Source organism: Pseudomonas sp. GW821-FHT01E10, from assembly GCF_059422365.1.
The window spans coordinates 1-45,587 of sequence record NZ_JBWKWT010000032.1; the positions used below are offsets into that span (position 1 = coordinate 1).

Below are 45,587 nucleotides of genomic sequence, written 5' to 3' on the forward strand. Positions count from 1 at the left end.
CGGGTCGGCAGTGCCTTCGTCAACCTCGACCTGGGCATGCAACAAGGCATCGGCGCGTTCGACGCCCAGGGTAACGGTGATCCGGGCCCCGGCGAGCCGAACGCGCGTTACCGCAAATACACCGCCACCGCGAGTTATCTGCAGCCGTTCAAGCTGTGGGGCGAGTCCTTCAGTTTCAGCAGCCTGATGACCGGCCAGCGTAGTGAAGACGTGCTGTTCAGCCCGCAGCGCACCAGCCTCGGAGGGCTGTCTTCGATCCGTGGTTACAAGGACCAGTCCTTGTCCGGCGACAGCGGCGGCTACTGGCGCAACGACCTGCGCTGGAGCCGCCCGGTCACCCTGGAATGGCTGCGCCCGGTGTTCGCCGAATACGGCACCAGCCTCGGCTACGACCAAGGCGTGATCACCCATGACCGCTACAACGGCGATCAGCACGGGCGCCTGTCCAGCGATTCCGTGGAGTTGTTCGCCCGAGGTCAGCACCTGGCCGCCAGCGTGACCTTTGCCCATTCCCTGGAACGTCCGGACACCCTGACCGAGCGCGAAGCGCCGATCTATTTCCGCCTGGATATCTTCCTCTAATTTCGCTGCATCGGGACCTTTCACATGGACGTTCGCCACTACGCTTTTCTCGCTCGCCAACCTTCTGCCGCCGTGAAAACCCGCGAGCACTTCCTGGGCATGCCCAAGCGCGGACTGGCGTTCCTGTTGGCCAACGTGATGTTCTGGCAACCGATGTGGGCGCAGGCCGATGGCATCGTCGTGGCTACACCGGGCACCAGCCTCGGTCAGGCGGGCAATGGCGTGCCGATCATCCAGATCGCCACCCCCAACGGCACCGGCCTGTCGCATAACCAGTTTCAGGATTACAACGTCGGCACCCAAGGCGTCATCCTCAACAACGTCGCCGCGCAGACCGGCGCGACGCAACTGGGCGGGATCATCGTCGGCAACCCCAACCTGACCAACCGGGCCGCGGCGCAAACCATCCTCAACGAAGTCGTCGGTGGCAGCCCGAGCCAGTTGCGCGGTTACACCGAAGTGGCGGGGCAATCGGCGCGGGTCATCGTCGCCAACCCCTACGGCATCAGCTGCAACGGTTGCGGTTTCATCAACACGCCACGCGTGACGTTGACCACCGGCAAACCGGTGCTCGACAACGGTCGACTGGATCGCTTTCAGGTCGATCAGGGCAGCGTCACGATTGATGGCGCCGGGCTCAATGCCAACAACGTCGACAGCTTCGAAATCATCACCCGCAGCGCGAAGATCAACGCCGAGATTCAGGCGAAAAACCTGACCATCGTCGCCGGTCGCAACGACGTCAATGCCGACAACCTCAACGCCACCGCCCGCGCCGATGACGGCAGCGCCAAGCCGCAACTGGCCATCGACTCATCGGCCTTGGGCGGCATGTACGCCGAGGCGATCAAACTGGTCGGCACCGAAGCCGGGGTCGGGGTGAAACTCGACGGCAACCTGGCCGCCAGCGGTGGTGATATCCAGCTCGACGCCAATGGCCATCTCAGCCTGGCGCAGACTTCTGCTGCCGGTGCGGTGAATGTCAAAGCCGCCAGCCTTGATGCCCAAGGCCCGGTTTATGCCGGCACCTCCGTCAACGTACAAACCCAAGGCAACCTGACAAACCAGCAAACCCTTGCGGCGCGAGACAGCATCGTTCTGAGTGCCGGTGGTGTGCTGACCAACAACAGCATCATCGAAGCCGGGGTCAATGCTGACACCAGCCGTAACGCCACGGGCGATGTGAGCCTGAGCGCGCAGAATCTCAACAACAGCGGCAAAAGCGTGGTTGCCAGTCGCAATCTCACCGCGAATACCGCGCAGACCCTGACTAACCAGGGCGGTACGCTGAGCGCCGGGCAAACCGCCAACATCACCGCCGGGACCCTGGATAACCAGAACAAAGGTCGGGTGTTGAGTAACGGCAGTCTCAATCTCGCGGCCAATCAGGTCCTCAATGGCAATGGTCTGATTACCAGTACCGGTAATCTCAACGCCACCCTTGGTTATCTGAACAATCGCGCTGGCGAACTCTCGAGCCTGGCCGCCGCGACGTTGCGCATGGCGACTCTGGATAACGTGGCAGGGCTGGTGAACGCCGGTCAGGCCTTGAGCATCACCGCCACGGCGACGGTGAATAATCAGGGCGGCAAACTCACCAGCCTCGACGCCCTGAGCCTCAATGCCGGCAAGGTCGATAACAGCAGCGGGGGCCGGATTGCCAGCAACAAAGCGCTGACCGCCAGTGTCGTCAGTCTCGATCAGCATGATGGTGGGCAGCTCACCAGCGCTACGTCGTTGGCGCTGGATCTGAATCACGGCGAGCTGAACAACCAGAACGGTTTGATTAACGCCCCGTTGCTGGTGCTAAAAAACCTCGCGCAAGTGGACAACCGCAACGGCGAAATTTCCAGTGCCCAAGCGTTCACGCTGGCGGCCGACAGCCTCGACAACAGCAACGGCAAACTGCTCGGCAACCAGGCCGTGACCCTGCGCGTGCAGCAGTCCCTGACCAACGTCAAAGGCGTGATCGCGGCGCAAAGCGTCGATGTACAGGCCGGAAGCCTGAACAACAACGAGGGCACCCTTACCAGCCGCACCAACCTCGATCTTCGGGTTACCGGCCAGCTCGATAACCAGGACAAGGGGCTGATCAACGCCACCCAAAACCTGAACATCAACGCGGCGAGTTTGAACAATCAGAACGGCGGCTCGTTGCTCGGCAGTGCCATTACCATCGACTTCAGCGGCGTCATGGGCGACCTGAACAACGCCAACGGCCTGATCACCACCACCGGTCAACTGAGCATCCGCAACCTGCGGGACTTGAACAACCGCAGCGGTGAACTCTCCAGCAGCCAAAGCTACACGCTGACGGGCCGCAACCTGGACAACAGCGACGGCAAACTCATCAGCCGTCAGCAACTGGACCTCACCGCCGATACCACCACTAACCTCCATGGACTGATTTCCGGTTGGCAAAACCTGAGCCTTCTAGGCGGCAGCCTCGACAACCGTAATGAGGGCACCTTGTCGAGCCGCGACGGTGACGTGCTGGTGGACCTCACCGGCGCTGTGCGTAACAGCAACGCAGGCGCTCTGGTCAGTCACGGCACGTTGAAGGTCACGGCGGCCAGCCTCGACAACAGCGACAACGGCATTCTTTCCAGTGCCGGTGCGCAAACTTTCGTCATTGCCGGAACACTGAATAACGCCCAGGGTGGTTTGATCGACAGCGGCGCCGCTCTGGATATCCAGGCCCAAACCCTCAGCAACGCCAATGCAACCATCAATGCCCAGCAGGACATCAGCTTCACCGGTACCGATCTGAACAACAGCGCCGGTACCTTCGCGGGCAAGGGCGCGATCACCCTCGATCTGCTCGGCACCCTGACCAATACCAGCGGCAAACTGGCGAGCAACGGCCCGCTGGTGATTCAGCGCGCGCAGCAGGTCGACAACCAGGGCGGCCAGCTTGCAAGCCAGGCTTTGCTGAGCCTGTTGACCGGTGGCCTCGATAACCGCAATGGCGGCACTGTCGCGGCCAGTGAATTGTTGACGATCACGGCCAGTGGCGTCGTACAGAACAGCGCCAACGGTCAGATCTTCAGCAGCAACGCCGGCCTGACACTCAACGCCGCCAGCATCGACAACGCCAAGGGCACCCTGCAAAGCCAGGGCGACCTGACGGTGAAAACCGGCGGCGCCATCGATAACCAGAGCGGGCGCATCGTTGCCAAGGGCGGCAACCTCGACATCACCGCCGCCAGCCTCGACAGCCGTGGCGGTGTGCTCTCCAGCCTGCAAGGCGCCTTCAGCAGCCATATCTCTGGCGTACTGCGCAACGGCTATGACCTGAACAATAACCGTCAGGGCGGGGTCATTCAGGCCCAGAGCCTGAACCTCAAGGCACTGGCTGGCCTCGACAACTATGGCGGGCGTATCACCGCGCAAACCGGTGACGCCATCGTCGACACCGGCACCAACGGCAACTTCGACAACCGCAATGGCGGCCTCTACGCCAAGGGTCGGGTCAGCGTCACCGGCAATAACTTCGACAACAGCGGCGACAACGACGGGCAGATCGGCGGGCAACAGATCGACCTGAGCCTGCGCGGTGCATTGAACAACCGCCTGGGCATCATCGAAAGTGAAAGCACGCTGACCATCACCGCCGCCAGCCTCGACAACCAGACCGGTCAACTTCGCGCACTGGGCGACAATGGTAAAACCGCGTTCGCCATCGGGGGCCTGTTCGACAACCGCAATGGCACCGTGGAATCCGCCAACACCAACCTGACCCTCACTGCCGGTAGTTTGCTGAACGTCAGCGGCAACGTGCTGCACGTCGGTACCGGTATTTTCGATATCGCGACGGGTCAAATCGGCAGCGCCGGCGGCACCTTCGTCACCCGTGGCAGCCTGACGCTCAACGCCGACGGCTGGACCAACAGCAGTGTGATCCAGGCCGATCGCCTGACCGTCAACGTCAACAGCCTCAATCAGACATCCGGCGGCCAATTGTTGGCGGTCAGCCAATTGACCGGCAACGGCGGCAATTGGAATAACGATGGCTTGATCGCCAGCGATGGCAAACTCAATCTGACCCTCTGGGGCAACTACAGCGGCAATGGTCGCACCAGCAGCCTCGGTGATCTGACACTCAAAGCCAATCAACTGACCCTCAACGCGGCGACCAGCATCGCCGGTGGTGGCAACACCACGGTTAACATCAATGGCGAGTTGAACAACCAGGGCCGTTTGACCTCCAGCGGCGACCTGATCATCAGCGCCGCCAACCTTAACAACTACGGCACGATCGGTTCCGGTAAAGACCTGACCCTCACCACCGGCGCACTGCTCAACAGCCGCGGCCTGATTTCCAGTGGCGGCGATATGCGGCTGCTGCTGTCCAGCTTCACCAACGCCTATGGCCAGGTCTATGGCCTGAGCAACGTGCACATTGGCCGGGACCGCGACAGCGGCAAGGCCGACTTGCTGGACAACCGTTCCGGCGATATCTACAGCGCGCAGGACCTGACCATCAATGCCCTGACGGTAAACAACGTACGGGACATTCTGGAATACACCGCGCATGAGAAAAGTTCGGTGGTGATCACTGAGCTGGACTGCAACCTGATCCCGATTGCGGGGTGCGACTTCCGCAGCGGTTCGCGTCGTAACGGCCATTGGGAGATTGCCGAGACCGACCGCCTGAAGGTCTCTGACAGCAGCGAGGCCGCGAGTCTGACCAGCGGCGGCGACATGACGATCAACGCTCAGGTGTTGAACAACACCAGCAGCACCATTGCGTCCACAGGCAACATCACTGTCACTGCCGACACGATCAATAACACCGGCCTGCAAGAGCAGGACATCATCACCAAGCGCACATTCTGGAACTACGTCGACCAAATCTTCGCCACGGTGCCCGCGGCGGCGGCTTTCAACGATAAAAACAGTCCGACACCCTCGGCCACTGTCGAGTCGGATCTGAGCTATTTCATCAGCCTGCTGGGCGGCGGCATGCTGACCGAAAGCACCACCACGGTAGCGGGCTCCGGCAGTTCCTATGATGCGGTGATCCAGGCCGGCGGCAACATTTCACTCAACGCGACGCAAACCATCGACAACAGTGTGGTGTGTCCTTATTACAGCTACGTCGCTGGTGGAAAGACCAACACTGACACGGGGGCCGGCAACGGCTACTCCACGCCGGTAACTATCAACGCGCAACTGTCGCCGGATCTGGCCCAGCAACAAGTCAACCCGCTCACGCTTCCCGGCTTCAACCTGCCCACCAGCCAGAACGGTCTGTTCCGTCTGAGCCAGGAAGGCAGCAGCGCCCCGACCTCGACCGGCCCGCAGAGCTGGACGCTTAGCGGCGGTAAAGTCACCGCCGGTGCATCGTCTACGCCGGTCACCCTCAACCGCGTCCAGGGTCTGCCAAGCAACGCCGGCAAATCCCAACCGCACAAATACCTGATCGAAACCAACCCGGTACTCACCGACCTCAAGCAATTCATGAGTTCGGACTACCTGCTCCAAGGCTTGGGCTACAACCCCGACCAGAGCGCCAAGCGCCTGGGCGACGGCCTCTACGAGCAGAAACTGATCCAGCAAGCCGTGGTCGCCCGCACCGGCCAGCGCTTCATCGACGGCCAGACCTCGGACGAGGCGGTTTTCAAGTACCTGATGAACAACGCCATCGCCAGCAAGAGCCAACTCAACCTGAGCCTCGGCGTAACCCTCACGTCACAGCAAGTCGCGGCCCTGACCCACGACATCGTCTGGCTCGAAGAACACGAAGTGAACGGCGAAAAAGTCCTGGTGCCGGTGCTGTACCTGGCCAACGCCAACAACCGCCTCGCCGCCAACGGCGCGTTGATCCAGGGCAGCGACGTGACCCTGATCGCCGGCAAGAACCTGAACAACGCCGGCACTCTGCGCGCTAGCCAGAACCTGGAGGCGACGGCCAAGAATGATCTGGTGAGCAGCGGGTTGGTGGAGGCCGGGGAACGGTTGAACTTGCTCGCCACCAATAACCTGACCAACAAGGCGGGGGGCATCATTGCCGGGCGAGACGTGACGCTCAAGGCCACGAACGGCGACGTCGTCAACGAACGCACGGTGACCTCCCACGACAGCAGCGTCGGCGACTACAGCCACGCGCGCGACTTCGTGGACAGCGCCGCCCGCATCGAGGCCGCGAACAAACTGGTGATCAACGCCGGGCGCGACGTCCTCAACACCGGCGGTGTGTTGAAAAGCGGTGGCGACATGACCATCGATGCCAAGCGCGATGTCAGCATCACCGCCGTAGAAGAGCGCCACTCCGACAGCCGTACCGACTTCCTCGACTCAACCCTCACCCAGCACGGCGCCAGCGTCAGCGCGGGCGGTGGCCTGACGGTCAATTCCGGCGGCGACGTGACCGTGGTGGCGAGCAAGCTCGACGCCGAAGGCGACGTGACGATGGACGCCAAGGGCGACCTGCTGTTCGCCACCGCCGCCGACGAACAACACAGCTACTTCAAGGACAAAAAGGAAACCCGCCAGGAAGACCACGTCAGCCAGATCGGCACCACGCTGGAGGCCGGCGGCAAACTCACCCTCAAGTCCGGTAAGGACATGACGCTGGTTGCCAGCGATATCAGCGCCGGCAAAGAAGCCTACCTGCACGCCGACGGCGACCTGCAACTGCTGGCTGCACAGGACCGCGACTACACACTGTACGACATGAAAAAAAGCGGCAGCTGGGGCAGTAAAAAGACCCAGCACGATGAAGTGACGCAGATCACCCACATCGGTACGCAGATCAAGTCCGGTGGTGACCTGACGCTGTCCAGTGGTGGAGATCAGCGCTATCAGGTGGCGAAGCTGGAGAGTGGCAAGGACATCACGCTGGACAGTGGTGGCAGCATCACTTTCGAAGCGGTGAAGGACTCTCACCAGGAGAGCCACAACAAGAGCAGCAACAGCTGGGCGTGGACCAGCATGGAGAACAAAGGCCAGGTTGATGAAACGCTGCGGCAAAGCCAGCTGGTCGCTAAAGGCCAGACGCTCATCAAAGCGGTTGATGGGTTACACATCGATATCAAAGACATCAACCAACAAAGCGTGAGCCAGGCGATCGATGCCATGGTGCAAGCTGACCCGAGCATGGCCTGGCTCAAGGACGTAGAAGCGCGGGGCGATGTGGATTGGCGTCGGGTTAAAGAGCTGCATGACAGCTGGGATGAAAGCCATTCCGGGCTGGGTGGCCCGGCGATGATCATTATCGTCATCCTCGTCACCTACTTCACGGCTGGTGCAGCCTCCGGTTTCGTGGCTTCTGCCGCAAACGCAGGGGCAGGCAGCGCATTTGCAGCCGGTGCTGCAGCGACCGCAACGTCGCAAGCGGTCGCCGCTGGTTGGGCGAACGCCGCTCTCACCGCGATGATGACCTCCGCAGCCAGTACGGCTGCGGTCAGTACCATCAACAATAAAGGCAATCTTGGCGCCGCCATTAAAGAAACTTTCAGCGCCGAAAGCATGAAAAACTACATCGTTTCCGGCGCCGTGGCGGGTCTTGCCACCGGTCTGTTCAACGATTGGGCCAGCACCACCACAGAATCAGGTACCGCGTTGACTGATTCCACCAACGGGGCTTTGGCTAATACGGGCAAGGTCGTAGTTTCCAATCCAGGTGGACTGAGTAGTCTGGGAGGTATCGCCCAATTCACCGCGAACCAGGCGCTGCAAAACAGCACCTCTGCGCTGCTCAATAAAGCACTGGGTCGCGACGGCAGCCTTGGTGATGCCTTGCAAAGCAGTCTGGTGAATGCGTTTGCTGCCTATGGCTTCAACCTCGTGGGTGATATCAGCGTAGAGAACAACCTGCCAAACGGAGGACTCGCCAAAATCGGCTTGCACGCGGTGATGGGTGGCTTGGCCTCGCTCGTTGCGGGCGGAGACTTTAAAACGGGTGCCTTGGCGGCCGGCGTCAACGAAGCCCTGGTCGACGATTTGGCCTCGGTCTATGCCGGGATGCCGAAAGCGGATAGGGATCGACTGTTGGCCATGAACTCGCAGCTGATCGGCGTGCTGGCGACAGCTGTTCAAGACCCTGATGCCGATACCGACAAGCTGCAAACGGGAGCATGGGTCGCGCAGAACGGGACGTTATACAACCGACAGTTGCATCCCGATGAAATTGAGTTCGCTAGCGACGATGAGCGTGTTAAGCGTTTTGCCGGTGAGAACGGACTGACCATTGAGGAGGCCCAGCAAGAACTCTTACGCACAGCCGCGGCAATGGTTGATCGCGGTTGGAACAGTGTCCTCAGTGAGGAGGATGGCAATACCGCTAAAGCGGCAAGCTTCCTCAGAACAGAGTTGGCTCAAGCCAAAAATGATCACCTGTTACAAGTTTCGTTGGCTGATTACAACAATGAGCGTGTGGGGTTGGTGGAGTTGTTCAAGGACAGAACCTCCTTGGAGAAGGTCCTGAAAAACGTCGCCTTGGTCGATCCTCTGGAGTACCGAACAGACGCTAAATACATGCAAGAAGTCTTGAATGCCAAAGGAGAGGGCAGCCAAGAAGGCTTTGTCTTGGCGCTGGAGGGAGCGGCTAGCGGTGCATCGAAAACAGCGCTGTGGGCAATGGGCGCAGCCAATTGCCCGAGCTGCGCTGCTGAGGATATCGAAAACGCTTGGAATTCGATCCTGAGCTTGCCCGAAGAGTTGCGTTTAAAAGGGTATTTGGACAATCTACACATCATGCAGGGCGGTGGTGCGGATGTTGTTAGAGGCAATGAATCTGCAGCCACAGCGGTTGGCGTTGGCCTCGGGCTCGCGATTGATGGTGGTTTGACTGGCGTAAAGTCCCCCGTCGATATCGGCACAAAAAGTATTCCCTCTATTCCTGACTCAGGAGCAGGCAGCGCAGCTAATGCTGCTAGACTCAAAATGCAATTGGTTGCCGAGCAGGCTGCCGGAGCAAGGGCACCTACACAGATCACTAGCTATTCAAATCACGCATTGGAGCAATTTGCAGGAAGGGATGGCGGCATTGGTGTTAGCCCTTCTGCACTCAGTAGCGCTTGGTCTAGCCCTCTAAAAATTGAATATGTCCCTTCAAAGTACGGTCCAACATTCAGGTATACGGGGGCGGATGCAGTCATAGTGGTCAATGCTGAAGGTAAAGTGGTCACCGGTTGGGGGAAATCATCTTCGGGGACTGGAAAATGAACTGTGTCTTAACGAGCGCCCAATGGCAGCTTTTAGTTGCATTGTGTTTTTTGGCGGGAGAATTCCAGCTGACACTAGCTGAGAAATTACTTCATGGTTCATTATCATCGAGTGAGATAGACGAGCTATGCGAGTTGATTTCAAATGAGTTTATGATGAACGGCATAGAGGAAAGCTTTGAGCCGAATAGTTATGGCCTTGAGCTAGAACTGCTTCTGGATGCTGTCAACAGAGGACGCGGTCAAGCGCGTTAGTGTTTTGTAATTTTTCGGCTCTTTAAGAAAGCGGGGACAGACCACATTTATCGAGGGGCTGGATAATGCTCCTTCAATTTAATCGTGGTCTGTCCCCGTTTTCCCAGAGTTCAAAATTCTTGAAACTGTCGCTCAGCGGCTAGGAGACAATCCGAGTGCTGTTGGGCAAATAAATCTAATATCGGAGAAGTCGGTTTGCCCTAGCTGTACTGATGTGATTAGACAGTTTCGCGATCGATACCCGAAAATTCAGTTGAACGTGTTTACAGTGGAGAATTAAACGTGAAGGCTGATCTTGATTTTTATGATGCGGTTTGTTTGGTAAAAAGACTTTATAGTGATGCTATTGAAGGGCGAAAGTTTCGGCCTGAACAGGCGTTTGCATATGTCCAAGATGAGACGGAAAGTTTGCTTCAGGATGGTTCGCCAGGAATAAATGCGGTTCTTCAAACTGCTATATATATGGAAGGAGCCCGTCGTGGGTTGGTGTTGTCAAAGGATAGCCTGTACGCTCAGGAGATGTTGGAGCTTTTAGCTGATATATATGGGAAGTGTGCTGTGCAAGAATTAATAAAAGCTGGGGTGGGTGGAGAGGATTTGGAGCGTATGAAATTAGAGATGGATTTTGTGAAAGAAAATTTTTTAAAGTGATCGAGAGAATGGGGGCAGACTACATTTTTCTGTGTCGCACTTTAGCGATCTGAAATAGTGTGAAATAGATAGGGAGATTGTTTTTCATAGAATTGACTAAGCTATTGGCATCATTAATTGTGAACGGATTCACCATATGCCACGCAGAGCACGTCTCTTGATACCAGGTGTCCCCTTGCATCTGATTCAACGAGGAAATAATAGATCAGTTTGCTTTTTTTCAGAGGATGATTACCTTTTTTATTTAGAGCTGCTTGCTGAACAGGCCAACAAAAATTCGTGTGAAATTCACGCATGGTGTCTTATGACTAATCATGTCCATTTGTTGATTAGCCCTCATGAGCACAGCAGTACCAGTTTGCTTTGAAAGGAATAGGGCAACGATATGTGCAATACATAAATCGTACATATGGACGTAGTGGGACTTTATGGGAAGGACGCTTCCGTTCGTGCCTTGTTCAAAGTGATAGTTATGTATTGGCCTGTTATCGCTACATTGAGATGAATCCTGTCAGAGCCAAAATGGTGACGCATCCTGCGGAATATCGTTGGTCGAGTTATCGTGCTAACGCACAATCAGAGTTTTCGCATCTCATTACCCCGCATGCTCAGTACCTATCGCTTGGGGGCACAGATGTATCGACTGCTGAAGTCTATCGCGAGCTTTTTAGAAGCGAGTTGGAGATAGGATTGGTTGACCAGATTCGGGCTGCCACCAATGGCAACTATGTACTTGGTGGTTCGCGATTTGCAGCCGAAATTGAAGCTATGATTGGGCGACGAGCTCGGCGGGGATGCCCGGGCAGACCGAAAAAGCACTAGATTTTTTAGATGGAAAACGTGGTCTGTCCCCGTTTATAGTTTTGAGTACAACGCAGGCAAGGTGATTGGAACAAACGTCTCAGGCGCTCCAACATCGACAATCAAAATAAATGTTCGGGATGGTGTGATTCAGACTGCATTCCCGTACTAGTTAGGAATGGTTATGAGTAGTGGCGGCACACTAATGGAACAATTTGTCGTCCAAGAGTTGGACGACAGCGTTCGCTCTATTTTGAAAGATGCCTTTGATGAGCGGATGCGCTCAGAGAACGTTCTGTTGAGAGAGTTCGAGTTTAATTGCTTTGACGTTTCTCTAGATTTTGAAAAAGGCATTGTCACATTGCAAGATGTTCTTTCTGCTGGAGAGAGTAGCTCTCTTGATATACCGATGCGTGACTTTATCTCCGCTTGCGGTTTGAACGTCTCTTTTTAGCTGTAGACGCCTGGATGTGATCTGACACCGGCCTAGCGCCGGTGTTTTTTTACCCGAAAAACGGAGGCAGACCCTGAGGGATCCCCACAAACTTCATTGCGAGAACGGGGACGGACCACATTTATCGAGGGCTGGATAATGCTCCTTCAATTTAATCGTGGTCTGTCCCCGATTTCCTGGTGGTCTGTCCCCGTTTTCCCCACTGGAAGAGTCAGTGATTTCGATGTGGCGTTGGCAAGTCCAGAGCTGTTGCAGCGTGCTCAAGCTTTAGGTATAGGGGTTAGAAGCGGAGGAACGCGCACTGGTCCACTGAGTGCAAGAGATCTAAAAGCTCTTGGATTGCAAGATCTCGCTAGCAAGTTGAGTTCACAAGCAGGTCGTGAAGTTAACTTTATGATTTATGACTCTTCGGCTGCAGCTACGAGCCGAGCACCGAGCGTAGTACTACCAAAATGAAAACTTATGATTTGTATGGAATGAAATATTTGAGTCTGGCTTTGGCAAGGGCGCAGATAAAAGATCTTGCTGGAATCCTGCTTGAGGAAAGAGATAGCACTTATCACGGCGGTGTTTATTATTTTCAGGGTGACAGTGGTTCTGAGCATTTTGTTCTGAAAAATAACATTGATCCTTTCGATGGTGAAGCTGTAGAACAAGCGTTTGCCGAATACCCAATTCTGTTCTATGTAAATGCGACAAATCGCTCTCTTGAATTAATGGGTATGTTAAAAGTAGAAGGCGGATTTAGCTTGCTGAGGCACGAGGATTTTTGATGCGTTTATGGTAGATGGATAAACGGGGCAGAACACGTTTTTTGGCAGGCTCGATTTAAATGTGATCTGTCCCAGTGAAACGTAAAGGGGACGCGAAAGCGGGGACAGACCACATTTATCGAGGGGCTGGATAATGCTCCTTCAATTTAATCGTGGTCTGTCCCCGTTTTCCTCAGCAGTACCAGTTTGCTTATGAAAGGAATAGGGCAACGATATGTGCGATACATAAATCGTACATATGGACGTAGTGGGACTTTATGGGAAGGACGCTTCCGTTCGTGCCTTGTTCAAAGTGATAGTTATGTATTGGCCTGTTATCGCTACATTGAGATGAATCCTGTCAGAGCCAAAATGGTGACGCATCCTGCGGAATATCGTTGGTCGAGTTATCGTGCTAACGCACAATCAGAGTTTTCGCATCTCATTACCCCGCATGCTCAGTACCTATCGCTTGGGGACACAGATGTATCGACTGCTGAAGTCTATCGCGAGCTTTTTAGAAGCGAGTTGGAGATAGGATTGGTTGACCAGATTCGGGCTGCCACCAATGGCAACTATGTACTTGGTGGTTCGCGATTTGCAGCCGAAATTGAAGCTATAATTGGGCGACGAGCTCGGCGGGGATGCCCGGGCAGACCGAAAAAGCACTAGATTTTTTAGATGGAAAACGTGGTCTGTCCCCGTTTATACCCGTTTATATACCCGTTTATACTCTTGGGATTGATTTAATGAAAGATTTCGGACTGATGGGTATTAAGCTGGAGCCGACCCTGCTCTGGGGGGGGGCACGCCTCTATTTAGCTTGGATGATGCGATTAAACTGTTGGGGTTTTGCGAGCAAAATGACGCCGCAGTGCTCGGAATTGAAGGCTTTAAAATAGCAGGAGGCAAAAGAGTTCCTGATATGGACTGTATTGCTGACTTTTCCACTCTGGTTGCTGTAGCCGGGAGAGAATTTCCGACAGCATCCAGAGAAGCAGCTAAATTGTTTATTGAATCGATCGCAGATAGCGATGTGTTTTTGGAGTTTGTTCTAGTCAAAGCTTAATAAAGCAAGAGAGGGCGGATCTAATTGTTTGTTATGTCCCATCTTCAATAAATATTGCGACAAGAAAGTGGGCGGATTTATTTATTTGGTTGTGGTGCGCGCCCCAAAAAATAGATCTGTCCCGGGGAATAAACGGGGACAAATAAACGGGGACAGACCACGTTTTTTGGGAGCAGGGCAGTGCTCTTTCGATTAAACGTGGTCTGTCCCTGATTTCCCTGAAGCCTATATCGGCCTTGTTTATCGGCCCGCCGCTGAGGGTAACGGACAGGCAATATGTGCGTTTAGTGTGTATGAGGTGGTCCCGTCCGGGAAATCTAGTCGTCCATTGTCGAACGTACTCAATTTTGAGCCTCCCGCTGATTCTAACTGTGGCCGGCACTGACCAGATTGTCAGGCTAACGAGAAAAGGGGACGGTGTCCCATCCTGAACAAGGTTCACACCTTCCGATCTGTTTTTCAGGAGGGCGTAATGGAATCAGGACCAGACACACTTGTGTGGCCGCAGTATGGCTTTGCCAGCCTGGACGTTGCATGAGCCTGTGTGAGGGTTTTTCGATGATTTCGGTGCCGTAATATTCCGGATTGCCACGATTGACAGCCCTCACAACTTGTAGGAATTTAGCCGCCCGCAGGTAAGGGATATCTGCTGATGGCCAAAAGATGGCCGTTGTTCACCACACAAGGGATTGTCTATGCAAGGTTCAAACACCGTTGCTCAACAGGTGTGCGGTCAGCTGGTGCACGAGCATCAGAACACCCCACACATGAACATTGCCGAGCAAATCCTTGAATGCCTGTTTCTCCGTCGTAGCCTCGCCCCGGGGCAGGATCACGAACTGTCGTCGCAGGTGCTGGAACCCCATCTGACCAAGGTCATGCAGGCGGTCGAGAGCGGTCGCAAGATTGAAATGGTCTTGCCAGCCTTTCCCGGCAAGTCGCCCAGCCGCAAGAAAACCCTCAGCCATCTGCCTGATCTTGCGGAACATCATGCCATCGACGAGTTACATCGCCTGTGCAAGGAGATCCAGGAGATCTACGCACCGGGCGCGCTGATTCATATCTGCTCCGATGGCTATGTGTTCTCTGACTTGGTGCATGTTCCCGATGCGGACGTTAAGGCCTACACCGACGCTATCCAGGACTACGCCGAACAGCAGTATCCCGGCACGTTCGCCCATTTCGACCTCCAGGATGCCTACCCTCAGCTGGATTGTCTGGACGCCATGCGTGAAGAGATGATGATCGAGCACGGTCAGTCATTGATCTTGTTGCAGCAGCGCTTCAAGGATGATCCGCACATGATGTTGATGTACTGCGGCATCCATCGCTTTCTTTCCGAGGATTACTCGGGACTGAAAGTATTCGCTGGCATGAGCCTCAACGCGGTGAAGAAGGTCGCCAAACCGGCCTCGCAGCGGGTGATCCAGCGCAGTGAAGCCTGGGGTGCGCTGTTGCAGGCGCGTTACCCGCATTGCCTGCGCCTGTCGATTCACCCGCAGCTGGCGGTCTCGACGAAGATCGGTATCCGGTTGGTGCCAACCAGTGACCTGTGGCGTACGCCCTGGCATTCGGTGGCCATCAAGCGACGGGGTGTGGTCACGCTCGAAAAACGCAGCAATGTCGATGAGCGCTATCACCGCCTGGTGTTCCGCAAGGGGCGTCCTTGTCACTACGCCAGTGCTCAATGATGACGTCTCGGTTGCGGGTCGAAGCCGTACTCTTCGATTTGGACGGGACTCTGGTCGACACCTTGCCCGACATCACCTGGTGCTTGAACCAAGTGCTGCTCGAACATGGTTGCCCGGCGCTGACCTCGGAAATAGTGTGCGGGTATATCGGCGGCGGCACCACGGCGATGATCGAGCGAGTTGCCACGCAGTTTGGTGTCGCTGATGCGCTCGCCATGCACCAGCGCTATGTAGCGCTCTACCAAAACAACCTGGTTCAATTTTCCCGGCCATTCAGCGGCGTATTGGAATTGCTCGAAGGCTGTCGCCGGTTGGAAGTGCCGCTAGCTATCGTCACCAACAAGGCTGACAAAATGGCCCGGCAAGTCGCCGATGCACTGCTTCCACAGAATACCTTCGGGACGATTCTGGGGCATCGCGCAGGCAGGGCGCTCAAGCCTCAGCCGGATGTGGCATGGGAAGCCGCCCGGCGGTTGTCGGTTGATCCGCACCACTGCTTGTTCGTCGGTGACACGGAGATCGATCTGCAAACCGCGCGTGCCGCAGGCATGCACTCGGCGGCGGTCACTTGGGGCTATGGCCTGACACCTGACTTGCAGGCCCAGGCCCCGAACTTGTGCTGTGAACACCCGGCCGAATTGCTGCGCAGTTTGCAGCAAGCCTGCGGGGCTGCGCATGCGTTCACCGAGCATGGCGACACCGTCAAATCCTATTGATACACACACACCCTCAAGGAAATTGTTCTATGGAACATAGAGACGCCTGGATCGCTGCCGTCAGCGATTTGCTGGCCGGTTATCTGCTCAAAGGCACGGATGATTGTTTCGACACACAAGGCCGGGCACATCTGGCGCTTCGATTGGGGCACTGCTTCGATCAGGGCCTGCCAGTGCGTCTGGTTTTGCCAGGCTTTCCCTGCAAGTCGCCAAACGCCAGCGACCAGACCTTCGGCGTGCTGCCGGACTACGGCGAGGTCATGGCCATCGAGCGCCTCGACCAACTCGGGCAAGCCATCGCCGCGTTGCACGCACCGGGCTGCGTGGTGTCGATCCTCAGCGACGGCACGACCTTCAATGACATCGTCGGCGTGGCCGACGACGTTCGCGCCGCCTACAACCGGGCGTTGCGTGAACTGTGCACCACCCACACGATTGAGTGGGTCAGTATGGAAGACCTGTTTCCCCAGGCCCAAAGTGCCGAGTCGGTTCGCGCCAGCCTGATCAAGCAGGCCCGTCTACCGTGGAAAAACCTTGGTGACCTGATCGAGCAGAGCCGCGACGATGAGTCCCTCAGCCGGGCGCATGACAACCTCTGCAGTCACCTCTACAACGACCTGCGTCTGTGCCGCGAAGAAGGGCAGAGCGAGGACGAGTACCTGCAACAAATCAACTTCAAAGCCTACCAAATGATGTATCGCGGGCACGCATTGAACGCGGCGGTGGACCGTTTCTTTGGCGATGACATTCGCTTGTCGGTCCATCAATACAACAATGCCGGCCCCAAATTCACCTTCGGCCTGGCCGAAGGGCTGACCCGCGCGGACAGCCCTTGGCATGCCGTGCCGGTGTGCAACCTGGATGGCGGCCAAACCCTTCGCGCCCGCGCCCAGGTCGACCTCGACCACCATGTGCTGGTCACCTATGAGGGGCGGCCATGGCTCTACCATCAAACAGAAAACCCGCAGGCCCAAGGCTTCGAGTACGAACTGCAAAAACTTCCGCTGTTTGGCCTGGTGGTGCGAGACCCGTTGGGGCTGGGGTTCGAACGACTGTCCACCGGCCTGCTGGAAGCCCTGGTGGAAACCTTCGGTTTCGTCTGCCTCAAAGGTTGCCGTTTCGACGACCAGGATAGCTTTGCTCGCAGCTGCGAACGCTTCGGCACGCTCTACGAATGGGCCTTCGGTGCCGTCCACGTGGTCAAGCCTGCGGACAAACCCCAAGGCGTGGTGCACTCGCTGGAGAAAACACCGTTGCACTGGGACCTGAACATGCTGCCCGACAGCGACGCACAAGTTCAACGCAACCCGAAATTCTGCGCCAGCAAATTCATGCTGTACTGCAAGACCGCGCCGCAGCCGGGCGAGGGCCAGACCACCATCGTCGACAGCCGTAACGTACTGCGCAAAGTCGGGCAGCAAGTCGCCCGACAATGGCAGGGCGTGAACATCACCTACTACACCAAAATGACCTACTTCGGCGGCTCGCCGCGCATGTACAGCCTGGTGGACCACCACCCCCGCAGCGGCGAGCTCATCCTGCGCTACCAAGAGGGCACCGACTCGACATTGCAGACCTTGAGCCAGTCGGTGCAGGACCATGACGAGCAGGCTCAACAGGCGTTGCTGGAACAGGTCAATGCGCTGGTTTATGACCCGGAGTGTTTGATTGCTCATCAATGGAGTGAGGGGGATCTGGTGCTGATTGATAACTATCGGACGTTGCATGGGCGGCTGCCGATGTCGGCGGGTTCTTCATCGCGAGAGTTGTGGCGGGTGCAGGTTTACTGATTGTTATTGTCAGAGTCGGAGCAGGAAGCAGAAAAACCGCAGTAATGCGGTTTTTCTACGACTGAAATTAAGTCACTGACCCTTGGGCGTATCAAACCCACGCTGCTCAATCACCCGAAACACATCTCTCACATCCTGAACCATGATCCGGGCGATGTTGGTGACGGTGTTGATGTCGTGTTCGGCGTAGTCGGGGAGGCTGGTGCAGGCCATGAGGTTGAGGTATTTGAGGACGGCGTTGAGGCGTTCGCTGAGGCAGCTGTGGAGTTCGCGTATCGGGGCGTCGGCGTCGATGAGGAGGACGGGGTGGTCGGTGGCGAAGTGGGACATTGGGCTGTAGTGGCGGAGCGGGGTATTTGTGCTCATAAGTAAATCTTCCTCGTATCTTTAAGAAGAGCTACTGCCGTCCGCTGCGAAACGAATGGGTGGTAGCTATGTGCGGGTTCGCAGACCGAGGATACGAGGAACCCGGCAGACCCGAAGATCTCCCACACACAGCCACCATAAACGGAGTACGGGCGCGTTTGTGCGACCGTTGCTGGTTTTGGGGTGCAAGGTTACTACACGTATCGTCAGGGCTGCGAAACCCTATCGCTGAATTCGCTCAGCGACAGACTCACTCTAGGCAGTGATTTTGATAGCCGCAATTGGGGTGTAGGACGCTCGGATGGTCATTTCGCAAAGTGGCTTTTCTCCACTCCATGGCGAAAACGCAGTAAAACCGGGCGTTGCGGTGTGTCTTAGGAAACGGGCTAGCAGGGTTTGGGGTTGCTTCGCAGCCCAACGGGAGCAAGCTCCCTCGCCACAAAGGGCAAATTCCTACATATTTTACAGACTTCAAAATCCTGACCGCGACGTCACGGCATTTAACCCAAGGAGAACCCCATGAGTCAGTCACTGGAACGCGCCATTGCCATCGCCGCCGCGGCGCATGAAGGGCAGGTGGACAAGGGCGGGGCGCCTTACATCCTGCATCCGCTGAAAGTCATGCTGCGGGTGAACACGCTGGAAGAGCGCATCGTCGCGGTGCTGCATGACGTGGTCGAGGACTGCGGCATCAGCGTCGACGATCTGCGCAAGGAAGGTTTCAGTGAAGCGGTGCTGACGGCGATTGCGTCGGTGACCAAGGTGCCGGGCGAGTCCTACGAGGCGTTCGTCGAGCGCGCGGCGAAGAACCCGATCGGGCGGGTGGTGAAGCTGGCTGATCTGGAAGAGAACAGCGACTTGTCGCGGATTGCGCAGCCGTCCTGGGAGGATCTGGAGCGCGTTGAGAAGTATCGGCGGGCGATAGGGGTGTTGCGTTCGTAGCGGGTGTTGCCAACGCGTCGCCGGCGCGAGTGCCGACCATTCCGGGATTTACGGAGGGTGTACCCGCCAGGAACAACAAAGCCCCGATTATTCGGGGCTTTGTTGCTTGGGTATGCACAGTTCTCAGATCGTTACCGCACGCCGTCCGGCGTTAATTAGTGATTTTATTGCTGAAACTTCCAGGATGAGCTCGAAAGGCGACTTAATGTCGGACCCGGCAAAGGCAAAGCGGGCGGGTTAAAGCCACCATCAGCACTGCCGATAACTCCGACTACGAATCCGCAAATCGCGCCTACATCAATAATGACTGAGCCTACGACCAAGGTCCTCTGCTGGCCGGCCGCCTCATTTAAGGAAAAGTGACTGTGATCATTGGTATCGACCTGGGCACCACCAACAGCCTTGTGGCTGCCTGGGATGGCGAACATGCCCGGCTACTCCCCAATGCGTTGGGCAACCTCCTTACACCCAGCGTCGTTGGCCTCGACGACCACGGCCAACTGATCGCCGGGGATATTGCCTGCGAACGGCTGCACACCCACCCCCACCTCACCACATCTCTGTTCAAGCGCTATATGGGGAGCGCCCGTGAAACGCAGCTGGGCGGGCGCGCCTATCGAGCGGAAGAACTCTCGGCGATGCTACTGCGTAGTCTCAAGGCCGACGCCGAGCGCGCCTTAGGCGGGCCCGTTCACGAAGCAGTGATCAGCGTGCCCGCGTATTTCAGTGATGCCCAGCGCAAGGCCACGCGTATTGCCGGCGAACTGGCCGGGCTGAAAATTGAAAGGCTGATCAACGAACCCACCGCTGCAGCCTTGGCCTATGGCCTGCAACAGCGAAACGAAGCGACCTTTCTGGTGTTCGACCTTGGGGGTGGCACCTTTGACGTGTCCATCCTCGAGCTGTTCGAAGGCGTCATGGAAGTGCGCGCCAGCGCGGGGGACAATTTCCTTGGGGGTGAAGATTTCGATGACCGGCTCGTGGAGCATTTCATCGCCAAAATCGGTGCCGCTGACCTGCCAGACACGGCCCACCCTGCCATAGCACAGCGGTTGCGGCGTGAGGCACAACGGGTTCGTCATGCCTTGGGGCAGGCGCAAGTCACGAGCTTTATCCTTCGCGAGCAAACGCGTGAATGGAGTCTTGAACTGACCCAGAGCGACCTGGCGGACATCGTCCGGCCTCTGCTGGACCGCCTGCGAGCCCCGATCGAGCGCGCGTTGCGTGACGCCCGGATCAAGGTGGCAGACCTGAACGAAATATTATTGGTGGGCGGCACCACGCGCATGCCGTTGGTGCGAAAGCTGGTCGCGGCCCTGTTCGGGCGAATCCCGGCGATGCAGCTCAACCCGGATGAGGTGGTGGCGCAGGGGGCGGCTATCCAGGCGGCGCTACAGGCGCGCCATGCCTCCCTCGAAGAAGTGGTACTTACCGACGTATGCCCCTATACCTTGGGAATCGAGACCTCGGTGCAGCTAGGCGCCGGTTACCAAAGCGGCCACTACTTGCCAATTATCGAGCGCAATACAGTGGTGCCGGTGAGCCGCTCCCGTAACGTGTCCACCCTCAGTGATAACCAGAAAGTAGTCAGGCTAGGTATCTACCAAGGCGAAAGCCGGTTGGTGGCCAACAATATTTTCCTGGGTGAACTGGAAATCCCCGTACCACCGCGCAAAGCCGGTGAGGTAACGCTGGACATACGCTTCACCTACGACAATAACGGTTTGCTCGAAGCCCAGGTGCATTTGCCAATCAATGACGAAACCCATCGGCTGGTCATCGAGAACAACCCCGGGGTATTGGCTCCTGAAGAAATCGCCCAACGGTTGGCGGCCCTCGAAGCACTGAAAGTGCACCCGCGCGACCAGCAGATCAATACCTTGCTGCTGGCCCGACTGGACCGCTTGTATCAGGAAAGCCTGGGCGATGGCCGGGAACGTATTGCCGGGCTGGCGAACCATTTTCAGCAAATGCTCGACACCCAGGATGAACGCCTGATACGCGAAGCCCGTGGCGACATTACCCAGCGTCTTGCCCATTTCGAGCGGGAGGGTTGAGTCACCATGAGCCATTGGAAAGTGCTGGACCTTACCCCGGACGCGGACGAACGCAGCATCAAACGCGCCTATGCGCGGCTGCTGAAAATCCACCGCCCAGACGAAAACCCCAATCAGTTCCAGCGCCTTCGGGAAGCCTATGAAGCTTCGCTGGCCGAGTCCCGCTGGCGCGCGCAGATTGATGAGGAAGACGTTTATTCCCCGTTAACCGCAAGCGCATCAACCCCGGAATACCATCCGCCCGCGCAAGCCCCTACGTGGGTAATCCCTCAGGATAGCGTCGACATTCCAACCGCCATCAGTCCTCCGGAACCGTCCCTGGAACAGATGCAGCAGTGGTTGGCCGAGGGTAAAGAGCGCCAAGTGCGGGAAGCGCTGTGCCTTTGGCTGGCGAGCGACTGGCTATTGCCCTTCGAGCGCCGCCAGCAGTTCGAGCAAAGCATATTGGATTGGCTCGAGTCCGCCGAAAAATGGTCGCCAGCCTTTTTCGATGGTGTGTGTCAGGTCATGGGTTGGAACGAAACCCAAGGCGATCTGCCGTGCGAGTACTGGCGCTGGGACAGACTGATCCGGCGGTGCGAGGCGCAAGCTTTTGCAGAGACCCTACGCGGCGATCTGGCCAGATTCGACGCCGATAAAATCCATGGGCAGGCAGCCGCCATGCTGTTCAAACCCATGACTGACCGCCGCCGGCGTGAAATGGCCGATTGCTTTAGCAACCTCGACTGGCAACGCTTTGCAGAGCTCGCCCAAGCCATTGAATATCAATACCCCGAAGTGCCTCAACGTCTTGGGCTGCAACCACTCGACAACTGGCGGGATTGGTTGCTGGCCACAAACTATCGAGGGGTTTACCTTTTCCTATGGATGGCGCTGTGTGCTGTTCTTATGGCTTCGGTGCTTACCGGGCCTACGAAGAAAGAAGCGTTCGGCATGGTCATCATGCCACTGATAATGCCGGTATTGATCTGGATGGGCATGAAGGTTTACCACGTTTGGGCCATGGTAGCCGTGGTAGCGGGGCCGTTGGATGTGTTGCTTAGCCGATTGTTACTCCCGCGCCGTTGGTACCGACAAGGCGCTGGGCTCTTGTTGCTCCGCCACATACTCCCCAGTGCAGTGCCCGCAGCCCTGGCGTGCGCATGGTCCGGTGGTGTCCTGTGGCTGCGATGGGTAAGCCCGGTGGTGGTGTTCCTCGGTACGATTTACTTCACAAATGTGGCCCTGAGCGGCGGTAGGGTCTCGATGTGGGCTCGGGCACTACGAGCACTTAAACTGAAGGCCGGGCAACTGCCTTGGCACATGCTGCAACGCGAAGGCCTCGTTGTCGTGATTGCAGTGGCCGTGATGGCGGCTACAGTCTATTTCCGTATGAAAACTGTTGTTTAGCGGACAACACGCAATTTACTGGGCTGTGGATGAAGAGAAGGAAATGAGTGGGGACAGATCCCTCAGGGGCGGATTTATTTGTTTGGTTCGTGCGATGGTTGGAAAATAAATTCGTCCCCTTTTCCCTCTGGTGAAGGCCAGGGTTGGATAGTGGTTTCCGAGCGCAGGAGAGGAGCGCGCCAAGGCTGGCCGCCCCTTCACGGCTTCACACACTGGGCCGGCAAAAAAATAGCGCTTTTGCTCGCCTGTTACGTTCATAGTCAGGTCGAGGAGAACAGCATGAAATCCCGGATCATTGGATTGCGAGTGGCCGGTACCGTCTACGCACTGATGGCCTTGGCGCAACTGGGGCGCCTGATTATTCGCCCCGAGGTTCTCGTTAATGGGTATCCCATGCCCCTGTGGCCAAGCGTGCTCGCCTTGATATTGCTCGTGGTATTGAGCATCTGGATGTGGTCGCTCACACAGTCGCGAGCAGAGTGAGGCTGACTCATCCAGGCCAAACCGCTTCTTGGGCCACTTCGGAGTGATGCTGATGCAGTCATGCTGCGGGTGAACACTCTGGATGATGGATTGGGTGTTCCAGGGAAAAACAACAAAGCCCCGATTATTCGGGGCTTTGTCGTTTGGGTATGCGCAGTTCTCAGATCGTTACCGCACGCTATCCGGCGTTATTGTCTGGCTTGCGGTGACTACGGGTTCTGCGCAATGTGTTTCGGTCCCGCCATGGCCCACCCTATCAGCCCGAACAGCGGCACAAACACGATCACCACGATCCACACCAGTTTGTTGCTCGATTTGCCCTCGGCTTTACGTACCCTGTTGATCGCCACAACTCGATCAGCAAAAGCACTGCCGCGAGCACGATCCAGATCGTTTCGATTTGCATGAGTCACCTCCTGATAGTCATTCAGTTAGGTGAGTGGTGATGGGCGGGGTTCATTAAATTTCGGAGGGAGTGGGGGAAATGGCCGCCGAGTGAGCCGAACTGGGCGCGGCTCTGGATCATTTGTGGAATGCCGATTTCGGGGATGGATAAATTAGTAAGTTTGTTGCTTCAAACCTTAAAAAATATATGCCCGTGGTTTGGGTGTGTCGGGTATGTTCAGCCTTGATCGTGTGCCCGGTTTTACGGCGGCTGCGCCGCCACAGAATCGCGCGTCGACCCGATACCTGTAGGAGCGAGGCTTGCCCGCGAAGGCGGCGTATCAGCCGACAACGATGTTGAATGTCAGCGCGTCTTCGCGGGCAAGCCTCGCTCCTACAATGTTGTGTTCTCTGGAGGTCTGCATGGCCGCTTACAACCTGCGACAGCTCAAGTATTTCGTCACCACCGCCGACTGCGGCAGCGTGGCGGAGGCTTCGCGCAAGCTTTATATCGCGCAGCCGTCGGTGTCGACGGCGATCAAGCACCTTGAAGAAAGCTTTGGTGTGCAGCTGTTTATCCGGCATCACGCCCAGGGTGTTTCGCTGACGCCGAGCGGGTCGCGGTTTTATCGCAAGGCGCTGGAGCTGCTGCGGGTCGCCCATGAGTTTGAACAGAACGCGCTGGCGGACAACGACGTGGTCGCGGGGCAGATCGATATTGGCTGTTTTGAAACGGTGGCGCCGCTGTACCTGCCGCGTTTGATCGCTGGTTTCAAAGAGCGCTGGCCGGGTGTGGAGATCCGTATTCGCGATGGCGAGCAGCAGGAACTGGTGCAGGCACTGACCGCCGGCAGCATTGACCTGGCGATGCTGTTCGAACACGATCTGGACAGCACCATTGAGACAGTGCCGCTGATGCCGCCGCAACAGCCCTACGCCTTGTTGCCGGCGGATCACCGCTTCGCGCAACAGGCGAAAGTGTCGCTGAATGACCTGGTGCTGGAGCCGATGATATTGCTGGACGTGGTGCCGAGCCGGACCTACTTCGTGAGCATCTTTGAAGAGCGCGGACTGACGCCACACATCGTGTTCAGCTCACCTTCGATCGAGATGGTGCGAGGGATGGTCGGGCGCGGTTTTGGCTTTTCGATTCTGGTCACCAAACCGTTTTCCGAATACACCTATGACGGGCAGAAAGTCGTGTGCATACCGCTGGCCGAAACCGTGACCGGTTCGGGTCTGTCGGCGGCATGGTTGAGAAGGTCGCAGCTGACCAAACCGGTGCAGCTGTTCGTGGATTACTGCCAGGAAGAACTGGCCCGACTGTATACCTGAGCGTCGGGCCAACCATCAGCGGCTGATTGATAACAGCATCCGTTGCAGCATTTCATCGCAGCCGTTCAATTGTTCGAGGCTGACAAATTCGTCCGGCTTATGACCCTGATCCATGCTGCCCGGACCGCACACCACTGTCGCAATTCCCGCCGCGTCAAACAGACCGCCCTCGGTGCCAAATGCCACCGTACCGAACTCCCCAGAACCGGAAAATGCCGCGATCAGCTCAGCGGCTTCGCTGTGCGCATCGGTCGCCAAACCGGGATAGGCCGACAATTCACTGAAGCGGATTTCACTCTGATCACTCACGGCGCGCATGCGCGGTAGCACTTGTTGCTCGGCGTAGGTCTGCAATTCCTGCGCAACGAGGCCAGGGTCTTGTGAGGGCAGGGCGCGGATTTCAAAGTCAAAGCGGCAATCGGCGGGGACGATGTTCAAGGCTTTTCCGCCGGAAATTACGCCGGTTTGCACGGTGCTGAACGGCGGATCGAAACGGGCGTCGTGATGCTCCGGTGCCCTGAGCCTGTGGCCAATCCGCCCCAGTTCACCGATCAGTTCGGCGGCGTATTCAATCGCATTGACCCCGAGCGGCGCGTACGCCGAATGGCAGGCTTCGCCATGAATGTCGCAGCGCATCGCCAGCTTGCCCTTGTGGCCGAGCACCGGTTTGAGTTCGGTGGGTTCGCCAATGATGCAGAGCATCGGTTTGACCGGGCGCTGTTCGAGGGCTTTCAAAAGCGAACGAACGCCGAGACAGCCGACTTCCTCATCGTAGGACAGCGCGATGTGCACCGGCAGTCGCAGCGAGGCCTTCACCAGTGACGGCACCAGGGCGAGTACGCAGGCAATGTAGCCTTTCATGTCCGCGCTGCCGCGACCGTACAGTTTGCCGTCACGCTCGGTGAGCTTGAAGGGCGCAACCGTCCATGGCTGACCGTCGACGGGCACCACATCGGTGTGCCCCGACAACACGATACCCGGCTGATCCGCCGGGCCAATGGTGGCGAACAGATTGGCCTTGCTGCGCTCGTCGTTGTAGATCAGTTCGCAAGGTACTTCGAAGCGGGCGAGGTAGTCGCGGACGAACTCGATCAGCTGCAGATTTGATTCGCGGCTGGTGGTGTCGAACGCCACCAAGGCTTCAAGCAAATCGCGGCTGCTGCTCATCGGTCGTCTCCGGCGACACCGTAGCCAGGGGATTTGTCGGGGGCGAGGGCGCGGTCGATGTAGTCCTTGACCTGTGGGCGATAGGCGTCCCACAACTGCTGCAATTTGCCTATCGGATCTTCATCAGCCCAATCGACCCGCAGGTTGATGATCGGCCAGGTCAGTTCGCCGACCACTACAACGGCAGCCGAATGCACCGGCCCGGCTTCACCGCCTGCGACCACCGCCGCTTTCATCGCGGTGAGCAAGCGGTCGGTCAGTTGGCCCTCGCCATGTTCGTACGCCTCGACCATGGCCTCGATCACGGCTCGGTCCGCGAGCATGTTGCCCGCGGCCACGCATTGCTCGCCCGACACGGCATTGTGGTTGCCCAGGGTTTCTGAACCGCTGAAATGCGCAGTGCGGCCGAGGTGGTCAATCGCCGTGATTTGTCGGTATTGGCTGTAGCCGTTGCGGGTCAATGCCTTGTCCAGAGCCTCAGCAGGTGAGAGGCCTTGTTCCATGAGGGCGAGGGTTTCCGGGCCGAGGGATGGCAGGGTGATATTTTGTGTGGAGACCGCGCCGACACCGGGCAATAGCCAGGGGCAGCGGGCGCCGACGGCGATGCTTGAGGAACTGATTGCAATGCCGAACTGACCGGTTTCGAGGCAACGGGCGGCGATGGAGAAGGTCATGGTTTTGCTCCTCGGTTGGCCTTGGCAAAGTTGTTGTCTGTGCGGGCGTCTTCGCGAGCAAGCTTCGCTCCTACAGATGATCAGGGTCGTTCATGAAACAGCGATCTACTGTAGGAGCGAAGCTTGCTCGCGAAAGCCGCGACTCGGTCTACCTGCTTACTCAGGAATCACCGCAATCACATCAATCTCCATCAGCCACTGCGGCTGCCCCAGTGCCGACACCACCAACCCGGTGGAAATCGGAAACACCCCTTTGAGCCACTTGCCCACTTCCCGATAAACCGGCTCGCGGTAACGCGGGTCAATCAAGTAAGTGGTGGTTTTGACGATGTGGCTGAGGTCGCTGCCAGCTTCTTCCAGCAACTGTTTGACGTTGCGCATGGCTTGCTCGGTTTGCGCGCGCGGGTCGCCGAGGCCCACCAGGTTGCCTTCGAAATCGGTGCCGACCTGGCCGCGAACATAAACGGTGTTGCCGGCCCGCACGGCCTGGCACAGGTCATTGTCCAGGCTCTGGTTCGGGTAGGTTTCCTTGGTGTTGAACATGCGAATACGGGTATGGGTTGGCGTGGACATCTGAGGCTCCTGAAGAACTATTCGTTAAGCGCTGACGGTGGTTTTATGCGCGACGGGGGCGGTTTCAGCTTCGCGTTGCAGGGCATCGCGGTAGTCGTGGTATGAGCGCTGGATGGCGATCTGATCAGCCACGTACTTGGCGTCGTGCCAAACACCCCAGATGAACGAAGAGCCGCGACGGGACTGCCACGGCAGGCCGAGGAAATACACCCCAGGCTCGCTCGACACTCCGCGCTGATGCTGCGGCTTGCCGTTGTCGTCGAACGCGTTGACCTTCAGCCAGCTGTAATCCGTGGCAAACCCGGTGGCCCAGATGATCGACGTCACGCCAGCCTTGGCCAGGTCGAGTTCAAGAATCGGGTTAGTGACGCAATCCGGATCCGGGAAGGTATGCCGCGCCTCAGGTTCTTCCGGCAAGTCCAGGCCATTGCGCTCGACGTAGGCGTCGGCGGCATTGAGCAGCGCCAGATAGTTCTCATCGCCGCGTGCCAGGTTGTCGGCAAGGTTGGGCTGGAACGTCGCCACGCTGCCATTGAAGGATTGGGTCAGACCCACCAGCGTCATTCCGCGATGGGCTAGCCCACGGAAGTCCACCGTACGGCCACCATGCGCGCCGCTCACCGCGATGGTCACGTGTTCCCGGCCGGGTTTCATCGCGGCCTGATCCCACTCGCCGAGCACGCCCAGCCACCAGCAGAAATCACGGTTGCGATAGGCGCGAGGAGGGCGATCGTGCGCACCCACCGAGAGGTAAACTTGCTTGCCGGCACTTTGTAATTCATCGGCGATCTGCACCCCGGACGAGCCGGCGCCCACCACCAGCACAGCGCCCTCTGGCAGTTGCTGCGGGTTGCGGTATTCGGCGGAGTGGATCTGGGTGAATGGCTGATCTTTCGGCGCGATCGGCGGAATAACCGGACGCTGGAAAGGCCCGGTGGCGGCCACTACGCGGTTGGCCTTGATCACGCCTTCGGAGGTTTCAATGGTGAAGCCTGGACGACCGACATTGCGCTCGACTTTCTTCACCTCCACGCCGGTGCGGATGGGGGCGTTGAACTTCTTCGCGTAGGCTTCGAAATAATCCGCCACCCGTTCTTTCGGGGCAAAGCTGTCGGGGCTGAGATCGTCGAACTCAAGGCCCGGAAACCGATCGTGCCAGGCCGGGCCGTTGGCCACCAGCGAATCCCAACGACCGCTGCGCCAGCGCTCGGCGATGCGGCTGCGCTCCAGTACAAGGTGAGGCACACCGAGTTTGCTCAGGTGTTCACTCATGGCCACGCCAGCCTGACCGGCGCCCACAATCAGCGTATCTATTTTTGTTTTTTCAGTGGTCATCTCTATACCCATCGAAGTTGGAATCAGGTCGGTTGTGGCCTGCCATTTCTTGGGTCAAGACTAGGGATCACCCCTGGATCGGTAAAATATTATAAAGCTGGCATTTGAATACAAATTACCGATGTAGCACCTGCAAAGATTGCGGGCGTGTTGGAGGCAGCGCGGAAGCCCGTCTCGCGGCGTTAGTATTTTTCCATTTACCCATCATTCCCCTTGAAAATAATCAGTCTAAAAACCCCGACCCAGGCCTCGAACGGTTTGCTATTCTGAGGTTGTAGGTGAAGACGCAGACTGATGCGCAAAGGGATAGCGAGGAGGCGTGGGGCGCGCTCCCAAGGGTACACGGTTAGAAAGATCTCCGCGCTGAGATCCAGCCCTTATGCCGTGTGAGGCAGAACAGCCCAAAGCTAAAAATCCTGTTCTGTGAGAGGCCCGATAAACCTTGTAAGCCAGAGACCAGCGCTGGCCACCTACTCGATTTCCAAAGCCCGCCTTGTGCGGGCTTTTTCGTGTTCGCTGTAGCAGCTGTCGAGCTTGCGAGGCAGCTGCTACGGCGAACGCAGCCTCGCAAGCTGCTACAACGAATGTGCCGCCTGACTGACGTGAGCCGCAAAGCCCGTCTGATCCGCAGCAATCTCATCACGCAATGTGAGTTGCGGAATGTCATACGCCCCTGAATTTTGCGCCCGGAAAGCAATCGGCGCGGTTTCCCAAAGGTCATCCAGCCGTTGGCCGAGCGCCTCACAAGTTGCTGAAAATCTCGCCTCATCCATTCGGCCGGTCCGATAGATCACGAACGGTGGCAGCACGTCGAAGCCGGGGTAGAACAGTACGCCGTGCTGGATCGGGAATAGCACATCGTCGATCGGCCCGTTGATGCCCCGTGGGCTGTAATGAGATTCCCAGCCACCCGTGGTGACGATCAACATCGCCCGTTTGCCCGCCAGCGTGCCTTCCCCGTAACGGTCGCCCCAACGCGCATCGGAGTGTTCCCCTACGCCATAGGCAAAACCATAGGCGTAGACGCGCTCCACCCAGCCTTTGAGGATCGCCGGCATCGAGAACCACCACAGCGGAAACTGCAGGATGACGGTATCGGCCCAGAGCAGTTTTTCCTGTTCGAGAACGATGTCCTGGCGTTGCCGGCCTTCTTTGAAGGCACGCTTGGAGTCTTGCGACGGATCGAACCGTGCGTCGGCAGGCCGGCCGAAACTGTCATCGGCGTCCAGCGAGGCTTTCCAGTCCATCGCATACAAGTCGGAAACCTGTACCTTGTGGCCGGCAGCTTCCAGGCGTTTGACGGCAAAGTCCTTGAGCGAACCGTTTAACGATTTGGGTTCGGGATGGGCGTAAACGAGCAGAACATTCATGGGCTGAGTCTCCGTTGTCAGAAGCCAGCAGAATCAGGCCTTACCCGGTATATTGGAAATGAATAACCAATATGCCAGGTATTGTCATGAATAATCTGCGACGTCTGGACATCAACCTGCTGCTGACGCTTGATGTCCTGCTCTCGGAACACAACGTGACCCGTGCGGCGCAACGTCTGAATCTGTCGCAACCTTCGGTGAGCGTTCATCTCGCCAAATTGAGGGATATTTTCAACGATCCACTATTACTGCCGGGGCCACGGGGCATGCGGCCCACGGCTCGGGCGGATGAGTTGCGCGAGCCGTTGCGCCAGGCCCTGGAAGCCCTGGAGCGCGCGGTGTCGCCCGCCAGCCCTTTCAACCCGGCCGAGGCACGGCAGACGTGGAATGTCATGGCGTCGGACTACGGCGAGTCGACCATCATCTTGCCCGCGTTGGCCGGGCTGCGTTCGGCGGCACCCGGCACGCGTTTGGCGGTGTTTGACCTGATGCCGTCACAACTGGCCAAACAAGCGGAGCAGGGGGCAATCGACCTGGCGTTTCATACCACTGAGGATGCTCCCCCAGGCTTGCGACGTCGTGCATTGTTCACCGAACGCTATGTGTTGGTGGGGCGTACTGGCCATCCGCTGTTGAGAAAGCGACCGACACTCGCGCAGTTCTGCGAACTCGACCACGTCATCGTATCCCGGGATGGCGGAGGCTTTCAGGGTGTCACCGATCAGGCGCTTTCCCAGCTGGGCATGACGCGCCGAGTGGTGCTTTCGCTCCCCCATTTTCTGTTTGTCCCGTCGGTGGTGGAGAGCACCGACATGGTCGCGATGCTGCCAGCTCGCCTGGTTCGCGATACGCACGCTTTGACCATGGTCGAGCCCCCGCTTGAAGTCCCGGGTTACGAGATGTCGATGCTCTGGCCCGAGCGCTGTCACCGCGACCCTGGGCATCAATGGTTGCGTGAGTTCATCGTGAGTGCCTTGTGATGGGTATCAATCAAACACAATCCCTTGTGGGAGCGCCTTGTGTTCATTGAGGTGTTTGGCTAATCTCGCACAAACACGCAAAAACAGGCATAACCATGCAAGCCGAGCATTCCTCCGCCGAACTCCCCCAACTGCGCCGCCAAAAAATCCTGCTGATCCTCGAACGTGACGGCAAGGTCATGGCTTCCGAACTGAGTCAGCATTTCGCCGTGTCCGAAGACACCATTCGCCGGGACCTGTCGGAGCTGGCCAGTGCCGGGCTGGTGCAGCGGGTGCACGGCGGGGCGTTGCCACGGCCCAAGGACACGGGCAAGGATTACTTCACCCGGGTCAGCGAAACCGACGAGGTGAAAACCCGGTTGGCGCAACTTGCCGCGCGCCGGGTCAAAGACGGCCAGATCGTGATGTTCGATTCCGGGAGCACCACGCTGCAGATCGCACGCTCGCTACCCGCTGACATTGTCATCACCGCTGTCACCGCGTCGCCGATGATCGCGATCACGTTGGCCGAATACAAAGGCATCACGGTGATCGTCGCCGGTGGTCAGCTCAACCCTGCGACGATGTCTTCCAGCGGGCATGAAACCCTGCGGTTGATCGAGAGCATCAAGGCCGACCTGGTGTTCACCGGGGTCTGTGCCATTCATCCGGAAGTCGGCCTCAGCTCGCTGCATTTCGATGAAGTGCCGGTGAAGCAGGCGATGCTCGCCAGCGCCTCCCACGTGATTGCCGTGACCACCGCGGACAAACTGGGTGCCGTGGAGCCCTTTGTGGTTGCGCCTTGTGCCCGTGTGCACACGCTGATCACCGAACGTCATGTGGCCTCGGGCAATCTTGAGGACTATCAAAGACTGGGGATCGAGGTGGTGCAGGCAGACGCCTGAGCGTCATCGCGCCCGGCGCTGCATGGGTTACGCTGATAGCAACGACGGGAGGAATGCAGTCATGACTGAGCGTCATATAACCCACTCGGAAACGCTGTCGAACGGATGCACGATTGAGGTCAAAGCCGAGATATTGAGAGACGGTTCGCTGAAGATGTTCATGGGGGTCTATTGGCCGGACGGCTCGGCCATTGTCGAGGACAAGCACCCCTCGCCGCATCTGCTGGACATGGAAGCGGCGATGGAGTGGGCCATCGAAAAAGCCAAAACCATCGGTAACAGCCAGAGAACGCTGTAAGGCCCGGTGATAACGGAATCATTGACCGGCTTGAGGGTCGTAATTATGGGTTTGAACGCACTGCGATCGATTCGCCGCTAGCGTCACCTCATCCCCGTAGTTCTGACCTTTTAGGACGTTAAAATGAAGCGCACCGCGATAATGACCCTGGCCATTGCAAGTACTCTCCTGCTGGGAGGTTGCTTTCCTTACTGGGAAGAGGGAGACAGGTACGATCGGGATCACCGTGAATACCGTCGCGACCATGACCGTGGCTATTATTACCGTGATGATCGTGGGTATGACCGGGATTATGATCGTCGTGATGATCGCCGTCGGCACCGCGACCATGACGACCGAGACGATTGACCTGTCTGCGCCCAGCTCCAGAGCGGCCATCACCGCTCTGATCTCCTGAGGAATAATCATGCGAAGGCTGACTGGGCATATTGTTGCACCCCTCACTCAATGGCTGACGGCGGCAGGTATCGGCCTGACTGCCGTGGTGTTCAATGCACAGGCACAAATCCCACCTCAAGCCACTCAGGAAATAAACAGCTTGCTGGACTTTGTCGAGCACAGTGAATGCCGGTTTGTGCGCAACGGAAGCGAATACGGCGGCCCTCAAGCCCGGGCGCATCTGGAGAAGAAGCTGGAGTACCTTGAAGAACAGGACAGGGTGAACAGCGCCGAAGACTTTATTGAGCTGGCGGCCACCCAAAGCAGCATGAGTGGCCGCGCCTATGAAGTGCGCTGTCCGGCAGGCATACAACCGGCCAACCTCTGGTTGAAGACCGAGCTACAGCGGCAGCGGCAACGTCATTGATGGTGTCTTGATGCGCTAGCGCAGCACAATCAAGCAGCCGCCTTTACGGCGTGCCAAACATCGCCGTCCAGTAAATACCCGCGTCACTCTTCGGGTCCACCGCATAGGCTGCACCCAATTCGCGAAATTGTGGGTTCATCAGGTTGGCGCAATGCCCCGGGCTGGCCAGCCAGCCATCGACCACCTTGCGCACTGTGTCCTGCCCGGCGGCGATGTTCTCACCGACCTGCTGGCCGGCGTACCCCGCCAGTTCAGCCCGATCACCCGGCGTGCGGCCGTCGCGGTCCTTGTGATCGAAAAAGTTATGGTTGGCCATGGCTCGGCTGTGGCCCTCGGCGGCTGATCCCAGCGTGGCGTTCCAGACCAGCGGCGTGGTGGCGGTGAAGGATTGGGTACCGCACTGGCGCGCTTGCGTGCGGGCGCTGTTCATCGCTTCAAGGAGTTTCTGTCCCTCCGCCTGCCAGTCGCCCAAGCGCCCCGTCAACAGCGGGCGCGCCAGCACGATGCGCCACTCGCGGCCCTCCCGGCTGACGCCGATATCGACAAATTGCGGGTCCAGCACCACCCGGCAGAAGCTCTCCTGAATCGCCTTCATCGCGGCGGGCGCATCACGCGGGCCGGACAAGCTGATTGCCTGCACATTAACCATCGGGTACGCCGCGCGGGCCAGTGCCTGCTGCAGGTCGCCGATGCTGTTGGCGGACAGCACCAGGCGCGGATCGCTGGCCAGCGGTGGTAACTCCGAAGACGCCTGTCCGGCACAGCGCTGTACCTGGCTGCGGTAAACGTTGATCGACTCTACCAGCTGTTGTTCATCGGCCGCCGATGCGATGACGCTGAATACCAACCCGAATGACAACACGCCAAGATGCAAAACGGATGACAGGCTGAGCATGTAAATCTCCCTTGAACGATCTGTACCCATGATGCGCGATGTCCCCCCTCCCAATGCAATGCCTTTTCGCGCTCAAATGCAGTTTATTGCCTGCCTGTCGGTATGAATTCCGGCTACTACAATCAACCCAGGTCTGCGATCGTTTCGTTGCTCACGAAGGTTTCAATCAGAAGGGTCGGAACATGCGATTCAAAGGGGTAGCCACCTGCTTCGCAATCAGCCTTCTGTGCGGCCAGGTGTGGGCAACCGACCAGGAGCAAAAAAAGGAAGTGGCCGAAGAAAAGGCGCAGGTTCTGGAGCAGAAAGCGGCAGAGAAGGGTAGCGAAGCTCCGGTGCCCAAATCCGAGGTCATCACCCCCTCCGAAGCGCAGGCGGTCGATCCGGCGGGCACGGCGCCGCTGGAGGATGCCATTACGTGCCTTGCACGCAGTATCTACTGGGAAGCCAAAGGGGTAACTGCTGCCGACATGGAAGGCGTCGCCAGCGTGGTCATGAACCGGCTGGGTCACGAAGGTTTTCCGGATACGGTGTGCGCTGTGGTCAAGCAAGGTTCCGAAAAGCATGCCTGCCAGTTTTCCTGGTGGTGCGACGGGCGTGCGGATCAGGTAAAGGAAGACGACGAATATGCCATCGCCAAGGAGATCGCGCGCAAGGCACTCAACAAGCAACTGACGGACCGCACCCACGGTGCCTTGTATTTCCACGACAGAACGGTGAAACCCGACTGGGCGAAGCAGTACATCAAGACGGGCGAGACCCGGAAGTTTCTGTTCTATAAACCTGGTGGCGGAACGGCAAAGTAGGTGCGAATCGCTTCGCACCATCTGGAGCCAACCCTCTACTGGCCGCTTATGCTACGGGAGGGAAACGCTACGGTGATGGTCAGCCCCTCGCGCTTCCAGTCACGGCGGATTTCGCCGTGAAGCTGGCCATGCACGGTCGCTTTGGCGAGAAGGGTGCCGAACCCGGTGCTGTCGGGCTCCCGGTCAATGAGCGGGCCATTCCTTTCGCTCCAGACCACGGTGAATACCTCCTCACTCTCGCTACAGGCAATATCCAAAAGCCCTTCAGGCAAAGAGAGCGCCCCATATTTCGCGGCGTTGGTTGCAAACTCATGCAACAGCAAAGCGAAGCTGGTGACTGATGCACCGTCAATCGTTATGTCAGGGCCGGTCACGACGGCGCGTGACTGGCTGGTATCCCCGCTATCGGCATAAGGCGCGAGAATGGTTTGAATGAGGGCATGCAATGTCGTTGGCTGCTCGTTACTCAAACCGTGCGGTATGGTCAGGGTATGGGCTCGCGCCAATGCGTTCAGCCGTGCGCAAACGGCGGAGGCGAGTTCACCGGGGGTCGTTGCCGAACGGGCGCTCAGTGAGACCACGCTGTTTGCCAGGGTGAACAGGTTTTTCACCCGGTGATCCATCTCTCTGATGAGCAGGCTCTTTTGTTCTTCCGCCTGTCGTCGCTCAGTGATATCGCGAGCGATTTTGGCCGCTCCGACAATACGGCCTTGCCGATTTCTGATAGGGGAGACGGCGAGAGAGATCTCGACCAGGCTGCCGTCTTTGCGCCGCCGGAGGGTTTCATAGTGTTCGATGCGCTCGCCTCGACGGATGCGCGCCAAAATGCCGGGTTCCTCATCCCGCCGATCCAGGGGGATGAGCATATCAATGGGTTGGCCGACCGCTTCCTCGGCCGTGTAACCGAAGAGTCGCTGGGCGCCAGCGTTCCAGTTGGTAATCGTGCCGTTCAGGTCTTTGGCGATGATCGCGTCGGCGGACGATTCGACCAGCGCGTCATGGATCAGCGCGGCTTTGTCGGCGACGGTCTGGTCAGTCAGATCGATCAGCATGTTAACGGCGCCTATCAGGCTGCCTTCTGCATCGAAGATCGGCGAGGGGCACGCCAGAAAACGAACGCGTGTGCCATCCGGACGCTCGGCGATGGCTTCAATCCCTCTGACAGGACGTTGTTCCTTCAATGCCATGGACATGGGGCATTCATCGTGGGGCAGCGGCGTGCCGTCAGGCCAATAGAGCTTCCAGGAGCCGCAAAAGGCGCTCTCCCCACGCGCCGGGGTCATTCCCCACAGCGCCACCGCTGCACGGTTGTAAAAGGTGATCAGACCCTTGGCATCGGTGGTGTAGATGGCCTCGGGCAGTGCCTCAAGGACATCGCTCAACCCCAGGTCGTGAAGGAACGGGGAGGTTTGCTCGCTACCTTCTGAGGGTGTACAGGTAGGTCCAATAGCGGTGTCGTCCTCATGGACAGGCCCTTGGCTCATTCGCAAACTCCATGCTGGTGGTGCCTTGGCACTCGATTCAGGTGATTCGGGTTGAAACACAGGATATAGCGATGTGGCGAGGTCCCGGAAAGAACCTTGCCTCTAATTAAGGACTATTTTTGGTCGCGCACAAGAATCTTGATCGAAATTCGCTCGCTGCTGCCCGTACATTTTTACGCTTTCTTTACGGTAGGTGTTTTCCCTTGCGAGGATACTTGCCGCGTTTTTTTGAACGTCGACAGGCCTGCAAACTCTCCAGGTCACCTGAACGAACGGCATGACACCCATGGACTAATCTCATTATCAAGCCGTGGGGTTTCATGGCTGAGTTCCAATGTTTACCCGGTAGCCCCGCAAACCCTCTTGCTCGAAGGTGGCATGCCATTTATTTCCTTCAATCTCAGAGAAGCTACCCGTGAGCGAAACAGCGATCCCCGCCCATGAAAACTCCCACGCCAAAACATCAGGAGTGGGCTTGCTCGTCGCCGCGGTCGGCGTGGTTTATGGGGACATTGGTACCAGCCCGCTTTACACCCTCAAGGAAGTGTTCGCCGGCCACTATGGCGTCCAGGCCAATCAGGACGGTGTACTGGGCATTCTGTCGTTGATTTTCTGGTCGCTGATCTGGGTCGTCTCGATCAAGTACGTGCTGTTTATCCTGCGCGCCAACAACCAGGGCGAGGGCGGCATCATGGCCTTGACGGCACTGGCACGCCGGGCCTCGGCGCCTTATCCGAAAATGAGCCGGAACCTGGTGTTGCTCGGGCTGTTTGGCGCGGCACTGTTTTACGGGGACAGTATGATCACCCCGGCCATTTCGGTGCTCTCCGCGGTTGAAGGTCTGCAACTTGCGTTCGAGGGCATCGGGCATTGGGTCGTTCCGCTGTCCGTTATCGTTCTGGTAGCACTGTTCCTGATCCAGAAACATGGCACGGCGCGTATCGGCATCCTGTTCGGCCCGGTCATGGTGCTGTGGTTCGTGGTGTTGGGCATTCTCGGTACATTCGGCATTCTGCAACGCCCGGAAGTGCTGCAAGCGCTCAATCCTGCTTGGGCGGTGCGATTCTTCGTGGTTCATCCGGGCATTGGCATCGCCATTCTGGGCGCCGTGGTATTGGCATTGACCGGTGCTGAAGCGCTGTATGCCGACATGGGCCATTTCGGTCGCAAACCGATTGCCCGTGCCTGGTTCATGCTGGTGCTGCCTGGCCTGGTGCTCAATTACTTTGGCCAGGGGGCGTTGATCCTCGGGAACCCGGAAGCGGTACGCAACCCATTCTATCTATTGGCACCCGACTGGGCGCTGCTGCCGATGGTCGCGCTGTCGACACTGGCCACCATCATCGCCTCCCAGGCGGTGATTTCCGGGGCGTTCTCACTGACTCGCCAGGCTATTCAGCTGGGTTACGTGCCGCGTATGTTTATCCAGCACACCTCCAGTCAGGAGCAGGGGCAGATTTACATCGGCCTCGTGAACTGGGCGCTGATGGTCGGCGTCGTGTTGCTGGTCATCGGCTTCGAGTCGTCCAGTGCGCTGGCAGCGGCGTATGGCGTGGCGGTGACGGGGACCATGTTGATCACGACCATCCTGTCCTCGGCCGTGGTCCTGCTGCTGTGGAAAACACCGCGCTGGCTGGCGATTCCGATGCTGTTGGGTTTTCTCGTGGTCGACAGCCTGTACTTCGCCGCCAACATATCGAAGATCTTCCAGGGTGGTGCGTTCCCGGTAATCGCCGGTATTGCCCTGTTCATTTTGATGACCACCTGGAAGCGCGGCCGCAAGATCATTGTCGAGCGACTGGACGAAACCGCTCTGCCGCTGCCGTTGTTCATCAGTAGCATTCGCGCGCAACCACCCCATCGTGTGCAAGGTACCGCGGTATTTCTGACGGCCAGATCCGATGCAGTTCCCCATGCGCTGTTGCACAACCTGTTGCATAACCAGGTGCTGCACGAGCAGGTGGTGTTGCTCACCGTGGTGTCTGAAGACCGCCCGCGTGTGCCTGCGGATCAGCGGTTCGAGATCGAGTCTTTTGGCGAAGGGTTCTTCCGGGTCAGTCTGCACTTCGGTTTTATAGAGGAGCCCGATGTGCCGCTGGCGTTGAGTCTGTGCCATTTGAAAGAGCTGGATTTCAGTCCGATGCGCACCACCTATTTCCTCAGCCGCGAGACGGTCGTCCCGACCAAGCGTATCGGCATGGCCCGTTGGCGCGAGACCCTGTTCGCGTTCTTGCTGAAGAACGCCAACAGCAACCTCAAATACTTCAATTTGCCGCTCAATCGTGTGATTGAGCTGGGTACGCAGGTTGAGATGTAGCGACTCATCCCTGTGGGAGCGGCGGTGCGCTGCTCCCACAGGTATTGCACCCAATCTTTAGCCTTGAAGTGCTTCCATCAACACTTGCACCAGCTGCCCACCTTGCGGCGAGTTCTGCGATCAGCTGGTTGGTGGTGGTCAGCGTCACGCCGCCCTTATCCATCCGCCGCAGGGCGATGTCATCGGCCATCACACTCCTTCCATGCTGGAAGTCAGCACCACCGGCAATTTCAGAATGCTGGCCGCTTTGGCGAGCATCAGCGCGTTGCGTTTCAGTTCTTCGAACGGGATGGATTTCACCCAGCCCATCGTTCCCACCTGGTGATCGATCAACAGCAGGGCGGCATTGTCGGCACTGAATTTTTCATACGTCATGATGATGCTCCTGGCGGTAGGGTTGCGGCATGGGGCTATCATTGATCAATCCGAGTTCGGGATAAACCGGGTAAAATTTAAATGATTGATCCACTTATGGAGCAATAGCTTTGGAGTTTCTCAACGACATGGCGCTGTTCGTCGAGGTTGTGAAGGCGCGCAGTATCCCGACATCAGCTTCGAGCTCGATCTGACCCCGCGTCAGGTTGATCTGGTGAGTGAGCCGATAGACGTGGTCATCCGCATGGGGGAGCTCGCGAACTCGAACCTGATCGCCCGCAAGCTCGCCAGTTTGCGCCGCGGTCTTTACGCCTCACCCCGTTATCTCGAACAGTACGGCGATCCCGTCCAGCCCTCGGACCTGACTCACCACGAATGTCTGCGTCTGCGCGGAACCCGTGCTGAGCGCTGGATACTTTCCAGCAGTGAAGGGCAGGAGGAGGTTGAGGTGGGCGGTCGATTTGAACTCAACAGTGTGGGAATGATTCGACGTCTGGCGACGCTGGATCTGGGAGTCGCGTTACTGGCCGAAGGCATCGTTGCGCAAGACCTCGCCGATGGCACGCTGCGCAGAGTCTTGCCGCTGTGGCAGGCTTCGCCCGTCTCGGTTTATGCCCTCACCGAGACGCGACTGTTACCGGCGAAAACCCAACGGTTTATCGAGTTTCTGCGTGAGAAATTGCAGGATGCTTAGCGGGTGGTGACTGCCTTTCACTAGGCAAGACCCGCGGGAAAGCGGACGTTCAGCCTTCTCTCTAAAAGACCGCGAACAGAGTTGACGATGAAATTTATGCCCGTGGATTCGATTGTGGGCTTTAATGTCCGTGCTCACTATGCAGCCACGTTAGCTTCGACTCCGTACGAAGGTGGATGCGCCTGACGGCGGATTCAGGTTGCTGTGCACTTGTCCAATCAAGGAAGAAACGACATTGAAAATAGCTTTTTGCGCCCTGTTGTTGACCTGCCTGACTACTCTCGCACTCGCCGATGAGAACCCTGTCGGCTTCCAATCTTCCACACTGGCGGACCCGCACAGTGACCGCTCACTGGAGATGGTCGTTTGGTATCCCAGTGCGACTACCGCCGCCACGCAATTGATCGGCGATGATGTGGTGTTTGTCGGTGCTTCTGCCGTTCGTAACGCGCCGCCCGCTGCTGGCAAGCATCCATTGCTGGTGCTTTCCCACGGATACAGGGGGAACTGGAGCAACCAGATCTGGCTTGCCAGTGCTCTGGCTCATAGGGGGTACATCGTCGCCGCAATCAATCACCCTGGCACCACCACTCATGACCGTAGCCCTCAAGCTGCGGCGCAGTTATGGCAGCGCCCGGTTGATTTACGCCGAGCCATAGATGCGGTCACGACTCAACCAGAAAAATTCGGCTTGGTCGCCAATGACCGAATTGCAGTAGTGGGCCATTCACTCGGCGGCTGGACCGCCCTGGAGATAGCCGGTGCTCGTTTCGATCCAGACCGCTTCGCCCTTGACTGCAAAGCTCACCCGCAGTTAGCGAGTTGCACCGTCTACGAAACGATAAACCCTGCAAGCACCTCAAAATCAAAGGCCGCGTTGGCCGCCGATTTGCGCGATAAACGCGTCTCTGCTGTGGTCACATTGGATCTGGGCCTTTCACGGGGCCTGACCGATGAAAGCCTGGCCGCGTTGCCGGTACCCGCGCTGGTGATCGCTGCCGGTGTACCGTCGCGCGAGCTTCCTGCTGAACTGGAGTCTGCCAACCTGGCCAAACGCTTGCCTGCGGCGTCAAGCCGTTACGTCGAAATCAGCGACGCAAGCCATTTCAGCTTCTTGTCGATGTGCAAACCTGGCGCGCAGAAACTGCTCGAAGACGATGTACCAGGCGATGGCATTATTTGCCTGGATGGCGACGGCGGTCGCTCACGTGGGGTGATTCAGCAGCAGATCACATCGCTGATAGCAGAGTTTCTTCAGTCATCCTACAAAGAAGCAAGTTTGTAAACTCGTGGTGCGGGAACTGCTGCAGCTCAACAAAAAAACCGCTGTAGCAGTTTTGGCGTCCGCGCGATCTGTCAGATCGGTTGGGCAGGGAAGTGGGCTCTGCGGCGGAAGCGGTCGGTCGCGAAGGCTAGGTAGATCAGCTCTCAGCGCAAGTGATTGCGTCCTGACCGGCTTCAGCCGCCAGCTTCAATCGGTCAGCTTTACTAATGTATTTAGTCTTGCTTTTCGGTGCCAGTTTGGCGCTGGCCTTTTTGGCGTTAGCCTTTAATAACTGATTTATTTTTTTACGACGATTCATATTTTCTGCTCGGTTTGTCAGTGCTTGAATGATACCAGCTTAAAATTTCAGGTAAAAATTGATACCGGTGCGGCGGCCTGCGAATTCCACTCCGTCCGCAATGGCCGTTGCGGCGGGAACTTCAGGGTACTGGTCAGGTCAATGGGGGCCCTGTGTCGCAGATGCCGAGCAGTGCTGGTGGCCTGTTTTACGACAGTGCCGTCCGAGATCAGCTGAGTCCGCCCCCTGATGCCAACCAAGATTTCTCTGCCGAGCCTCCTCCTGGCGTTCTGCGTCGTCACGTCGCTTTGTTCGGTTGCTGCCGAGCGAAGGGCGCCCTCGCAAAGCAACAGCGCATCAACCACCCTGATCGAAACCGCATCGCGGCAGTATGGAGATGGCCAGTTGGACCAAGCCGCTGCCACGCTGGAGCGTGCTCTGCATATCCAGCCGAACAATCCCGCGACGCTGCATTATCTCGGTGTGTTGCGTCTTCAGCAGGGGCAGTACCAACAGGCTGAAACGTTGGCGGTGCGCTCGAACATGAGAGTTGGTAGCAACGTAGCGTTACGCAATCGCAACTTCCAATTGATCCAGGCGGCGCAGCAGGCCAACGCATCGAGCACCTCACCCAACGCCAAAGAGGACCAGGTCGCAGTACAGAAGGGGCTCGAAGAGGAGGCCCAAAGGCTCCGCGAAGCAGAAATGGCCGCGGCTGAACAAGCCGCTCCGGATGCTGGGCGCGATGCTGGCAACTTCGCTCGCGCGATGCCCGAAGGAGAATTGCAAGCGGCTTCCGCCGAGCCAGCGCCCGCGTACGATGTAGTTGAGATTCCCCGTGGCCATTGGCCGCCTCCGGGTAAATGCCGAATCTGGTTTCCTGATCGTCCGCCCGGGCATCAGCCCCCACCCGGCAAATGCAAGAAGCTACGGCATCGGGTTCCGTTGGGAGCCTATCTGGTACACGGATGAGTTTCTGAGTGTCTTCTGGCGGGTCGGCGACGGTCCAGCTTCGACCGTCGCGTCACATCAATTGTCAGACTTCCGTCTGTTCCGCCATTCCCAAGGCGTCATCGACCTCTATTCCCAGGCTAGCGACGATAGTAGCGGTGATCGTCCTCGTAGCGGTGCCGCATGGGGCGATCATCGTGGCGCTCCCAATAACGATGGCGTTCAGCTTCTCGACGGGCTTGCTCTCTGCGCCACTGTTCTCTACGCCATTCGTCTCGGCGCCAATCGTCTCTACGATCGTGCCAACGGCCGTCATGCCAGTATCGGTCGTCATGGGCCAGCAAGGGGCCTGGCTGTTTGCCGGCCGTACTGGCCAAGGTTGGCCAAGGGTTACCGGCGGCCTCGACCGGAGCCTGAACGGCTGCCATTTCAGTTGCGAAAACAGGGGTTGAGGTCTTCATTTGTGTTGCTGATGCGGAGCCCATTGCCGCGAACGCGAACAGGCCGAAGAGCACCATCCGTGGGTCATGGAATTTCATGAGCGAAGACAACCTCTGATTGACAATGGACGTGTGGCCATCTGACTGCGGGAAGCCTGCGAGGTCGCGCTTACCGAGGATGTGCCTGTCCACATAGACCGATAAAAAGAGAAAAGTTCTAGGGCACCGCGGCTTAAATAGCCGACGACCTCATTGTTCGGCTTCTTTGAGGTTTGCTATCTGGTGTTGGCTCTGGCTGTTAACTGCCTGCCAAGAACTGTCATAAGCGTCCCATTCAGGCTTGACGGTCGCCTGTTGCTCACGTCCCAGGGCCTGATCCGCGCTTTTTCGCCTCACCTGCCACTTTCGCCACACTCGGCGTGGATCTAAAGTCAGGGGGCGCATCCTCAGGGGACTTCCAGTCATGTACAGCTCGCTTGCCATACCGAGCACCGCTCGCCAATTGCATGACCGGATCTATGCTGGCGAGATCATTCGCTTCACTGACCTGCAGGCCATGACGGCCCTGGTGGAATATACGCGTGCGTTCCTCGAAGACGCGCTGCATCCCTGGTCGCCGCAACAGATCCATCGCCATTTGAGCCACCCTGAGCAGACTGAGCGCTTTGCGAAAATTCAGAACGACTTCGCAGGCTCGGCTGAGGTCCAGCAGCGCTGGCAGGACGTCGTGCAAAGCCTTGGCATCGCCCCCGATACCCTAGCGTGCGATCGCCTGCATTTGCGTTTTCAGCCACATCGCGAGCCGGAGCAGTCGACACCGCGTGCTCGCACGACGGCCACCATCGCGTTTCACCGCGATACCTGGGGGTCGAATATCTATGCACAAACCAACTGGTGGGCGCCCATCTATCCCATCGCGGCAGGGCGTACCGTCGCCTTGTATCCAGGCCTCTGGCAGCGACCGCTGGGTAATTCGAGCGAAGATTTCGATATGCGCGCCATTTTGCAGCGATCCCATCGAGACGGCCGCAATGCCGTGGATGCCGACGAAGCTATTCCACATCTGTTGGAAGCGATCGACCCGCAGGAGGGGATTGCCGTCGATATCGCTCCGGGGAGCCTGATCGCCTTTTCCGGGGCTCATGCCCATGCCGGCGTCGGCAATAGTACGGGGCTGACACGCATCTCTTTCGAGACCCGATCAATACTGATCGCCGACCTGTTGGCCGGATTGGGAGCGCCCAATGTCGATGGTTACGCGCCGTGGAAGACTATCGGACTGTTTCGCCGAATGAACGATGCGCAACGCCTGAACGAGATCCTTGGCTGCGGCTTTATCGAGCCCTATCTGCGGCCAGCAGAGCCCTGACGCTGGCACCGGTAGTCGCTTGGGGAAAGACCGGTGTGCTTGCGGTGAAGCCATTGCCGCGGTCCGGCGATCCGGCAAGTCCGCTCCCACAGAACTAGTGAATCGGACCGCGGTCCGGAAAAGAAACCGCGGCGACCGACCGATCAGGCGGCGGGGAGCAGGCCTTTCTGTTTGGCGACATGAGTCGCCAGTGCGTCCATCAACTCCGGGGACAGGCAGTCATAGGGTTCCAGCCCGATCGAGCGCAAGCGCTCGCGGATAGCCTTCATTTGCGCTGGCGGTGTGCCGGTTTCGATGATGGAGGACACGAACGCCGCGAATCCCGGCGCAGCCCATCCGCGCTGTGGCGAAAGCTCGGTGTGGACGAAGTCCAGGCCATAAAACGCATGGTCCTTGTTCTCGATGCGCCCAAAGAGATGGGCGTGACACTGCTTGCAGGCGTGGCGTTGGATGGTGGCGGATTCGTCGACAATCTCCAGTTTTTCGCCGTGGGCAATGACGCTGACCTTATCTCGAGGCACCACGGCGATAACGGCGAATGTCGCGTTTTTGGGTTTCCAGCATTTGCTGCAGCCGCACGCGTGGTTATACAAAGTTTGTGCGTCGATCTTGACCTCGACCTTGTCGGTCGCACACAGGCATTGCAGGGTGCCACCTGTAAAATTCGCGGCGGCGGGTTGGATACCATTGTCCAGTGAAGGGTGAAGTTGCAAGGTACTCATGCTGGCGTCTCCGTTTCAGGGTGTCGGACAAAAGTGCCTGGGGCCGTGCCCCAGACCCGGTAATTCATCGGAACTCGATGACGGCGCGGATCGATTTGTCTTCATGCATCAGATCGAACCGCGGCGGATTTCGAAAAGGACACAGTGCATAAACGAGTGACCTCCTTCGGTGCGACCGGTTGGTTACCCAGATCAAGAATAGTCTGCAACGGACTACTGGCCGCCAGTCAATTGTGTCCAAAGAATCAGGGACAATTCATAATGCTGTCCATCTCCACTAACACCTCCAAGATCGACACCCATGCCTGAAGAGTTCGAAGTCCCCAGCCCACACGAGCAACACATTGAGCACACCACCCATCATGCGCATGCACAAGGCGACAGCTTTGCCAGCAAGATTGCGGTGATGACAGCCATCATGGCGACCGTCGGCGCCCTGATGAGCTATCAGGCCGGCTCAACGGAGAATGAGGCGGCCATGGACAAAAACAACGCCGCCATCCAGAAAACCGAAGCCGCCAACGAGTGGAATTACTACCAGGCCAAGTCCAGCCGGCAGAACCTGTCGGATCTGGCAAGCCATCTTCCAGGGCTGGATTCCGCCCATTATGTTGCTGAGGCGCGGCGGTACGGGGAACAGAAGGAGGAGGCGCGCAAGAAGGCTGAAGCATTCGAACAACGGGCAAGAGAGTGGGACGAGAAGTCAGAGCAGGTGCTGCATCAGCATCACCGCTGGGCCCAGGCAATGACAGCGATTCAAATAGCTATTTCACTGGCGGCCATTACCTTGCTGACGCGTAAGGAATGGCTCAAGCGGCTCTCGTTTGGGGCCGCGGGTGTTGGCGTCATGTTGGGTTCGCTGGCTTGGCTGCATATCTGAGCGAGGCGCTCGGAAGTTCGCCTGTCGAATGCGACCGCTACTGGTCCAGGCTGTGTGAAAACGTCAGCGTCGATAGGGACGGGGCGTCTCTACGTGAAGTCCGTAGATATTCGGAATCATCT

At 57.8% G+C, this 45,587-nt stretch carries 39 protein-coding genes and 3 pseudogenes; 29 read left to right on the plus strand and 13 right to left on the minus strand.

Translation table 11 applies throughout. The annotated features are described in order from the left end of the window. From AC07V0_RS28785 to AC07V0_RS28840, 12 genes are all read left to right on the plus strand, one after another. The coding region (locus AC07V0_RS28785; RefSeq protein ID WP_495020128.1) for a ShlB/FhaC/HecB family hemolysin secretion/activation protein at positions 1-582 on the plus strand (582 nt) is incomplete at its 5' end. 24 nt (positions 583-606) lie between these two features. After that, on the plus strand, positions 607-9,753 hold the full coding sequence (locus tag AC07V0_RS28790; RefSeq protein ID WP_495020129.1) for a two-partner secretion domain-containing protein: 9,147 nt from the start codon (positions 607-609) through the stop codon (positions 9,751-9,753). After that, positions 9,750-10,007, plus strand: coding sequence for a hypothetical protein (locus AC07V0_RS28795; RefSeq protein ID WP_064618474.1), 258 nt, complete (start codon positions 9,750-9,752; stop codon positions 10,005-10,007). The genes AC07V0_RS28790 and AC07V0_RS28795 overlap by 4 nt, the downstream gene beginning before the upstream one ends. Positions 10,008-10,122: 115 nt before the next feature. After that, positions 10,123-10,287, plus strand: coding sequence for a deaminase domain-containing protein (locus tag AC07V0_RS28800; RefSeq protein WP_138867983.1), 165 nt, complete (start codon positions 10,123-10,125; stop codon positions 10,285-10,287). Positions 10,288-10,289: 2 nt separating this feature from the next. After that, positions 10,290-10,658 carry a hypothetical protein gene (locus AC07V0_RS28805; protein WP_105345757.1) on the plus strand — a complete coding sequence of 123 codons (369 nt, stop codon included), beginning with the start codon at positions 10,290-10,292 and terminating at the stop codon, positions 10,656-10,658. Between the two features lie 136 nt (positions 10,659-10,794). Next, the gene (locus AC07V0_RS28810) at positions 10,795-11,025 is read left to right on the plus strand and encodes a transposase (protein ID WP_495020130.1); all 231 of its coding nucleotides are present in this window, start codon (positions 10,795-10,797) and stop codon (positions 11,023-11,025) included. 618 nt (positions 11,026-11,643) lie between these two features. Beyond that, positions 11,644-11,913, plus strand: a complete 270-nt coding sequence (locus tag AC07V0_RS28815) for a hypothetical protein (RefSeq protein WP_096480011.1) — start codon at positions 11,644-11,646, stop codon at positions 11,911-11,913. 452 nt (positions 11,914-12,365) lie between these two features. Continuing rightward, the gene (locus AC07V0_RS28820; RefSeq protein WP_495020131.1) at positions 12,366-12,686 is read left to right on the plus strand and encodes a hypothetical protein; all 321 of its coding nucleotides are present in this window, start codon (positions 12,366-12,368) and stop codon (positions 12,684-12,686) included. Positions 12,687-13,488: 802 nt separating this feature from the next. Beyond that, positions 13,489-13,734: a hypothetical protein gene (locus tag AC07V0_RS28825; RefSeq protein ID WP_495020132.1), complete on the plus strand. Its 246-nt coding sequence runs from the start codon at positions 13,489-13,491 to the stop codon at positions 13,732-13,734. Between the two features lie 695 nt (positions 13,735-14,429). Beyond that, positions 14,430-15,425, plus strand: coding sequence for an L-tyrosine/L-tryptophan isonitrile synthase family protein (locus tag AC07V0_RS28830; RefSeq protein WP_495020133.1), 996 nt, complete (start codon positions 14,430-14,432; stop codon positions 15,423-15,425). Beyond that, on the plus strand, positions 15,425-16,141 hold the full coding sequence (locus AC07V0_RS28835; RefSeq protein ID WP_495020149.1) for an HAD family hydrolase: 717 nt from the start codon (positions 15,425-15,427) through the stop codon (positions 16,139-16,141). The genes AC07V0_RS28830 and AC07V0_RS28835 overlap by 1 nt, the downstream gene beginning before the upstream one ends. A gap of 29 nt (positions 16,142-16,170) precedes the next feature. Continuing rightward, positions 16,171-17,931, plus strand: coding sequence for an isocyanide synthase family protein (locus AC07V0_RS28840; RefSeq protein WP_064618462.1), 1,761 nt, complete (start codon positions 16,171-16,173; stop codon positions 17,929-17,931). A 72-nt stretch (positions 17,932-18,003) separates the two neighbouring features. Here AC07V0_RS28840 and AC07V0_RS28845 read toward each other — a convergent pair whose 3' ends face one another. Then, positions 18,004-18,297, minus strand: a complete 294-nt coding sequence (locus AC07V0_RS28845) for a fructose-bisphosphate aldolase (RefSeq protein ID WP_495020134.1) — start codon at positions 18,295-18,297, stop codon at positions 18,004-18,006. Positions 18,298-18,816: 519 nt separating this feature from the next. Here AC07V0_RS28845 and AC07V0_RS28850 point away from each other — a divergent pair. The 4 genes from AC07V0_RS28850 to AC07V0_RS28865 all read left to right on the plus strand — a co-directional run bounded on the left by AC07V0_RS28850 (position 18,817) and on the right by AC07V0_RS28865 (position 23,168). Further along, entirely contained in the window at positions 18,817-19,239 is a 423-nt protein-coding gene (locus AC07V0_RS28850; RefSeq protein ID WP_495020135.1) for an HD domain-containing protein, read from the plus strand. A gap of 365 nt (positions 19,240-19,604) precedes the next feature. Next, positions 19,605-21,296, plus strand: a complete 1,692-nt coding sequence (locus tag AC07V0_RS28855) for an Hsp70 family protein (RefSeq protein ID WP_086946171.1) — start codon at positions 19,605-19,607, stop codon at positions 21,294-21,296. Between the two features lie 6 nt (positions 21,297-21,302). Next, complete coding sequence (locus AC07V0_RS28860; protein WP_495020136.1) at positions 21,303-22,685, plus strand: J domain-containing protein; 1,383 nt, start codon at positions 21,303-21,305, stop codon at positions 22,683-22,685. 279 nt (positions 22,686-22,964) lie between these two features. Continuing rightward, the gene (locus AC07V0_RS28865; protein ID WP_064618454.1) at positions 22,965-23,168 is read left to right on the plus strand and encodes a hypothetical protein; all 204 of its coding nucleotides are present in this window, start codon (positions 22,965-22,967) and stop codon (positions 23,166-23,168) included. A gap of 209 nt (positions 23,169-23,377) precedes the next feature. Here AC07V0_RS28865 and AC07V0_RS28870 read toward each other — a convergent pair. Next, positions 23,378-23,574: pseudogene (locus AC07V0_RS28870) on the minus strand (PLDc N-terminal domain-containing protein). A 401-nt stretch (positions 23,575-23,975) separates the two neighbouring features. Here AC07V0_RS28870 and AC07V0_RS28875 point away from each other — a divergent pair. Beyond that, a complete protein-coding gene (locus tag AC07V0_RS28875; protein ID WP_019648652.1) occupies positions 23,976-24,887 on the plus strand; it encodes a LysR family transcriptional regulator in 912 nt (303 codons plus the stop codon). A 15-nt stretch (positions 24,888-24,902) separates the two neighbouring features. Here AC07V0_RS28875 and argE read toward each other — a convergent pair whose 3' ends face one another. The 5 genes from argE to AC07V0_RS28900 all read right to left on the minus strand — a co-directional run bounded on the left by argE (position 24,903) and on the right by AC07V0_RS28900 (position 30,006). Then, positions 24,903-26,054, minus strand: a complete 1,152-nt coding sequence (gene argE / locus AC07V0_RS28880; RefSeq protein WP_495020137.1) for an acetylornithine deacetylase — start codon at positions 26,052-26,054, stop codon at positions 24,903-24,905. Continuing rightward, positions 26,051-26,728 (minus strand): DUF1028 domain-containing protein, encoded by a 678-nt coding sequence (locus AC07V0_RS28885; protein ID WP_495020138.1) that lies wholly within the window; start codon positions 26,726-26,728, stop codon positions 26,051-26,053. The genes argE and AC07V0_RS28885 overlap by 4 nt, the downstream gene beginning before the upstream one ends. 156 nt (positions 26,729-26,884) lie before the next feature. Beyond that, the gene (locus AC07V0_RS28890) at positions 26,885-27,301 is read right to left on the minus strand and encodes a RidA family protein (protein ID WP_018930235.1); all 417 of its coding nucleotides are present in this window, start codon (positions 27,299-27,301) and stop codon (positions 26,885-26,887) included. Positions 27,302-27,325: 24 nt separating this feature from the next. Continuing rightward, positions 27,326-28,636 carry a flavin-containing monooxygenase gene (locus AC07V0_RS28895; RefSeq protein WP_495020139.1) on the minus strand — a complete coding sequence of 437 codons (1,311 nt, stop codon included), beginning with the start codon at positions 28,634-28,636 and terminating at the stop codon, positions 27,326-27,328. A gap of 575 nt (positions 28,637-29,211) precedes the next feature. After that, complete coding sequence (locus AC07V0_RS28900) at positions 29,212-30,006, minus strand: NAD(P)H-dependent oxidoreductase (protein WP_495020140.1); 795 nt, start codon at positions 30,004-30,006, stop codon at positions 29,212-29,214. An 86-nt stretch (positions 30,007-30,092) separates the two neighbouring features. On the opposite strand from AC07V0_RS28900, the gene AC07V0_RS28905 reads away from it, so the two are divergent. The 5 genes from AC07V0_RS28905 (at position 30,093) to AC07V0_RS28925 (ending at position 32,973) form a co-directional block, all read left to right on the plus strand. Further along, entirely contained in the window at positions 30,093-30,986 is an 894-nt protein-coding gene (locus tag AC07V0_RS28905) for a LysR family transcriptional regulator (protein ID WP_111453640.1), read from the plus strand. 95 nt (positions 30,987-31,081) lie between these two features. Further along, a complete protein-coding gene (locus AC07V0_RS28910) occupies positions 31,082-31,870 on the plus strand; it encodes a DeoR/GlpR family DNA-binding transcription regulator (RefSeq protein WP_495020141.1) in 789 nt (262 codons plus the stop codon). Positions 31,871-31,931: 61 nt separating this feature from the next. Then, entirely contained in the window at positions 31,932-32,168 is a 237-nt protein-coding gene (locus AC07V0_RS28915) for a hypothetical protein (protein WP_007942075.1), read from the plus strand. Positions 32,169-32,291: 123 nt separating this feature from the next. Beyond that, a complete protein-coding gene (locus AC07V0_RS28920; RefSeq protein ID WP_081626573.1) occupies positions 32,292-32,516 on the plus strand; it encodes a hypothetical protein in 225 nt (74 codons plus the stop codon). A 58-nt stretch (positions 32,517-32,574) separates the two neighbouring features. After that, positions 32,575-32,973, plus strand: a complete 399-nt coding sequence (locus AC07V0_RS28925) for a YfeK family protein (RefSeq protein WP_064618435.1) — start codon at positions 32,575-32,577, stop codon at positions 32,971-32,973. 43 nt (positions 32,974-33,016) lie between these two features. Here AC07V0_RS28925 and AC07V0_RS28930 read toward each other — a convergent pair whose 3' ends face one another. After that, a complete protein-coding gene (locus tag AC07V0_RS28930; RefSeq protein WP_495020142.1) occupies positions 33,017-33,868 on the minus strand; it encodes a CAP domain-containing protein in 852 nt (283 codons plus the stop codon). Between the two features lie 182 nt (positions 33,869-34,050). On the opposite strand from AC07V0_RS28930, the gene AC07V0_RS28935 reads away from it, so the two are divergent. Then, positions 34,051-34,671, plus strand: a complete 621-nt coding sequence (locus AC07V0_RS28935; RefSeq protein ID WP_064618431.1) for a cell wall hydrolase — start codon at positions 34,051-34,053, stop codon at positions 34,669-34,671. A 35-nt stretch (positions 34,672-34,706) separates the two neighbouring features. On the opposite strand, the gene AC07V0_RS28940 is transcribed toward AC07V0_RS28935, so the two are convergent. After that, positions 34,707-36,053 carry a PAS domain-containing HWE histidine kinase family protein gene (locus tag AC07V0_RS28940; RefSeq protein ID WP_495020143.1) on the minus strand — a complete coding sequence of 449 codons (1,347 nt, stop codon included), beginning with the start codon at positions 36,051-36,053 and terminating at the stop codon, positions 34,707-34,709. A gap of 517 nt (positions 36,054-36,570) precedes the next feature. On the opposite strand from AC07V0_RS28940, the gene AC07V0_RS28945 reads away from it, so the two are divergent. Continuing rightward, positions 36,571-38,472: a potassium transporter Kup gene (locus tag AC07V0_RS28945; protein WP_050563969.1), complete on the plus strand. Its 1,902-nt coding sequence runs from the start codon at positions 36,571-36,573 to the stop codon at positions 38,470-38,472. Between the two features lie 57 nt (positions 38,473-38,529). Here the strand turns inward: AC07V0_RS28945 and AC07V0_RS28950 are convergent. Next, positions 38,530-38,847 (minus strand): annotated as a pseudogene (locus AC07V0_RS28950) (hypothetical protein). A 163-nt stretch (positions 38,848-39,010) separates the two neighbouring features. Between AC07V0_RS28950 and AC07V0_RS28955 the strand changes: the two are divergent. Further along, positions 39,011-39,541 (plus strand): annotated as a pseudogene (locus tag AC07V0_RS28955) (substrate binding domain-containing protein); the annotation flags it as partial. 235 nt (positions 39,542-39,776) lie between these two features. Next, positions 39,777-40,826, plus strand: coding sequence for an alpha/beta hydrolase family protein (locus tag AC07V0_RS28960; protein ID WP_495020144.1), 1,050 nt, complete (start codon positions 39,777-39,779; stop codon positions 40,824-40,826). Between the two features lie 136 nt (positions 40,827-40,962). Here the strand turns inward: AC07V0_RS28960 and AC07V0_RS28965 are convergent, their stop codons facing one another. Continuing rightward, entirely contained in the window at positions 40,963-41,124 is a 162-nt protein-coding gene (locus tag AC07V0_RS28965) for a DUF2986 domain-containing protein (protein WP_064618425.1), read from the minus strand. A 228-nt stretch (positions 41,125-41,352) separates the two neighbouring features. Here AC07V0_RS28965 and AC07V0_RS28970 point away from each other — a divergent pair, with 228 nt between their 5' ends. Next, positions 41,353-42,075, plus strand: coding sequence for a tetratricopeptide repeat protein (locus tag AC07V0_RS28970; RefSeq protein ID WP_495020145.1), 723 nt, complete (start codon positions 41,353-41,355; stop codon positions 42,073-42,075). Positions 42,076-42,194: 119 nt separating this feature from the next. Here the strand turns inward: AC07V0_RS28970 and AC07V0_RS28975 are convergent, their stop codons facing one another. Beyond that, positions 42,195-42,593: a hypothetical protein gene (locus AC07V0_RS28975; protein WP_237229551.1), complete on the minus strand. Its 399-nt coding sequence runs from the start codon at positions 42,591-42,593 to the stop codon at positions 42,195-42,197. Positions 42,594-42,957: 364 nt separating this feature from the next. Here AC07V0_RS28975 and AC07V0_RS28980 point away from each other — a divergent pair, with 364 nt between their 5' ends. After that, a complete protein-coding gene (locus AC07V0_RS28980) occupies positions 42,958-43,863 on the plus strand; it encodes a hypothetical protein (protein WP_495020146.1) in 906 nt (301 codons plus the stop codon). Positions 43,864-44,006: 143 nt separating this feature from the next. On the opposite strand, the gene gfa is transcribed toward AC07V0_RS28980, so the two are convergent. Next, positions 44,007-44,585, minus strand: coding sequence for an S-(hydroxymethyl)glutathione synthase (gfa, locus tag AC07V0_RS28985; RefSeq protein ID WP_495020147.1), 579 nt, complete (start codon positions 44,583-44,585; stop codon positions 44,007-44,009). 301 nt (positions 44,586-44,886) lie between these two features. Here gfa and AC07V0_RS28990 point away from each other — a divergent pair, with 301 nt between their 5' ends. Further along, entirely contained in the window at positions 44,887-45,465 is a 579-nt protein-coding gene (locus AC07V0_RS28990) for a DUF4337 domain-containing protein (RefSeq protein WP_495020148.1), read from the plus strand. Positions 45,466-45,587: the final 122 nt, after the last annotated feature.

Excerpts from the sequence above, each read along its gene's own strand:
- AC07V0_RS28980 (WP_495020146.1), top strand. The coding sequence starts at position 42,958 with ATGTACAGCTCGCTTGCCATACCGAGCACCGCTCGCCAATTGCATGAC.
- AC07V0_RS28935 (WP_064618431.1), top strand. The coding sequence starts at position 34,051 with ATGCGATTCAAAGGGGTAGCCACCTGCTTCGCAATCAGCCTTCTGTGC.
- AC07V0_RS28860 (WP_495020136.1), top strand. The coding sequence starts at position 21,303 with ATGAGCCATTGGAAAGTGCTGGACCTTACCCCGGACGCGGACGAACGC.
- AC07V0_RS28820 (WP_495020131.1), top strand. The coding sequence starts at position 12,366 with ATGAAAACTTATGATTTGTATGGAATGAAATATTTGAGTCTGGCTTTG.
- AC07V0_RS28900 (WP_495020140.1), bottom strand. The coding sequence starts at position 30,006 with ATGAATGTTCTGCTCGTTTACGCCCATCCCGAACCCAAATCGTTAAAC.
- AC07V0_RS28795 (WP_064618474.1), top strand. The coding sequence starts at position 9,750 with ATGAACTGTGTCTTAACGAGCGCCCAATGGCAGCTTTTAGTTGCATTG.
- AC07V0_RS28840 (WP_064618462.1), top strand. The coding sequence starts at position 16,171 with ATGGAACATAGAGACGCCTGGATCGCTGCCGTCAGCGATTTGCTGGCC.
- AC07V0_RS28990 (WP_495020148.1), top strand. The coding sequence starts at position 44,887 with ATGCCTGAAGAGTTCGAAGTCCCCAGCCCACACGAGCAACACATTGAG.
- AC07V0_RS28905 (WP_111453640.1), top strand. The coding sequence starts at position 30,093 with ATGAATAATCTGCGACGTCTGGACATCAACCTGCTGCTGACGCTTGAT.
- AC07V0_RS28895 (WP_495020139.1), bottom strand. The coding sequence starts at position 28,636 with ATGACCACTGAAAAAACAAAAATAGATACGCTGATTGTGGGCGCCGGT.
- AC07V0_RS28885 (WP_495020138.1), bottom strand. The coding sequence starts at position 26,728 with ATGACCTTCTCCATCGCCGCCCGTTGCCTCGAAACCGGTCAGTTCGGC.
- AC07V0_RS28930 (WP_495020142.1), bottom strand. The coding sequence starts at position 33,868 with ATGCTCAGCCTGTCATCCGTTTTGCATCTTGGCGTGTTGTCATTCGGG.
- AC07V0_RS28875 (WP_019648652.1), top strand. The coding sequence starts at position 23,976 with ATGGCCGCTTACAACCTGCGACAGCTCAAGTATTTCGTCACCACCGCC.
- AC07V0_RS28975 (WP_237229551.1), bottom strand. The coding sequence starts at position 42,593 with ATGAAATTCCATGACCCACGGATGGTGCTCTTCGGCCTGTTCGCGTTC.
- AC07V0_RS28835 (WP_495020149.1), top strand. The coding sequence starts at position 15,425 with ATGACGTCTCGGTTGCGGGTCGAAGCCGTACTCTTCGATTTGGACGGG.
- AC07V0_RS28915 (WP_007942075.1), top strand. The coding sequence starts at position 31,932 with ATGACTGAGCGTCATATAACCCACTCGGAAACGCTGTCGAACGGATGC.
- gfa (WP_495020147.1), bottom strand. The coding sequence starts at position 44,585 with ATGAGTACCTTGCAACTTCACCCTTCACTGGACAATGGTATCCAACCC.
- AC07V0_RS28925 (WP_064618435.1), top strand. The coding sequence starts at position 32,575 with ATGCGAAGGCTGACTGGGCATATTGTTGCACCCCTCACTCAATGGCTG.
- AC07V0_RS28845 (WP_495020134.1), bottom strand. The coding sequence starts at position 18,297 with ATGAGCACAAATACCCCGCTCCGCCACTACAGCCCAATGTCCCACTTC.
- AC07V0_RS28830 (WP_495020133.1), top strand. The coding sequence starts at position 14,430 with ATGCAAGGTTCAAACACCGTTGCTCAACAGGTGTGCGGTCAGCTGGTG.
- AC07V0_RS28790 (WP_495020129.1), top strand. The coding sequence starts at position 607 with ATGGACGTTCGCCACTACGCTTTTCTCGCTCGCCAACCTTCTGCCGCC.
- AC07V0_RS28815 (WP_096480011.1), top strand. The coding sequence starts at position 11,644 with ATGAGTAGTGGCGGCACACTAATGGAACAATTTGTCGTCCAAGAGTTG.
- AC07V0_RS28865 (WP_064618454.1), top strand. The coding sequence starts at position 22,965 with ATGAAATCCCGGATCATTGGATTGCGAGTGGCCGGTACCGTCTACGCA.
- argE (WP_495020137.1), bottom strand. The coding sequence starts at position 26,054 with ATGAGCAGCAGCCGCGATTTGCTTGAAGCCTTGGTGGCGTTCGACACC.
- AC07V0_RS28890 (WP_018930235.1), bottom strand. The coding sequence starts at position 27,301 with ATGTCCACGCCAACCCATACCCGTATTCGCATGTTCAACACCAAGGAA.
- AC07V0_RS28970 (WP_495020145.1), top strand. The coding sequence starts at position 41,353 with ATGCCAACCAAGATTTCTCTGCCGAGCCTCCTCCTGGCGTTCTGCGTC.
- AC07V0_RS28850 (WP_495020135.1), top strand. The coding sequence starts at position 18,817 with ATGAGTCAGTCACTGGAACGCGCCATTGCCATCGCCGCCGCGGCGCAT.
- AC07V0_RS28920 (WP_081626573.1), top strand. The coding sequence starts at position 32,292 with ATGAAGCGCACCGCGATAATGACCCTGGCCATTGCAAGTACTCTCCTG.
- AC07V0_RS28810 (WP_495020130.1), top strand. The coding sequence starts at position 10,795 with ATGCCACGCAGAGCACGTCTCTTGATACCAGGTGTCCCCTTGCATCTG.
- AC07V0_RS28965 (WP_064618425.1), bottom strand. The coding sequence starts at position 41,124 with ATGAATCGTCGTAAAAAAATAAATCAGTTATTAAAGGCTAACGCCAAA.
- AC07V0_RS28910 (WP_495020141.1), top strand. The coding sequence starts at position 31,082 with ATGCAAGCCGAGCATTCCTCCGCCGAACTCCCCCAACTGCGCCGCCAA.